The sequence below is a fragment of the Arthrobacter sp. 01L42 genome, assembly GCF_056400005.1.
This window is the reverse complement of record NZ_JBFTSL010000006.1, coordinates 170,073-221,517: the sequence shown is the minus strand read 5'-3', so window position 1 is coordinate 221,517 and position 51,445 is coordinate 170,073. Positions and strand designations below refer to the sequence as shown.

Annotated in this window: 52 protein-coding genes and 1 riboswitch (1 of these 53 running past the window's edge); of the genes, 14 read left to right on the top strand and 38 right to left on the bottom strand. The window is 67.8% G+C overall.

Going from position 1 to position 51,445, the window contains the following annotated elements:
• Nucleotides 1-194 precede the first annotated feature (194 nt).
• Nucleotides 195-1,484 (bottom strand): MFS transporter, encoded by a 1,290-nt coding sequence (locus AC1DN2_RS07435; RefSeq protein WP_079550797.1) that lies wholly within the window; start codon nucleotides 1,482-1,484, stop codon nucleotides 195-197.
• Nucleotides 1,485-1,508: 24 nt separating this feature from the next.
• Nucleotides 1,509-2,777 (bottom strand): M20 metallopeptidase family protein, encoded by a 1,269-nt coding sequence (locus AC1DN2_RS07430; RefSeq protein ID WP_476849811.1) that lies wholly within the window; start codon nucleotides 2,775-2,777, stop codon nucleotides 1,509-1,511.
• Between the two features lie 218 nt (nucleotides 2,778-2,995).
• Between AC1DN2_RS07430 and AC1DN2_RS07425 the strand changes: the two genes are divergently transcribed.
• Both AC1DN2_RS07425 and AC1DN2_RS07420 read left to right on the top strand, forming a co-directional pair.
• The gene (locus AC1DN2_RS07425) at nucleotides 2,996-4,027 is read left to right on the top strand and encodes an Lrp/AsnC family transcriptional regulator (RefSeq protein WP_476849817.1); all 1,032 of its coding nucleotides are present in this window, start codon (nucleotides 2,996-2,998) and stop codon (nucleotides 4,025-4,027) included.
• Between the two features lie 91 nt (nucleotides 4,028-4,118).
• The gene (locus AC1DN2_RS07420; RefSeq protein ID WP_476849810.1) at nucleotides 4,119-5,567 is read left to right on the top strand and encodes an MFS transporter; all 1,449 of its coding nucleotides are present in this window, start codon (nucleotides 4,119-4,121) and stop codon (nucleotides 5,565-5,567) included.
• 145 nt (nucleotides 5,568-5,712) lie between these two features.
• Here the strand turns inward: AC1DN2_RS07420 and cycA are convergent, their stop codons facing one another.
• From cycA to AC1DN2_RS07360, 12 genes are all read right to left on the bottom strand, one after another.
• Nucleotides 5,713-7,227 (bottom strand): D-serine/D-alanine/glycine transporter, encoded by a 1,515-nt coding sequence (gene cycA, locus AC1DN2_RS07415; RefSeq protein ID WP_028275441.1) that lies wholly within the window; start codon nucleotides 7,225-7,227, stop codon nucleotides 5,713-5,715.
• Nucleotides 7,228-7,613: 386 nt separating this feature from the next.
• On the bottom strand, nucleotides 7,614-8,063 hold the full coding sequence (locus AC1DN2_RS07410; protein WP_476849809.1) for a hypothetical protein: 450 nt from the start codon (nucleotides 8,061-8,063) through the stop codon (nucleotides 7,614-7,616).
• The gene (locus tag AC1DN2_RS07405; protein WP_476849808.1) at nucleotides 8,060-8,653 is read right to left on the bottom strand and encodes an Asp23/Gls24 family envelope stress response protein; all 594 of its coding nucleotides are present in this window, start codon (nucleotides 8,651-8,653) and stop codon (nucleotides 8,060-8,062) included. The genes AC1DN2_RS07410 and AC1DN2_RS07405 overlap by 4 nt, the downstream gene beginning before the upstream one ends.
• Nucleotides 8,650-9,237, bottom strand: a complete 588-nt coding sequence (locus tag AC1DN2_RS07400) for an RNA polymerase sigma factor (protein WP_476849807.1) — start codon at nucleotides 9,235-9,237, stop codon at nucleotides 8,650-8,652. Before AC1DN2_RS07400 ends, AC1DN2_RS07405 begins: the two co-directional genes overlap by 4 nt.
• Before the next feature lie 42 nt (nucleotides 9,238-9,279).
• Entirely contained in the window at nucleotides 9,280-9,510 is a 231-nt protein-coding gene (locus AC1DN2_RS07395) for a CsbD family protein (protein WP_476849806.1), read from the bottom strand.
• 59 nt (nucleotides 9,511-9,569) lie between these two features.
• Nucleotides 9,570-10,175, bottom strand: a complete 606-nt coding sequence (locus AC1DN2_RS07390) for a hypothetical protein (RefSeq protein WP_476849805.1) — start codon at nucleotides 10,173-10,175, stop codon at nucleotides 9,570-9,572.
• Nucleotides 10,172-10,753 (bottom strand): hypothetical protein, encoded by a 582-nt coding sequence (locus tag AC1DN2_RS07385; protein WP_476849804.1) that lies wholly within the window; start codon nucleotides 10,751-10,753, stop codon nucleotides 10,172-10,174. The genes AC1DN2_RS07390 and AC1DN2_RS07385 overlap by 4 nt, the downstream gene beginning before the upstream one ends.
• Nucleotides 10,750-11,148 (bottom strand): hypothetical protein, encoded by a 399-nt coding sequence (locus AC1DN2_RS07380; protein ID WP_476849816.1) that lies wholly within the window; start codon nucleotides 11,146-11,148, stop codon nucleotides 10,750-10,752. The genes AC1DN2_RS07385 and AC1DN2_RS07380 overlap by 4 nt, the downstream gene beginning before the upstream one ends.
• Nucleotides 11,148-11,339 carry a hypothetical protein gene (locus AC1DN2_RS07375; RefSeq protein ID WP_223917174.1) on the bottom strand — a complete coding sequence of 64 codons (192 nt, stop codon included), beginning with the start codon at nucleotides 11,337-11,339 and terminating at the stop codon, nucleotides 11,148-11,150. The genes AC1DN2_RS07380 and AC1DN2_RS07375 overlap by 1 nt, the downstream gene beginning before the upstream one ends.
• Nucleotides 11,336-11,860, bottom strand: a complete 525-nt coding sequence (locus AC1DN2_RS07370; RefSeq protein ID WP_476849803.1) for an Asp23/Gls24 family envelope stress response protein — start codon at nucleotides 11,858-11,860, stop codon at nucleotides 11,336-11,338. The genes AC1DN2_RS07375 and AC1DN2_RS07370 overlap by 4 nt, the downstream gene beginning before the upstream one ends.
• Nucleotides 11,861-12,050: 190 nt before the next feature.
• A complete protein-coding gene (locus AC1DN2_RS07365) occupies nucleotides 12,051-12,743 on the bottom strand; it encodes an SAM-dependent methyltransferase (protein ID WP_476849802.1) in 693 nt (230 codons plus the stop codon).
• Complete coding sequence (locus tag AC1DN2_RS07360) at nucleotides 12,740-13,765, bottom strand: class I SAM-dependent methyltransferase (protein ID WP_476849801.1); 1,026 nt, start codon at nucleotides 13,763-13,765, stop codon at nucleotides 12,740-12,742. The genes AC1DN2_RS07365 and AC1DN2_RS07360 overlap by 4 nt, the downstream gene beginning before the upstream one ends.
• Nucleotides 13,766-13,980: 215 nt before the next feature.
• On the opposite strand from AC1DN2_RS07360, the gene AC1DN2_RS07355 reads away from it, so the two are divergent.
• Both AC1DN2_RS07355 and AC1DN2_RS07350 read left to right on the top strand, forming a co-directional pair.
• Nucleotides 13,981-14,298, top strand: coding sequence for a hypothetical protein (locus AC1DN2_RS07355; RefSeq protein WP_476849800.1), 318 nt, complete (start codon nucleotides 13,981-13,983; stop codon nucleotides 14,296-14,298).
• 344 nt (nucleotides 14,299-14,642) lie between these two features.
• On the top strand, nucleotides 14,643-16,547 hold the full coding sequence (locus tag AC1DN2_RS07350) for a DEAD/DEAH box helicase (RefSeq protein ID WP_476849799.1): 1,905 nt from the start codon (nucleotides 14,643-14,645) through the stop codon (nucleotides 16,545-16,547).
• 122 nt (nucleotides 16,548-16,669) lie between these two features.
• Here AC1DN2_RS07350 and AC1DN2_RS07345 read toward each other — a convergent pair whose 3' ends face one another.
• From AC1DN2_RS07345 to AC1DN2_RS07320, 6 genes are all read right to left on the bottom strand, one after another.
• Nucleotides 16,670-17,320, bottom strand: coding sequence for an MBL fold metallo-hydrolase (locus tag AC1DN2_RS07345; RefSeq protein ID WP_018774115.1), 651 nt, complete (start codon nucleotides 17,318-17,320; stop codon nucleotides 16,670-16,672).
• Between the two features lie 21 nt (nucleotides 17,321-17,341).
• Entirely contained in the window at nucleotides 17,342-18,352 is a 1,011-nt protein-coding gene (locus AC1DN2_RS07340) for an aldo/keto reductase (RefSeq protein ID WP_476849798.1), read from the bottom strand.
• Nucleotides 18,353-18,540: 188 nt separating this feature from the next.
• On the bottom strand, nucleotides 18,541-18,927 hold the full coding sequence (locus AC1DN2_RS07335) for a DMT family transporter (protein WP_476849797.1): 387 nt from the start codon (nucleotides 18,925-18,927) through the stop codon (nucleotides 18,541-18,543).
• Between the two features lie 20 nt (nucleotides 18,928-18,947).
• Nucleotides 18,948-19,271, bottom strand: coding sequence for a DMT family transporter (locus AC1DN2_RS07330; RefSeq protein WP_028275448.1), 324 nt, complete (start codon nucleotides 19,269-19,271; stop codon nucleotides 18,948-18,950).
• Nucleotides 19,272-19,280: 9 nt separating this feature from the next.
• A riboswitch (guanidine-III (ykkC-III) riboswitch) is annotated at nucleotides 19,281-19,347 on the bottom strand.
• 22 nt (nucleotides 19,348-19,369) lie between these two features.
• Nucleotides 19,370-20,131, bottom strand: coding sequence for a cache domain-containing protein (locus AC1DN2_RS07325; RefSeq protein WP_476849796.1), 762 nt, complete (start codon nucleotides 20,129-20,131; stop codon nucleotides 19,370-19,372).
• A 79-nt stretch (nucleotides 20,132-20,210) separates the two neighbouring features.
• A complete protein-coding gene (locus AC1DN2_RS07320) occupies nucleotides 20,211-20,951 on the bottom strand; it encodes a FadR/GntR family transcriptional regulator (protein ID WP_476849795.1) in 741 nt (246 codons plus the stop codon).
• Nucleotides 20,952-21,188: 237 nt separating this feature from the next.
• Here AC1DN2_RS07320 and AC1DN2_RS07315 point away from each other — a divergent pair, with 237 nt between their 5' ends.
• The 4 genes from AC1DN2_RS07315 (at nucleotide 21,189) to AC1DN2_RS07300 (ending at nucleotide 25,364) form a co-directional block, all read left to right on the top strand.
• Complete coding sequence (locus AC1DN2_RS07315; RefSeq protein WP_223917157.1) at nucleotides 21,189-22,265, top strand: ABC transporter ATP-binding protein; 1,077 nt, start codon at nucleotides 21,189-21,191, stop codon at nucleotides 22,263-22,265.
• A gap of 87 nt (nucleotides 22,266-22,352) precedes the next feature.
• Nucleotides 22,353-23,540 carry an ABC transporter substrate-binding protein gene (locus AC1DN2_RS07310; protein ID WP_230009677.1) on the top strand — a complete coding sequence of 396 codons (1,188 nt, stop codon included), beginning with the start codon at nucleotides 22,353-22,355 and terminating at the stop codon, nucleotides 23,538-23,540.
• Nucleotides 23,541-23,608: 68 nt separating this feature from the next.
• Nucleotides 23,609-24,538, top strand: coding sequence for an ABC transporter permease (locus AC1DN2_RS07305; RefSeq protein ID WP_223917155.1), 930 nt, complete (start codon nucleotides 23,609-23,611; stop codon nucleotides 24,536-24,538).
• A 13-nt stretch (nucleotides 24,539-24,551) separates the two neighbouring features.
• Complete coding sequence (locus AC1DN2_RS07300) at nucleotides 24,552-25,364, top strand: ABC transporter permease (RefSeq protein WP_476849794.1); 813 nt, start codon at nucleotides 24,552-24,554, stop codon at nucleotides 25,362-25,364.
• 10 nt (nucleotides 25,365-25,374) lie between these two features.
• Here the strand turns inward: AC1DN2_RS07300 and AC1DN2_RS07295 are convergent, their stop codons facing one another.
• Entirely contained in the window at nucleotides 25,375-26,025 is a 651-nt protein-coding gene (locus tag AC1DN2_RS07295; protein ID WP_476849793.1) for a HutD/Ves family protein, read from the bottom strand.
• Nucleotides 26,026-26,147: 122 nt separating this feature from the next.
• Between AC1DN2_RS07295 and AC1DN2_RS07290 the strand changes: the two genes are divergently transcribed.
• Nucleotides 26,148-26,750 (top strand): phosphoribosylanthranilate isomerase, encoded by a 603-nt coding sequence (locus AC1DN2_RS07290; RefSeq protein WP_476849792.1) that lies wholly within the window; start codon nucleotides 26,148-26,150, stop codon nucleotides 26,748-26,750.
• A 31-nt stretch (nucleotides 26,751-26,781) separates the two neighbouring features.
• Here AC1DN2_RS07290 and AC1DN2_RS07285 read toward each other — a convergent pair whose 3' ends face one another.
• The 8 genes from AC1DN2_RS07285 to AC1DN2_RS07250 all read right to left on the bottom strand — a co-directional run bounded on the left by AC1DN2_RS07285 (nucleotide 26,782) and on the right by AC1DN2_RS07250 (nucleotide 35,179).
• Nucleotides 26,782-27,495 (bottom strand): hypothetical protein, encoded by a 714-nt coding sequence (locus tag AC1DN2_RS07285; RefSeq protein ID WP_476849791.1) that lies wholly within the window; start codon nucleotides 27,493-27,495, stop codon nucleotides 26,782-26,784.
• Between the two features lie 98 nt (nucleotides 27,496-27,593).
• On the bottom strand, nucleotides 27,594-27,773 hold the full coding sequence (locus AC1DN2_RS07280; protein WP_026538140.1) for a hypothetical protein: 180 nt from the start codon (nucleotides 27,771-27,773) through the stop codon (nucleotides 27,594-27,596).
• Nucleotides 27,770-28,147, bottom strand: a complete 378-nt coding sequence (locus tag AC1DN2_RS07275) for a hypothetical protein (RefSeq protein WP_243180632.1) — start codon at nucleotides 28,145-28,147, stop codon at nucleotides 27,770-27,772. The genes AC1DN2_RS07280 and AC1DN2_RS07275 overlap by 4 nt, the downstream gene beginning before the upstream one ends.
• On the bottom strand, nucleotides 28,137-30,020 hold the full coding sequence (locus AC1DN2_RS07270; protein WP_476849790.1) for a hypothetical protein: 1,884 nt from the start codon (nucleotides 30,018-30,020) through the stop codon (nucleotides 28,137-28,139). The genes AC1DN2_RS07275 and AC1DN2_RS07270 overlap by 11 nt, the downstream gene beginning before the upstream one ends.
• An 8-nt stretch (nucleotides 30,021-30,028) precedes the next feature.
• Complete coding sequence (locus AC1DN2_RS07265) at nucleotides 30,029-32,122, bottom strand: glycosyltransferase (protein ID WP_476849789.1); 2,094 nt, start codon at nucleotides 32,120-32,122, stop codon at nucleotides 30,029-30,031.
• Nucleotides 32,123-32,133: 11 nt separating this feature from the next.
• A complete protein-coding gene (locus AC1DN2_RS07260) occupies nucleotides 32,134-33,234 on the bottom strand; it encodes a hypothetical protein (protein ID WP_223917141.1) in 1,101 nt (366 codons plus the stop codon).
• Between the two features lie 93 nt (nucleotides 33,235-33,327).
• A complete protein-coding gene (locus tag AC1DN2_RS07255) occupies nucleotides 33,328-34,326 on the bottom strand; it encodes a glycosyltransferase family 2 protein (protein ID WP_476849788.1) in 999 nt (332 codons plus the stop codon).
• 1 nt (nucleotide 34,327) lies between these two features.
• Nucleotides 34,328-35,179, bottom strand: a complete 852-nt coding sequence (locus AC1DN2_RS07250) for a glycosyltransferase family 2 protein (protein WP_243180637.1) — start codon at nucleotides 35,177-35,179, stop codon at nucleotides 34,328-34,330.
• A gap of 295 nt (nucleotides 35,180-35,474) precedes the next feature.
• On the opposite strand from AC1DN2_RS07250, the gene AC1DN2_RS07245 reads away from it, so the two are divergent.
• On the top strand, nucleotides 35,475-36,488 hold the full coding sequence (locus AC1DN2_RS07245) for a glycoside hydrolase family 16 protein (RefSeq protein WP_476849787.1): 1,014 nt from the start codon (nucleotides 35,475-35,477) through the stop codon (nucleotides 36,486-36,488).
• An 80-nt stretch (nucleotides 36,489-36,568) separates the two neighbouring features.
• Here the strand turns inward: AC1DN2_RS07245 and AC1DN2_RS07240 are convergent, their stop codons facing one another.
• The gene (locus AC1DN2_RS07240) at nucleotides 36,569-37,618 is read right to left on the bottom strand and encodes a metallophosphoesterase (RefSeq protein WP_476849786.1); all 1,050 of its coding nucleotides are present in this window, start codon (nucleotides 37,616-37,618) and stop codon (nucleotides 36,569-36,571) included.
• A 409-nt stretch (nucleotides 37,619-38,027) separates the two neighbouring features.
• On the opposite strand from AC1DN2_RS07240, the gene AC1DN2_RS07235 reads away from it, so the two are divergent.
• The 3 genes from AC1DN2_RS07235 to AC1DN2_RS07225 all read left to right on the top strand — a co-directional run bounded on the left by AC1DN2_RS07235 (nucleotide 38,028) and on the right by AC1DN2_RS07225 (nucleotide 39,679).
• Nucleotides 38,028-38,579: a YceI family protein gene (locus AC1DN2_RS07235; RefSeq protein ID WP_028275465.1), complete on the top strand. Its 552-nt coding sequence runs from the start codon at nucleotides 38,028-38,030 to the stop codon at nucleotides 38,577-38,579.
• 142 nt (nucleotides 38,580-38,721) lie between these two features.
• On the top strand, nucleotides 38,722-39,135 hold the full coding sequence (locus AC1DN2_RS07230) for a YccF domain-containing protein (protein ID WP_028275466.1): 414 nt from the start codon (nucleotides 38,722-38,724) through the stop codon (nucleotides 39,133-39,135).
• Nucleotides 39,136-39,205: 70 nt separating this feature from the next.
• Nucleotides 39,206-39,679: an SRPBCC family protein gene (locus AC1DN2_RS07225; RefSeq protein ID WP_223917130.1), complete on the top strand. Its 474-nt coding sequence runs from the start codon at nucleotides 39,206-39,208 to the stop codon at nucleotides 39,677-39,679.
• Nucleotides 39,680-39,713: 34 nt separating this feature from the next.
• Here the strand turns inward: AC1DN2_RS07225 and AC1DN2_RS07220 are convergent, their stop codons facing one another.
• The 8 genes from AC1DN2_RS07220 to AC1DN2_RS07185 all read right to left on the bottom strand — a co-directional run bounded on the left by AC1DN2_RS07220 (nucleotide 39,714) and on the right by AC1DN2_RS07185 (nucleotide 48,875).
• The gene (locus AC1DN2_RS07220) at nucleotides 39,714-40,583 is read right to left on the bottom strand and encodes a DUF4031 domain-containing protein (protein WP_476849785.1); all 870 of its coding nucleotides are present in this window, start codon (nucleotides 40,581-40,583) and stop codon (nucleotides 39,714-39,716) included.
• Between the two features lie 130 nt (nucleotides 40,584-40,713).
• A complete protein-coding gene (locus AC1DN2_RS07215; protein ID WP_476849784.1) occupies nucleotides 40,714-42,051 on the bottom strand; it encodes an FAD-binding oxidoreductase in 1,338 nt (445 codons plus the stop codon).
• A gap of 176 nt (nucleotides 42,052-42,227) precedes the next feature.
• Nucleotides 42,228-42,719 (bottom strand): carboxymuconolactone decarboxylase family protein, encoded by a 492-nt coding sequence (locus AC1DN2_RS07210; protein WP_476849783.1) that lies wholly within the window; start codon nucleotides 42,717-42,719, stop codon nucleotides 42,228-42,230.
• 700 nt (nucleotides 42,720-43,419) lie between these two features.
• Nucleotides 43,420-44,442: a glycerate kinase gene (locus AC1DN2_RS07205; protein ID WP_476849782.1), complete on the bottom strand. Its 1,023-nt coding sequence runs from the start codon at nucleotides 44,440-44,442 to the stop codon at nucleotides 43,420-43,422.
• Nucleotides 44,443-44,446: 4 nt separating this feature from the next.
• Nucleotides 44,447-45,379 carry a 3,5-dioxohexanoate:acetyl-CoA acetone transferase gene (kce, locus tag AC1DN2_RS07200; RefSeq protein ID WP_028275471.1) on the bottom strand — a complete coding sequence of 311 codons (933 nt, stop codon included), beginning with the start codon at nucleotides 45,377-45,379 and terminating at the stop codon, nucleotides 44,447-44,449.
• 100 nt (nucleotides 45,380-45,479) lie between these two features.
• Nucleotides 45,480-46,244 carry an SDR family oxidoreductase gene (locus AC1DN2_RS07195; RefSeq protein ID WP_476849781.1) on the bottom strand — a complete coding sequence of 255 codons (765 nt, stop codon included), beginning with the start codon at nucleotides 46,242-46,244 and terminating at the stop codon, nucleotides 45,480-45,482.
• A gap of 85 nt (nucleotides 46,245-46,329) precedes the next feature.
• On the bottom strand, nucleotides 46,330-47,649 hold the full coding sequence (locus tag AC1DN2_RS07190; protein ID WP_476849780.1) for an MFS transporter: 1,320 nt from the start codon (nucleotides 47,647-47,649) through the stop codon (nucleotides 46,330-46,332).
• Between the two features lie 167 nt (nucleotides 47,650-47,816).
• Entirely contained in the window at nucleotides 47,817-48,875 is a 1,059-nt protein-coding gene (locus AC1DN2_RS07185) for a LacI family DNA-binding transcriptional regulator (protein ID WP_043434495.1), read from the bottom strand.
• Between the two features lie 463 nt (nucleotides 48,876-49,338).
• Here AC1DN2_RS07185 and clpB point away from each other — a divergent pair, with 463 nt between their 5' ends.
• Nucleotides 49,339-51,445, top strand: the 5' portion of a protein-coding gene (clpB, locus tag AC1DN2_RS07180) for an ATP-dependent chaperone ClpB (protein ID WP_476849779.1). 551 nt of this gene lie beyond the right edge of the window; the window shows 2,107 of its 2,658 coding nt (coding positions 1-2,107); its start codon is at nucleotides 49,339-49,341; its stop codon lies off the right edge, out of view.

Below are 51,445 nucleotides of genomic sequence, written 5' to 3'. Positions count from 1 at the left end.
GAAATCATCAGCCACCCGCGCCCGCCCAAAGGAACCGTCTACATCGGCCTCAACGGCACGGGCAGGCAACCGTCCACGAAGTCCTGAGACATGAACCGTCCACGATCAGTTGAGACATGAAGTGTCAACGATGAGGTGAGACAGCACACCCTCCAGAACAGCCACAGCTGATAGCTCAACCGGGCGGGACCGGATCAGAGCGTGAGGTCCTTGCCCTTGGTTTCCGGGATGGTGAAGACGCAGGCCGCGGAGATGGCGAGCAGCAACACGGCGTACACATTGAACAGCTGCGGCATCTGCACGGTGGTGCCGAGCCACTGCTGCAGATAGGGCGCGGTTCCGCCGAACACGGCCACACAGATCGAGTAGGGCACTCCGACGCCCACGGTGCGGATGCTGGTGGGGAACAGCTCGGCGTAGACGGCCGGGACGATCGCCGCGCTGGCGGCGATGAAGATCAGCATGACGGACATGCTGACGGCCAGCTGCCAGGCGGAATCCTTGAGCAGGGCGGTCATCGGGAAGTGCATGATGCCCGCGCCGATCGCACCGGCCCACAACACTTTCTTGCGTCCGATCCGGTCCGCCAGCTTGCCCCAGAAGGGCAGCGCCGCGATGAACACGATGTTGCCGATCACGCCGGCCCACAGGGCCTCGCCCCGGTCGATCTTCAGGGCGGTGGTGGCGTAGCTGGGGGCGACGACACCCCAGATGTAGTAGATCACGGTCAGGCCGACCGTCAGGCCGATCACCTGGAGGGCCTGCTTGCGGTGGCGGACAATCTGCGGCCAGATCGGAGCGCGCTTTTCCGTCGCGGCTTCACCCTCGAAGACGTCCGTTTCGTGCAGCCGGGACCGCATGATCAGCGCGTAGAGACCCATGGCCGCGCCGATCAGGAACGGGATACGCCAGCCCCACGCGTTCATGAGTTCGGTGCTCAGCGTCATGTTCAGCACGGCACCGAGCAGGGTTCCGAACAGGATGCCCACGGTGCCGGAGGTATAGATCAGGGTGGCCCAGAAGCCGCGGTGTTCCTTCGGCGCCATTTCGGACAGGTACGTCTGCGACGACGGCAGCTCGCCGCCGTGGGCCAGGCCCTGGATCAGGCGCGCCACCAGGAGCGTGAGCGATGCCCAGACGCCGACCGCCGCGAACGTCGGCGCGATGCCGATCATCAGGCTGCCCACCGACGCCAGCCCCACGGCCAGGGTCATGGAAGCCTTCCGGCCGATCCGGTCACCGATCCAACCGAACAGGAAGCCGCCGAAAGGGCGGGCAACGAAGCCGACGGCGAAAATCGCCAGCGTGGACAGCACCGCGGACGCAGGATCCGACTTGCTGAAAAGCTGGCTGGCGATGAACGGCGTGAACGTGGCGTAGATGGCCCAGTCATACCATTCGACGGCATTGCCGATGCCGGTGCCGACGAGCGTCTTGCGGGTGGATGTTCGGGTTGCCGCCGGCGTGATCGTGGCTGCAGTCATGGTCTTCTCCCTCGGGGGTGCGGGCTAGGAAAGGGCGGAGGCGGCGGCAACCGTGTTGGCCGCGGCAGGAGCGTCGGCGGCCGCGAGTGCGGCCAGCCTTGAGATGGCGAGCTCGGCGTAGAGTGCGGCGCCGTCAGCCAGCACGCCGTCGTCGAACGTGGCGTACGGGGAGTGGTTGAACGCGGAGGTGGCATGGTCGGTGTCCCGGGGGACGGCGCTCAGCCCGATGAACGTGCCGGGGACCTCGGCCAGAACCCTCGAGAAGTCTTCGGAGCCGCTCAGCGGGGTGGCCCAGCGGGAGAGCCGGGAGTCGCCGAACAGGCCCGCAATGACGTTCTCCGCGGTGTGCGTTTCGTCCTCGTCCGTGATGGTCAGCGGATACTCCTGCTGGTAGTCGACGTCGACGTCGAGGCCGTGTGCCGCCGCGATTCCCGTCAGCAGCCGCGGCACGGCGTCCATCATTTTCTGCCGGGCTTCCTCGGAGAAGGTCCTGATGGTGGCCTCGATGCGCGCGGTTTCCGGGATGATGTTGCGCTTGGTGCCGGCCTGGAGGACCCCCACGGAGAGGACCACGGGGTCAAACATGTTGAACTGGCGGGTGATCATGACCTGGAGGGCAGTGACCATCTCGGCGGCCGCCGTGACGGGGTCCTTGGCCGAGTGCGGGGCCGACCCGTGACCGCCAGCGCCGAGCACGGTGACCACCAGGCCGTCGGAGGAACTCAGCATGACGCCGGGCTTGGTGCAGAACGTGCCGTGCGGTTCGAGGGCGGAAAACACGTGCATGCCGTAGGCGGCGTCCACACGCCGGCCGGCGGCATCCAGCACGCCTTCGCGGATCATGTGGCTCGCGCCGTCGAAGCCTTCCTCGCCGGGCTGGAACATCAGGACGACGTCGCCGGCCAGCTGGTGCCGGCGTTCGGCCAGGAGGGTGGCGGCCCCTGCCAGCATGGAGGTGTGCAGGTCGTGGCCGCAGGCGTGCATGGCGCCGTCGATCCTGGACGTGTAGTCCACGCCCGTCTTCTCCTGCACCGGCAGGCCGTCCATGTCAGCGCGCAGCAGCACCGCCGGGCGCGAGCCCCCTTCGGCCCCGGGCCCCTGGCCCCGCAGTACTGCGGTGACCGACGTCGTCTCCTGGCCCAGGGTGATCTCGTAGGGAAGCCCGTCCAGGGCCTTGAGCACCTTCTCCTGGGTGCGGGGCAGCGCCAGGCCGATCTCGGGTTCCCGGTGCAGTTCGTGGCGGAGCCGGGCAAGGTCCGTCTGCATTTCCCGGGCATCTGCGGTGATCGGCACGTGTTCTCCTTGTTTGTCGTTTGTCGTTTGTCGTTTGTCGTTTATCGAAAATCGCCTGGTTGGCGACTGGCTTGTTTTTCGAAGTTCCTTGGTTCACGTCCGGCGGGGACGTCCTGCGTCTATTCTCAAGTGACACAGTTCACACCCGCCCGAAGGCCAGAAAAAATGCACGAATAGACTGTTGCCGCAGGTTTCGTGCATGGATGAAGGGAAAAATGATGGAACTCAGCGAGGACGATCTCGCCCTGATCAACGTCCTGCAGATTGCCCCGCGGCTGAGTTGGGCGGATGCGGCCCAGGTGCTGGGCGTGCACGCCACCACCCTGGCCGCCCGGTGGGAGCGGCTGCTGGACTCTGGCGTGTCCTGGATCACCGCCCACCTGATCGGGGACCCCCAGCAAATGTGCCTGGCATTCGTCGCCGTGGATTGCGAAATGCACCGGCGCGAGGAAGTCACCGCCAGGCTCGCCGAGATGCCGGAAATCGTCACGGTGGAGGAGGCAGCCAGCCACCGGGACCTCATGCTGACCGTCATTACGCCCTCCCTGGACGATTTCAGCCTGAAAGTCATCTCCCGGCTGAAGGAGATTGACGGCCTCCTCAAATATCAGACCGCCCTGTGCACCAGGCTGCACGCGAGCGGCGGCTCCTGGCGGCTGAACGTGTTGAGCCGCGCGCAGCAGGCCGCCGTGCGGGCGTTGGCCGGCCCCGAGGCCACCGGGGTTGCCCAGGCTGCCGCCCGGGAGGCGCTGCCGGAAAGCCACCTGGCGCTCCTGCCGTTCCTGGCCAGGGACGGGCGGGCCACGGCGGCGGACATTGCCCGCGGCCTCGGCAGGCACCCGGCCACCGTCCAGCGCCAGCTCAACCGTGTGCTCGCCAGCGGCATCCTGTCATTCCGGTGCGAGGTGGCCCAGAAACTCTCCGCTTTCCCCGTGACCTGCCAATGGTTCGTCAACGTCCCCGCCGGGCGGCACGAGGCAGCCGCCGCCGAGCTGAGGACCATGCGGAACGTCCGGCTCAGCGCCTCCACCACGGGGCCCACGAATTTCGTGATCATAATGTGGCTGCAGTCCTTGGCGGACGTCATGAACATCGAGGTGGCGCTGCAGCAAAAAGTGCCCGGGATCGAGCTCGTGGAAAGCGTCGTCATGCTGAGCACCGTCAAGCGTGTGGGCTGGATGCTGAACCCGGACTCCAGGGCCAGTGGCGCCGTCGTGGTTCCTGCCCAGGGGTTCGACGAGGCGGGCTGACGGCGGCGGACCGGCAGCTGATGGGCCCACCGGCCAGCTGATAGGCCCACAGGCGGGCGGGCTGTGGGGGTCCGGTTGTAAGCTGTGGCACGTGCCCCAGACCGACCCGCCCCATCACCAGGAATCCCGTCCGAAAGCCGTCCCGGAATCGGCCGGCATCTTCCACCGCAGCTACCTGCTGGTGACCCTCGGCGCCTGCGCGCTTGTGTTCCTGGCGGCCTTCGAGTCCCTGGCGGTGACCACCATCATGCCGCTCGTCAGCCGGGAACTGGACGGTGCGGGACTCTACGCCTTGGCCTTCGCCGGGCCGCTTGCCACCGGGGTGATCGGCATGGTGGCCGCGGGCAGCTGGTCGGACCGCAAGGGGCCGGTGGCGCCGCTCCTGGCCGCAGTGGGCATGTTCGTGCTCGGCCTGCTCATCGCCGGTACCGCCGGAACCATGCCGGTCCTCGTGTCCGGACGGCTGGTGCAGGGACTCGGCGGCGGCGGGCTTACCGTGGCCCTCTACGTGGTGATTGCCCGGGTCTACCCGCCGGTCCTGCATCCGAAAATTTTCGCCGCCTTCTCCGCGGCCTGGGTCATCCCGTCCCTCGTGGGACCGTTCGCGGCCGGCGCCGTGGCCCAACTGGCCGGCTGGCAGTGGGTCTTTCTCGGTGTGGTCGGACTGGTGGTGCCGGCCCTGCTCCTGACGGCCCCGGCCCTGCGCGGCCTGAACGGCAGCACGGGCGCCGACGGAGATTCCCCGGCCGCTGAGCCAGGGTCCCGCGGCCGGCCGGGAGGCCTTGCCAAGTTGGCGCTGGCGGCACTGGCAGCGCTCGCCGTGCTGGGCCTGAACCTGTCCGCCGCGGTACCGGTCGCCGGCGGGGTGCTGGCGGCGGCCGCCGTCGCCGTCGCGCTCCTGGCCGTCCGTCCCCTCATGCCGCGCGGAACGCTGACCGCCCGGCGCGGCCTGCCGAGCGTGATCCTTACCCGCGGCCTGGCATCCGCGGCGTTTTTCGGCGCCGAGGTCTACCTGCCGTACCTGCTCGTGGAACGCTACGCCTTCGCCCCGACGTTTGCTGGCCTCACGCTCACCGGCGGCGCCATCGCCTGGGCTGCTGCGTCGGCCATCCAGGGCCGGCTGGGGACCCGGCTGGAGCACCGGAGGGCGGTGCGGATCGGATCGGCCCTGGTCCTTGGCGCCGTCGTCCTGGCCCTCGTGACCACGGTGCTGGCCTGGCCGGCCGCGGTCGCGATCGCGGGATGGATCTTCGCCGGGGGCGGCATGGGCCTGATGTATCCGCGGCTGAGCGTCATGACCCTGGCACTCTCCACCAAAGACACCGAGGGTTTCAACAGTTCGGCGATGTCCATTTCGGATTCCCTCGGCGGCGCCCTGGCCCTCGCTGGCACCGGGATCGTGTTCGCAGCGTTCGCGACGGCGGCGCCGTCGGCGTCGTTTGCCGGAGTGTTCGCGCTGACGGCGGTGATCGGGACCGCCGCCGTGGCCGTCGCGCCGCGCGTCGCCGTCGCCCCGGCCGCCGTCACCAAACGCGCGTAGCGGCACTGCACCATAGCGGCGCTGCACCATGACGCGCACTGCACCATAACAAGCACTGCACAGGAGCCCCGGCCGGATGATCCGGCCGGGGCTCCTGTGCGTCAGCGCTCCTTTGTTTCAGCGCTCCCTTGTTTCAGCGCGGGGATCAGGCAGACGCGCGGGCTTCCTCCTGCGAGCGGACGGCCTTCCATTCCACAATCCGGGCCTGCTGAAGCGGGGACTTGCGGTTGAAGTGCCAGGCCGCGCCCAGCAGCAGGAACCACACGGGCGCCACGAAGAGTGCCAGCCGGGTGTCGTCGGCCTGCCCCAGGGCCACCAGCATGAACACGAAGAACGCGAGCACGACGTACGGCATGAAAGCGGAGCCGGGCATCTTGAAGGACGAAGCCTCGTGCAGGGCCGGCCGGCGGCGGCGGAAGACGATGTAGCTGACCAGGATCATGGACCACACAAACATGGTCAGCACGGACGCCACGGAAGTGACCACCGTGAACGCGCCGATCACGGAGTCGCCGGAATAGAGCAGGACCAGGCCGGCCAGCAGGAAGATGCAGGAGAACAGCAGCGCGTTCTGCGGTACTTTGCGGACGCTGAGCTTTCCGAACGCTTTGGGCGCGTTCCCGTCCTGGGCGAGGCCGTAGACCATCCGGGAGGTTGAGTAGATTCCGGAGTTGGCGCTGGAGGCGGCGGAGGTCAGGACCACAAGGTTGATGACCACCGCGGCGATCCCCAGCCCGGCGAGGGTGAACATGCCGATGAACGGGCTGCTGGCGGGGTCGATGGTGCGCCACGGATTGACGGCCATGATGACCACCAGGGCGCCCACGTAGAAGAGGAGGACGCGGACCGGGATGGAGTTGATGGCGCGCGGCAGGTTCTTCTCCGGGTCCTTGGTTTCGGCGGCGGCGGTGCCCACCAGTTCGATTCCGGCGAAAGCGAAGATGGCGATCTGGAAGCCGAGGACGAAGCCGAACATGCCGTGCGGGAACATGCCGCCGTCGTTCCACATGTTGGCGAGGTTAGCTTCTGCGCCGTTCGGGGACGTGAAGTGGGTGGCGATCATGACCGCGCCGGTGACGATCAGGGCCACGATGGCGACCACCTTGATGATGGCAAACCAGAACTCCGCTTCACCGAACGCCTTCACGGTGGGGAGGTTCAGGAGGATCAAGACCACGGGCGTGAGCAGCGCGGGGATCCACAGGGGCGTGCCGGGAGCGAGCTTGTCCACGTAGCCGGAAATGGCGACGATGTCCGCCACCCCGGTGACCACCCAGAAGAACCAGTAGGACCATCCGGTGAAGAAGCCGGCCCACGGTCCCAGGAGGTCACCGGCGAAGTCGCTGAAGGACTTGTAGTTCAGGTTGGAGAGCAGGATCTCGCCCATGGCACGCATCACGAAGAACAGCATGAAGCCGATGATCATGTAGACGAAGATGACGGAGGGGCCGGCGAGCGAGATGGTCTTCCCGGACCCCATGAACAGACCGGTGCCAATCGCGCCGCCGATGGCGAGCAGCTGGATGTGGCGGTTGCCGAGGGCCCGGGCGAGGTGCGGCTCGCGGTTCCCGGAGTCACCGTTGGCGGAGGCGGCAGTTCCAGTTTGGGCAATGTCAGATTCTGCAGTGGCCGGAGCGGCCGTGGTGGTGCGTTCAGACATGAGGCTTCTTCCTTGTCACAGGCGGTCGCCGGCGGGGGTTCCACAGTGCGGGCCGCACGGATCCGTCAGAGTGTGACGGAGGTAACAGTTTTGGCGGGTAGATCAAGGTTAGGGCCGGTATTTCGTGGTCCCTGTTGTCGCGTCGGTCCGCGTAGGTGGACCGTCTGGTCGGTGGAGTGCCGCCGCGCTCCCGGCGGGACGAAGCTCCCGGAAGGCGCGGGAGCCGGTCCGGGACCCTCATCTTTCGCGGGCCCTAGGGAAAATTGCGACGCGGGCACGCCCGCCCGCTGCGGGGCTCCGAATCGCATTGGCGCAGATCACCCGCCCGTGGGCGGCTTCGACAGCTGTCGATCATCTTAGCTTCAGTTGTCGTCCGCTGTCTTTTGTCATATTTTGCGCGGCGGGGCTTCTGAAACCTGGTCGATGCCGATCTGGACGATGCCAACGTGGACATTCACAGGGTGCGGGCTGAAGTGCCGCCGCACCGCCGCGGCCACGGCCCGGGCCACCTCCGGGGCCGGGTACGCCCCGCTCACGCCGATGCGCGTCCTCACAGTCGAAGGTGTCGCGCCGGCACCGGAATCGATGACGTCAACAGCCGGCGGCGCTTCTCCGGTCACGGCCGACCGGGCCGCGCCCGCGATCGTTTGCCAGAGCGGTCGCGCCGGATACACCGCCGTCACGCCGTGAACGGCCTCGATGACCGCCCGCAGCTCGGCCGGCAGCGCGGCGTCGGGCTGTTCGCCCGGCAGCGCAGCGTCGGGCAGCTCGGCTGGCAGCGCGGCGTCGGGCAGTGCCGCAGGTGTGCCGTGCCCGGGAGGCAAGGGCTGGGTCATGGCGTCTCCTCTGGGTCTGGATTGCCGGGCTCCAAAACGTCGGTGATCGTGACATCGATCGCCGTGATGTTCAGTTCTGTCTGCAGGGCCAGGGTCGTGGCCAACTTCCAGCGAAGCGCGGTGGCGCGCTGTTCCAAGGGATGCCCGTAGACGACGGCGAGGTCGACGCCGATGGTGATGGGGGCCCCCGGCTCGGTGACGTCCCCGTACAGGCGGCATTTTCCGGCAGCGGTGCCGGGCAGGGAATCCGCAACAGAGCGGATCAGCGCCGATATGGCGCCCTCTGTCTCGGTGAGGAGGTCGCCGGGTGTGTCGGCGCGCAGGGGAATGTTCCTGCCCGGCCGCAGTTCCAGGTGCAGGTTGTCCAGAATGGTCTTCATCCAGTCGTCGCTGCCGCTGCCGGCCGCAGCGGTGTCGGCGTCGAGCAGTTCATTGCCGAGGGCCGCGAGCCTGCGCAGCGAGGCCAGCCCGGACTGGCATTCGGGACAGTCCTCAAGGTGGCCGGGATCGCCGATCCGTCCGGTGTCCAGGTATTCGCTCAGGTCTGCCAGGTTGTGCCCGCAGCCGAGAGTCTCGCCAGGGGTGCTCATCGCCAGTCCTCCATTTCGCGGGCCAGAGTGATGCGTGCCCGGGAAAGGCGGCCGCGGACGCTGGCAGTGCTGATGTTCAAGGTTTGCGCAATTTCCTCATAGCTCTGGTCATTGAACGCCTTCAGCACCCAGCAGCGGCGTTGTTCCTCGGGCAGGGCGGCCAGCGCGGTCTTGAGCGCGTCCATCCGGGAACCGCTCAGGGCGGCGTGTTCGGGGTGGTCCCTGTGAGCGGTGCCCGCACCAGCCTCCAGCCCGTGGTGGAGATCGCCGAGGTCCGAATGGTTTCTTCGCCGGCGCAGGTGGTCGATGCTGCGGCTGCCGGTAATACGCAGCAGCCAGCCCTTCACGGCGTCCCCATCGCGCAGGGTGTCGAGCTGCTTCCAGGCCTGCATCAGCGATTCCTGCACTACGTCGTCGGCATCGGCGAGGGAGCCGGTCAGGCGGCGGGCGCAGGCCCGCATAACGGGGCCATGCCGTCGCGCCAGCGCCTCGAAAGCGGCGGTGTCGCCGTCGGTGGCCCGACCCACCAGCAGGGCGTCCGGTACGAGGTCCAGTTGATGCGGCGCCGAAGGTGAACCAGTCACGCGCTTATCTCTGCTTTCATCGCGGGCATATCGGGGTGCGGGCTACTCCTTGCTGAAGCCTTCCTTGAGCTTCCGCGCGGCGTCCTTGATGTTCTCTCCGATATCGGCCGCGGCGTCCTTGACCCGGTCGCCGGCCTCCTGCAGTTTTGCCTGGGCCTGCTCGTGCTGGCCTTCCCGCTTGAGGCCCTGGTCGCCTGTCATGCTGCCGACGCCTTCTTTGGCCGCACCGATGTGGTGGATGACTGTGTAGTTGACTTTGTCGTCGATTCCCATGATGTTTCCTCTGCTGTCATTACGGCGTGGTGCGGTGTTGCGGTACATCTTCCGGCCGGCTACCGGGCGCGATCCGGTGCGGCCGCCCAGGTTTTGGTGCCGCTGGTGATTCGGACCAGAACCGGGAGCGGATGGCCGAGCAATGTGTCGATCCCCTGGACCAGGACGTCGGCGGTGTCCGCGATCTCCCTTGGAGATGCGCCCTGCCGCGCCTGGAGCCGCAGCCGGAGTCCCGTTGTGCCTCTGTTGTCCCATGCCGATACCGAGGTGCCGAGTACCAGGCGGTTGCCGGCGAGGGCCTGTTTGACGGCCGCCGAGACAAACCCGGTTTCGACGATGGTGGTGCCGCGGCCGCCGTCAGATTCCCGGCCCACGCGAGGTGTCCGGCCGCCACCCTGCGATGCGATCCAGGCGATACTGAGCCCGGCGGCCGTGGCCAGCGCGGCGAGCCCGGCCATGGCCCACCAGCTGCGGGCGGGGCCCGGGAGCGGTGCCGAGGCGAGGAGTGTTCCGGCCTGGTCCAGGAGGGAGGATCCTGTGGCCGCCCATGCGGCCGCAACGTCCGGCAGGATCCCGGCGGCAGCCGTTGCAGCGCCGGCCGCGAGCAGCACGAGCCCGGCCAGGGCCAGCAGGATCCGGTTCAATGCCCTGTTGGTCCGACTCATTGCCCCAGCGCCCCTTCCCTCATGATGTGGATTGTCGGTGCGATCCGGCGGCCAAGGGAGTACCCGGCCAGCTCGTCGTCGACCGCGGCGCTGATCGCGTCCCGGTCCACGGAAACGCCCGACGTCGGACGGACCTGGACGCGGACAGCCCGCCTGCCCACCGTGGTGATGATCTGCCCGGGGGCCAGCCCCGCGGTGAGGCGCGCCCGCCGGGATACTGCCGAGGCGATCACCTCGTCATCGACCACCACGGCGCTCCGGCCGCTGTGCACGGCGTGCCGGGACCGGCGGCCGGGCATGGTTGCGGCTGCGAGCAGCGCCAGACCGACAACCGCCAGGCCGGCGCCGGCGGCCACCAACCCGACCGGGAGCGTGGTGGCCGGCACGCCGGTGAGCCATCGGCCCAGCCGGTCGGGGCTGCCAAGGAGCGGGCTCTCTTGGAGGAGGGCCAGGACGGTCTCGAGGGCAAGCCAGAGGAAGACGGCGGCAAGGACGCTAGCGGTCAGGATGGACGCCGTGGCCCGGGAGGAGTGGGTCTCCCTGCGAACGAGGCGCCGAATGGCTCGATCCTGGCTCATGCGATTTTCCTTTCCTTGTGGTTCCGGTCCTTGTGGTTCCGGCGTGGCGCTCCGGATGGCGCGTCGACCCTGGCAGTGCCGGAGTGCTGTGCGGCGCCGCTGATCCGGATATCTACGCTGCTTAGCGTCCGGCCGGTGAGGTCCAGGCCGCGGGCAATGATGGCTGTCCGGGCCGCCCGGGAGCGGTCGAAGACGGTGCCGCCGTCGGGCCCCCGGCGCGGGCCGAGGAGCGGCGGGAGCGCCAGCTTCACGGAGACTCTCGCGGCGAGCCGGCCCGAATCGTCATCCAGCACCGCGGCGACGTCGGATCTCGGAACGCTGAAGGCGTGGGCCGCGATCGTCTCGATGGTGTGCCTGAGGGCTGCCGGGGTGATCCGGGTGTGCCCCGCCCGCATCACGAGGAGGAGCGCTTGCCGCGCAGGGCGTCCAGCACTCCGCCAAGATCCAGCCGCCCCTCGGCCGCGCGGCCCAGCACGGCCCCTGCCCCCATGAAGAGCGCGGTGAGCAGGAAACCCCAGAATCCAAACGCCAGGGACGCTGCGGCCAGGACGGCTCCGATGGCCAGGCCGGCCAGCGTGGGGCTCAAGCCACCCTCGGCTCGGTCCGTGCGTCCTCGGTGTCCTCGTCATCGGAGGGCACATGGATGTCCGTGATGGTGATGTTCACTTCCGTCACCTCCATGCCGACGAGGTCCTCGATGGCCGTATAGACAGCGTCGCGGGCCTTGTCCGCGACAAGCTGGAGCGGGTGCGGGTACTCGACCACCAGGGTGATGTCGACCGCTACCTGCGTTTGTCCGACTTCCACGCTGACGCCCTGGGTGAGGTCCTTTTGGCCGACCTTTTCACGCAGGGTTCCCAGCGCACGGGCTGCTCCGCCGCCGAGGGCGTGCACTCCTTCGATTTCCTGGATCGCGATGCCGGCGATCTTTGCCACAACGCCGTCTGCGACAGTGGTCGCACCGCGGCCGTCGATGCCTGAGGCCGGTGCGGGCGCGCCCAGCGTGGGGGACTTCGCGGCGGGCGCCTTCGCTGCGGTTGCCTTCGCTGCGGTTGCCGGGCCGGCCTGTCCCTGGACGTCTGCCGGGGTGTGCGTCTGGGTGGTCAAGGCAATCACTCCTGATCGGTTGAGGAAGACGCTCTGTGGCGCCGTCATAGGTAAGACGGGCCGGGAACGGAATTCCTCACGGTCGAATCGGGGTGAGCTGCATCACATGGGGTCCTGGAAATCCCGGGGCCGCCTGAGGCAGCGGCCCCGCGGGCCATCCAGACAACGGCCCGACAGGCCGTTGGGCTGTCTACTGGGCGGCCAGGCGCGTGGCCCGCAGCACGGCATCCGTGAGGGACACTGCCTCGCCGTCGGGCCCGTCGGCGCTGCGACGCCGGCTGTCCAGGACCTCGGCACGCCACATCGGCTCCTCGATCCGGAGTTCCCGGGCAAGGTCCTCGGCCGTGAAGAACTTCTCCGGAGTATGGTGCGCGCCCCACGGAGGCAGCCCGTCGGGGTGATGGCCGACGATCAGCAGCGTCCCGCCGGTCCGCACCGCGGCCGCGGCGAGCTGCAACGCCTGCTGCCACGGCATCTGGGTGGAATGCAGGAACTGGGCCGTGACGAGGTCGAACAACCGGTCCGGGACCCATGTGGCAAGATCCTGCTGCACCCACTCGATGGTGGCGTCCTGGCCCCGTTCCCGGGCGTGGGCGGCCGCACGCTCCAGGGCGACGGCGGAAACGTCCAGGCCCGTCACTCTCCAACCGCGGGCAGCAAGCCATATCGCGTCCGCGCCCTCGCCGCACCCCAGGTCCAGGGCCTCGCCGGCAGGAAGGTCCGCCACCTCGGCGACGAGTTGCGGATTCGGCTCCCCGCTCCACATCCTGGACCGGCTGCTGTACTTTTCATCCCACAGCCGGGCTGCGGAACCGGGCGCCGCATCCTCGACCGCCGCGTGTTCGGCGGCGACATGCCCTTGGCTGCGGCTGCGTTTTGTCATGGTTTCCCCTCATCACGGCGGTTCGCCGGGTTTCGCTGTTTGTTTTCAGGCACGACGGCGGTGACGAACCCTCCCGGCGCGGACCGCCGTCGGGTCTCCCTGCCGAAATTCCTGTGCTCCTCAAGGACCAGTCCGAAGCACCCAACAAAGTCCGCGGCGCTCTTCCTGGCCGGGGGAGTGTTGTCGATCCCAAAGGTCAGGGGCTCGCCGACGAACCTCGCGGCAGCCCGCGCATACCGCATGTAGGGCGATCCCGAGGTGATCGTTTCCCTGGAAAAGTAGTCGAAGGCCACGATGCTGCCCGGGGCGGTGCCGGCGATCCTGCGCAGCGTCGCCTCGACGGAGGCGCGGTCCAGGTACATGGTCACCGCTTCCCAGAGGAACAGTGCGGGCCGGTTCGGGTCGAAACCGGCTGCGAGCAGCTTCTCCATCCAGTCCTCGGTCTCGAAATCGGCGGGTACGTACGTGGCCAGGCGCGTAGAGAGGCCCGCTTTTTCGAGCATCGCGAGTTTGAAAGCCTGGGTCCGGGGCAGGTCGAGTTCAAAGCAACGCACCCGGTCCCCGGGCGCCAGCCGGAACGCCCGGGTGTCGAATCCCGCCCCGAGGATCACGAGCTGGTCGATGCCCCCGCGATGCCGTTGAACGGCCGCGTCATAGAGGCTGGTCCGTGCTGTCGGCTGGTGGCGCATCGGTGCCGGCCCCGGGTACGGATAGCGGTAGAGCCTGGGCACGTAGCCCGTGATCAGGTGGGCGGCGAGCGTGGGGGCGGTCTCCATCTGGATGCCAGTCGCGGACACGTTCGGCAGAACGGCCATGAGCCGGGCCGCGGGGACATCCGGCCGTGTCCCCAGGCGGTGCTGCATCCAGCGCGTGTAGAGGGATGCGAGCAGCGTGGCCGACGTGCCGGTGCGCCGGCTGTAGGCGAGCATCCCGGGGACGGACGTGATGTAGCCGGCCGCACTCAAGGGAAACAACGCCAGCTGGATGACCCGAAACAGGCCAGCGGAGACTATTCCCGGCATTGCGTCCGACTCCCCTCACGGGCCGCCCCTCGTGCGGCCCTTCCCGCCCACCATGGTCCTCCCGGACGTAAGGGCGGTCAATACGCCGTCCGGGCTTCCGTCCGGGCGCCGCGCAGGCGGACGGACACGTGGAAATCACGCTCCGGAAACCAATCTGAAACCTGCGTCATGAATGCTGGGCACAAGACATTGAACGCTGGGGAAGGGCAATGACCATGGACGTTGACGAAGCACGGCAGATCCGCAGCTCGGCCGAGTTGAACGTGGGGGACGAGATCGAGGCGTGGCACAACGGGAAGCTCTTCCACCGGGGCCCGGTGACCCAGACCGTCACAGGCGGGGACCTGTTCTGGATCCTCGATGCCCGGACGGGGACCCGCCGCCTCATCGACGCCGAGGCGCTCGTGATCCTGCGGCCAGCCGACCGGGGACCGGCCAAAACGCCGTCACGGGCGGCCGTCAACACATCCGCTCATGCATCCGCCCAGTTGTCCCACATGCCGCTGTTCCAAGCCCCCAGCATGGCGGGCTAGGGGCCGGGCCGGCCGTCACGGATACGGGACCCGGGCCTGCCGGGTGGTAGGCTAGTGGAACTTGATGTGCAGTGATGCCCACTTTTGATTTGGTTGACCGGCTTCGGTCCATCAGCCGGATCCCTGCCGGATTCCTTCGGGAATCCGCACGCAGGCAGTGGGATTTTTTCATGTGAGAGGCACATCCTGCGTCGATGAACGCGTTCCATTTGGTCCCGGCGGCCGCTTGCTGAAGTTTGGCAACAGCCCGGTTGATCACCTGACTTTTCTTCGGCGAACCCTTGAGCCAACCGGCATCGGGGGCCGATATCCGCACGGATACCGCCTGAAAGACTTTGAAACACATGACTACATTTGCTGCCCTCGGCACGCCCAAAGCACTTGCCGACACCCTGACCGCACAGGGGATCGTGGAGCCCTTCCCGATCCAGGTCAAGACCCTTCCCGACACCCTGTCCGGACGCGACGTCCTGGGCCGCGGCCGCACCGGCTCCGGCAAGACCATCGCATTCGCCATCCCGCTGGTGGCACGACTCGCAGAGCGCGAAGCCAAGCACTTCCGCAAGCCCGGCCGCCCGATGGGCCTGGTCCTGGCTCCCACCCGCGAGCTGGCCACGCAGATCAACGCGACCATCGAGCCGATGGCCAAGGCCATGGGCCTGACCACCACCGTGATCTACGGCGGCATCTCCCAGGCCCGCCAGGAAAAGGCACTGCGCGCCGGCGTCGACATCGTCATCGCCTGCCCGGGCCGCCTGGAGGACCTGATCCGCCAGCGCATCCTGACCCTCGAAGCCGTCGAGATCACCGTCCTGGACGAGGCCGACCACATGGCCGACCTTGGCTTCCTCCCGGTGGTCAAGAAGCTCATGGACATGACCCCCACCCAGGGCCAGCGCCTGCTGTTCTCCGCCACCTTGGACAACGGCGTGGACAAGATCGTCCAGCGCTACCTGTCCAACCCGCTGACCCACTCCGTGGACGACCCGCAGGCCGCGGTGACCACCATGGAACACCACGTGCTGGTGGTCAACGACCAGACCGTCAAGAAGCAGCTGATCGTCGAGCTCGCCTCCGGCGCCGGCCGCCGCGTGCTCTTCATGCGCACCAAGCACCACGCCCGCAAGCTGGCCAAGACCCTGACCGACGCCGGCATCCCCGCCGTCGATCTGCACGGCAACCTCTCGCAGAACGCCCGTGACCGCAACCTGGCCGAGTTCTCCTCCGGCGATGTCCGCGTCCTGGTGGCCACCGACGTCGCGGCCCGCGGCGTCCACGTCGACGACGTCGAACTGGTCATCCACGTGGATCCGCCCACGGAGCACAAGGCGTACCTGCACCGCTCAGGCCGTACGGCCCGCGCCGGTTCCGACGGCACCGTGGTCACGCTGACCCTGCCCGAGCAGCAGTCCGACGTCAAGAAGCTGATGAAGGCCGCCGGCGTCGAGGTCAACTTCGAGCGCGTCACCGCCAACTCCCCGCTGGTTGCTGAACTGGTCGGCGAAATGGCCGACAAGATCGATCCCCGTACCCGTGCCGCCCTGCTGGCAGCCAAAGCCGCCCAGCACGGTGGCGGCACCTCCACCGGTGCCAACGCCGAGCGCAAGCGCGCCCGCCGCACCACCCAGGCTGCACCCACCGCGGGTGGCCGTGGTGGCCGTGGCGGACGCGGACGGGTGTCCGCCGAGGCACCGCGGACCGACCTGCCGCGCGCCGAGCGCCGCGCCGTCGCCTACGAAGGCAAGGCTGCTGCCCGCAACGCCGCCGACCGTGTCGCCGAGCAGAACCAGGACCGCGCAGATGCCGAGCGCGCCGAACGCCGGAATGCGCGTGGCCGCGGCCGCACCACCGCCTATGCGCACCACAACGATGTTCCGGCCGCCGGCGGCCGTGCCGCAGCCGGCCGCGGTTCGGACGGACGCGCCGCAGACGGACGCAGCGACGCCCGGGGCGCTTCGGCTCCCCGCAGCGGAGCACCCCGCACAGGTGGCGCTCCCCGCACCGGCGCTTCGACAGGCGGCCAGCGCAGCGGACGCCCGGCAACCGGCCAGCGTGCAGCTGCCGGCGCCAAGTCCGCCAGCAGCAAATCCGGAGGCAGCGCGGCGGTCTGGTCCTCCAACACCGGTGGCACCTCGGGCGGATCCTACGCCGGCGGCGGCAACGGCCGTTCCGGTGAAGGACGTCCGGCCCGCGGCTCCGGCCCCCGCCGCGCGTCGGCTCCGGCCTCGAACGAACGCCGCGGCCGCTAAGGTTCCGGTTCTCAGCTACGCAAAATAGCTGGCGCTACGCAAACGGACGGCCGCTACGGGAATCCCCGTAGCGGCCGTCCGAAAGCGCAGCGGTTGTCCAAAAACGCCGCGAAAAGCTGAAGCTACCAGCCGCGGGCGCGCCACTCTTCCAGGTGGGGCCGTTCCGCGCCGAGGGTGGTGGGCTGGCCGTGTCCAGGGTGCACCACGGTGTCATCCGGATACACATCGAACAGCCGCTCGCTCACATCGGTGATCAGCTGGGCAAAGCGCGCCGGATCCTTCTGTGTGTTGCCTACCCCGCCGGGGAACAGCGAGTCGCCGGAAAAGATGTGGGCCGGGCCTTCGGGGTCCTGGTACACAAGGGCGATCGAACCCGGTGTGTGGCCGCGCAGATGTACAGCCGTCACGTCGAAGCCGTCGAAGTTGCCGACGTCCCCGTGATCCAGCAGTACATCCACCGGCACCGGCAGCTCCGGGGCATCCTCTGTCCCGGCCGCCGTTTTTACGCCGGTGGCTTCCACCAGGCCCGGCAGCGCCCGGACATGGTCCCAGTGCTGGTGGGTGGTGGCAACCAGCGCCAGCTTCGGCGTCGCGGAAGTATCCGCGGCGGCGTCCGCGAGCAGCCCCTGGATGGCGGCCAGATCATCGGCCGCATCGATCAGGAGCTGCGCGCCGGAGGCCTTGGCCGTGAGCAGGTAAACATTGTTGTCCATCTCGCCGACCGAAATCCGGCGGATGGTGATGTCACGTAAAGAGTGAATGAGCGAGTCCATGGGCATCAGTCTACGGAGCCGCTATTCACGGCCCTGGGACACCCAGTTGGGGTCCGCGGCGCGGGAACCGACGACGGCGTCCGCGGCGGACTCGAGCGTCCTCAGTTGCGCTGCGGTGAAGTCGAGGGCCAGGGCGCCAAGGTTTTCGTCGATCCGGTCCGCCTTGCGGGTGCCGGGAATGGGGACCACGGGCAGTCCCAGCTGGCGGCCCCGCGCAAGCAGCCAGGCCAGCGCCACCTGGGCAGGAGTTGCAGCCTGCCCGGCAACGCTCAGTTCCGCAGCGACAGCCTGCACGGCCGCCACCACGCCCTGGTTGGCGCTGGCAGCGTCCGCCGCGAAACGCGGGATGTTGCGGCGGAAGTCGTTGCTGCCCAGCGTCGAGGCGTCCACGGTGCCGGTGAGGAATCCCCGGCCCAGCGGCGAATACGGCACAAATCCCACCCCGAGTTCGGCGGCGGCAGGCACCACGTTGCGTTCCACGTCGCGGCTCCAGATGGACCATTCGCTCTGGACCGCGGCGATCGGGTGGATGCGGCTGGCCTCGCGCAGCTCCTCGGCCGTCACCTCTGACAGGCCCAGATGCCGCACCTTGCCGGCCTGTACCAGCCCCGCCATGGCCTCCACGGTTTCCACTATCGGAACGCGGAGGTCACGGCGGTGCAGGTAGTACAGGTCAATGGTGTCGGTGCCCAGCCGTTGCAGGCTGCGGTCCACGGCCTGCCGCACGTAGGCGGCGTCGCCGCGGATGTCCGTGTAGCCGGCCGACGGTGTGCCCACGAGGCCGAACTTGGTGGCCAGCTGGACTTCGCCGCGGCGTTCCTTGAGCAGCCGCGCGATCAGCTCCTCGTTGCTGCCGCCGCCGTAAATGTCCGCCGTGTCGATGAAGCTGACGCCGGCGTCCACCGCGTGATGCAGGGTCCGCAGGGCCTCGGCCGGGTCCACCTCGCCGTAGACAGGGGTCAGGGCCATACCGCCGAACCCCAGGGGGCTGACCATCAGGCCGTCGCCGAGCCGGACTGTTGCTGCCGTCATCTTGGTCTCCATTCGCGCACTGAATAGTTCCGTAGGACTTCCGTCCCTGCCAAGAACCCCAGGATGCGCGCGGCTATTCCGGCAGCTATTCCGGCCCTGTTATCGGCCGGGCAGACGATTCTCCCCACCTTTGACCGTTGCGCGGCCGGCACGACGGCGCGCCGCAGGGGACACGCCGTCGTACTGCCCTAAACGTGGGGAATTTCCGCAGGGGAGGCCGGCCGGACAGCGCCTTGTGCCGGTTCCTCTGAGTCCGCCGTTGGCGGGAGGAGCTTCAGGCCCGCCGCGCATCCGACGATTCCGGCGATGAACAGCAGCTTGAGCGGACTGGCCGGTTCGACGCCGGTGGCCATCGCCCAGCCGACCGTCAGTGCAGCGCCGATCCCCACCCAGATGGCGTAGGCGGTGCCGAGCGGAATGCGCTTCACGGCCAAGCCGAGCCCCACCATGCTGAGGGTGGCCGTCACGGCGAACACGAGGGTCGGCAACGGGCGGGAGAACCCGTCGGACAGGCCCAGTGCCGTGGCCCAGACCGCCTCCAGCACAGCGGAAGCGAGCAGAATCACCCATGACATTGCAGCTGGTTTCATCATGGTCACGCCACCAGCTTCAGGCCGGCGACGCTCGCGGCAATCCCGCCAAGAAGCAGGATCCGTGCCGCCGTCGGGCGCTCAACCTTGGCGGCTATCGCGTAGCCGGACGTCAGGACGACGCCGACCCCCACCCACACGGCGTAGGCCGTTCCGGTAGGGATGGACTGCATGGCGACGGCGAGCCCGCCGGTGCTGGCGAGGACGGAAACGAGGAAAACGAGGGCCGGGACCAGCCGGCGGCGGCCCCTGGCCTGGGCGGTCCGGTGCAGGGCGGCGGCCCAAACGGCCTCCAGCGCCCCGGAAAGAATGAGTATTAGCCACGACATGACAGCTCCTGTGGCCAGTCTTGTCGCGTGCCGGGTACTGAACCGTCGTCCGGAGGCCTGGAAGAGGGGCCTTGGCCTCCAAGTCTAGCAAATCGGCATCAGAGCCCGACGGCGTCGCTGCAAAGAGTGAACGTGCGCCCCACGGGGTACTGCGCGCACGGCTCGTTCGGCGCGGTAAGGTCGCCGGCGTCGATATCGTATGCCGCCGACACGATGGCCCGGCCGTCGGCATTGGCCAGGGTGGCCCGGCCGCCGATCCGCCGCAGCGCCGCCATGGCTCCGCGTTCCAGGCGCTGAACTGTCACGTCGATGCCCACGATTCCCGCGACCGGGCCGTCCGGGCGGGTAAACACCGGGTGCGTGAAGGTCAGGACGTACTCGTCGGTGCAGAGGAAATCCACGTAGGGCCCGGTGACGTGGGCCCGTCCTGTTTCCACGGGGATCCGGAACCACTCGGCCTTGACGTAGCGGCTGATGGAGTTGGGACTGAAGTTGGCCAGCGCGTCGACGTGCTCCAGATCCGGGCCCTGCCACCAGGCGATGTAGCTGCGCCCGGGCCCGAGCAACCCGGCGTTGGCGATGAACCCCGCTCCGGCCGCGTAGCCGCCGGGCAGCTGCACCAGTTCCTCGACCACCGGACGGATGAGCTTGTCCACGGCCGTGCCGGTGACTTTGCCGGACATGGCGGCCAGGCCGGCCCCGGTGTCAGCGGCCCACTCCGTCAGGCAGTGCTCGATGCCGGCGATGGTGGCGTCGAGTTCGGCTGCGGCCAGCTGGGCCGCCTTCTCAACAGCGCCGGGTTCGGCCGGCGCTGCCATGGACGCTGCGGTGGGGCCTGCGGTGGAGGTGGTTTCGGACATCGGTGCTGCCTTAGCTCGAAGGTGCCGGACATTTGCGGTCAAAGATGGCCACGATCGTGGCTCCGGGATGCGGGTGCGGTCAAAAGCTCTTGGCCTGCTCGGTCAGCAGCCAGTCGGTGGTGGCGGAGATGAGGGCCTTGACCCCCGTTTCGGCGGCCCCGGGGTCGTGGGTCTCGATGGCGGCCGCCACGTCCCCGAGGATCACGGCGGTGCGTCCGCGGTAGCCGGTGTCGGCGCAGGGCAGCAGCGTGAGGGTGCCGAGATCTGCCTGCAGCCGGATGAGCTCCCGGGCAAGCCGGGCCGAGCGGGCAATGGCCGCGACTTCCAGCAGGAACTCCGAGAGGGCCAGACGCCAGCTCAGGGAGTCATCGTCGGCTGCGGGGATGAATGAGCGCAGCGTGGCGATGTCGGCGGCGTCGGAGCGGCGGGCCGCCACGCCCGCGCAGGCCGCGGCGATCGCCTGGTAATGCAGCGCGAGGTCCCTGATCTGCAGCCGGCTCAGCTCATGCAGTTGCGCCAGGGCCCGTTCCCGGGAGGGCAGCACGTCGTCGGCGATGAAGCTTCCGCCGCTGCGGCCGCGCGCGGTCCGGATGATTCCCGAGGCACGCAGCTGGGAGAGGGCCTCCCGTGCCGTTACCGCGGACACTCCGAGGGCCGCGGCCAGCTCGGTTTCGTTCGGCAGCCGCTGGCCGCTGGTGAGCAGCCCGGTCTCCACGGCCTGTTCGATCCGGCCGCACACTTCATCCACAAGCCCGCGTGATTTGATCGGCGTGAACACCGCCGCCAGGCTCCGGGAGGCGCCCGTGGGCGACAACACCATTCGGGCCTCCCTTCCCTCCGGCGGTATCCGCCCCGCACCGGCCGTGCATCCCTGCGGCTTCCGCGGTGCCGCCGCGCGTCGCCCGGGCTGATGACATCCTAATCCGGGCTTTGCCGGAGGGTCTATACACAAAACCTATGGAGTAATAGCATTTGGCCCAGCAGCCCAGTGTGGACTGGATCACATTCGGTTGCGTGGTTCCTGTGGACGATCCGGCAACGGAGTAAGGCGCACCCCATGACCGAAACACTGGCCGCCGGCACCTCGACCGGAAAGGAAGAGGTTCCGGCGATCCGTCTGCGTAAGCTCACCAAGGTCTTCGGGGACACCGTCGCGGTAAATGGCGTGGACCTGGACATCCGCCACGGGGAATTCTTCTCCATGCTTGGCCCGTCCGGCTCCGGCAAGACGACGGTCCTGCGCCTGATCGCCGGCTTCGAGCTGCCGACGTCCGGGAGTATCGAACTCGAGGGCAAGGACGTCACGGCCATGGCGCCCTTCCAGCGGGACGTCAACACCGTATTTCAGGACTACGCGCTGTTCCCGCACATGTCCCTCGTGGACAACGTCGCCTATGGGCTGCGGGTGCGCGGCATGCCCGGGAAACAGCGGCGGGAGCGGGCCAGGGAAGCCTTGGACCGCGTCCAGCTCGGGAAGTTCCTCGGCCGCAAACCCGCCCAGCTCTCCGGCGGCCAGCGGCAGCGCGTTGCCCTGGCCCGGGCACTGGTGGTCGAGCCCAAGGTCCTCCTCCTGGACGAGCCGCTCGGTGCCCTGGACCTCAAGCTCCGGCAGCAGATGCAGGTCGAACTCAAGGAACTGCAGCGCTCGCTGGGTATCACCTTCATCTTCGTCACCCACGACCAGGAGGAGGCCCTGACCATGAGCGACAGGATCGGCGTGTTCAACAACGGCGGCATCGAACAGATCGGCACCGCGCACGAAATCTACGAGCGCCCGGGCGGCATCTTCGTGGCCAACTTCGTCGGCACCTCCAACATATTCGACGCCGGCCAGGCCCAGACGATCTATGGCCGGCCGGAGCCGCTGTGCATCCGTCCCGAGCGGCTGCGCGTCGCCTGGGCCGGCGAACCGGAGCGCCGTTCCGGCACCACCTCCCGGCCCGGGACAGTGACGTCGTTCGTTTACGTCGGGCACGCCACCCAGGTGCGGGTGCAGCTCGACGGCGGACCCGCCGTCGTCGCGCTCGTTCCGGAAAAGCTGCCCGGCAGCGACACCGATCTGGTGAACGGGCCCGTCACGGTCAGCTGGGACGACGACGCCGTCGTTTGGCTTCCGGTCCCCGGCACTACCTGACGCCGGGCCATGCCGGGCGGGGTTGCCGTCCGTGCCGCGGCGCAGCGTTCCAGTCCAGAGTTTTCTCCACAGCGAAAGGTACGGATCATGGCACCAAGAACTAAGGCCTCCCTCGTAGTCGGGGTGGTCGCGGCCGCAGCGCTCGCGCTGTCGGCCTGCGGAACCAGCGGCGGATCGGGTTCTGCACAGTCGGCGCAGCCGGTCAAAACCGAGATCGGCACCGGTGAAGGCCAGGTGTCCATCCTCGGATGGCCCGGCTACGTCGAGGATGGCAGCAACGACCCGGCCGTCGACTGGGTGCATCCGTTCGAACAGGAAACCCAGTGCAAGGTCAGCTTCAAGCCGTTCGGCACCTCGGACGAGGCCGTGACGCTCATGCGCACGGGACAGTACGACGTTATCTCGGCCTCCGGGGATGCGTCGCTGCGCCTGATCGCCGGCCAGGACGTGCAACCGGTCAACATGAGCCTGCTGAAGAACTACCCGGACATCTACCCGTTCCTGAAGGACAAAGCCTGGAACACCGTCAACGGCGTCAACTACGGAATGCCCCACGGCTGGGGCGCCAACCTGCTGATGTACTCCACGGACAAGGTCGCCCCGGCGCCCGCCTCCTGGAGCGCTGTGTTTGACGACGCCGCCAAGAACACCGGCAAGGTCACGGCCTACGACTCGCCCATCTACATCGCCGATGCCGCCATGTACCTCATGGCCCATAAGCCGGACCTCGGCATCAAGAACCCCTATGCCCTCGACAAGGACCAGCTGGCCGCGGCCGTCGACCTGCTCAAGCAGCAGCGCACGCACATCGGCGAGTACTGGAGCGACGTCGTCAAGGAGGTCCAGGCGTTTACGTCCGGGAGCACCGTGGTTGGCACCACCTGGCAGGTGGGGGCCAACATCGCGACGGCAGACGGCGCCAAGGTCGCAACCCTGGTCCCGGACGAGGGCGCCACCGGCTGGTCGGACACCTGGATGATCGGCTCCAAGACCAAGAACCCGAACTGCGCCTACAAGTGGCTCGACTACATCGCCAGCCCCAAGCCGAACGCCCAGGTGGCGGAGTACTTTGGCGAATCGCCGGCCAACGCGAAAGCCTGCGAGCTGACCAAGGATCCCAACCACTGCCAGACGTACCATTCAGGTGATGCGGCCTACGCCGACAGGATCTGGTTCTGGACCACACCGGTGGCCGAGTGCCTCGATGGCCGCAAGGACGTCAAGTGCACCGACTATTCGGAATGGACCAAGGCCTGGACGGAAATCAAGGGTTGATTCCGGCTCTGCCGCACCAAACCCTTACGAACGAGCCGGCCCCGGGGGCCGGCAGAGATTAAGGCGAGATGGCACTTCATACGCAACAGCTGCCGCCCGGGGCGCCCGGTGATGCCGGGGCCGTGCCACGGGCGAAAACCAACGCCTTTTCGGCGTTGCTGCACCGCTCGCCCCGGCTGAGGCTGGCGGCCCTGCTCACCGCCCCGGCGGGCTGGCTGGTGCTGGTGTACATCGCCGCTTTGGCGGCACTGCTCATCACCGCGTTCTGGACCGTGGATACCTTCACCGGGGAGGTGTCCACGGTCTGGACCACGGAAAACATCGTCACGGTCCTGACCGATCCGGTGTATCAGCGGATCACCCTGCGGACATTGTGGATCGCCGTGGCGGTCACCGTGATTGACATGATCCTGGCACTGCCCATCGCGTTCTTCATCGCCAAGGTCGCTCCCGCCCGCTGGGAGAAACTGCTCGTTGTGGCCGTGCTGATGCCGCTGTGGGCAAGCTACCTGGTCAAGGCCTACGCCTGGCGGAATGTCCTGTCCGAGGGTGGGCTGCTGGAGTGGCTGGGGACCCCGATCGGCCTGTCCTCGCCGGGCTACGGCGAAACCGCCGTCATCCTGACCCTGTCCTACATCTGGCTGCCGTACATGATCCTGCCGATCTACGCGGGCTTTGACCGGGTGCCCGACTCCCTGCTGGAGGCCTCCGGGGACCTGGGCGCGAAGCCGCTCACCACCATGCGCCTGGTCATGCTTCCGCTGCTGGTCCCCTCCATCATCGCGGGCACGATCTTCACGTTCTCCCTGTCGCTGGGCGACTACATCACTGCGCAGATCGTCGGCGGGACCACCCAGATGCTGGGCACCGTGATTTACGCCAACGTCGGAGCGGCCAACAATCTGCCGTTCGCCGCCGCGGTATCGCTGGTGCCGATCGCCATCATCATGTTCTACCTTTTCGTCGTCCGCCGCACCGGCGCCCTGAACAGCCTGTAGTGCGAGGAGCATCATGAGACTTTCCCGTAGCGCCAAGGTGGTCCTGGGCATTGTCACGGCGCTGGTGTTTTTGTTCATCTACACACCGCTGCTGCTGGTGGTGGTGAACTCGTTCAACGCAGACCGGACTTTCGGCTGGCCGCCCAAGGGCTTCACGCTGGAATGGTGGGGCAAGGCCTTTGACTCGCCCGGCGTCAGGGAGGCCGTCGTGTCCTCCCTGTGGGTGGCAGTCGTATCGACCATCATTTCGCTGGTGCTGGGGACGCTGCTGGCGATCTCATTGCAGCGCTATGAGTTCTTCGGCCGTGACGTCATCAACCTCCTGGTCATCCTGCCCATCGCGTTGCCCGGGGTTGTCACGGGCATCGCGCTGAACAACATGTTCACCACGATCCTGGGCGTCCCGCTGAGCCTGTGGACGGTGGTGATCGCCCACGCCACGTTCTGCATGGTGACGGTGTTCAATAACGCCATTGCTCGGCTCCGCCGCACCAGCGCCGGCCTCGAGGAAGCCTCCGCCGACCTCGGCGCCGGTGTTTTCACCACATTTGGCTTGGTGACCTTCCCGCAGCTCCGCTCCGCCCTGCTGGCCGGCGGCCTGCTGGCCTTCGCGCTGAGCTTCGACGAGATCATCGTTACCACGTTTACGATCGGGGCCGGCGAGACCACGCTGCCGATCTGGATCCTGCAGAACCTCTTCCGTCCGAACCAGGCTCCCGTGGTCAATGTCGTGGCGGTCGTGCTGATCGTGGTCTCGATCGTCCCGATCTGGCTCGCGCAGCGGCTGTCCGGGGACTCGGTGCGTGTCGGCGGCGCCCGGGTGTAGGCGGACAGCGCTATACGGTGCCGGGTTCCGCAGGATCGATCGAGATGACAGCCAGGAATCCGCGGCCCACGATTTCCGGTGTCGCGGTATCGGCGCCGAGGACGGCGTCGTAACGGTTCAGTTCGAGTCGCTCCGGCTCGGGGGCGACGGCGGCCGGCCCGGTGGGAGTGCCGCCTGCAGTCCCGGGGCTGACGGTTCCCTGCCCCTGCAGGAGGATGCCGAGTTGGCCTGCGAACACCGGATGGGCACGCTTCTTGGACAGCTCGACGATCGAGGTGTAGCCCTTGAAGGCGCCGTTGCGGGTGATGACGTTCAGATCCCGGATGTCGCCGGTGGGCAGTGCCCCCGCCGAGTCCGCGTCGCCGGAGAACCGGAACGGCCGGTACTTCTCCAGCGGATGTTCGGCCCCGTCCACGCTCAGCAGCAGCAAGTCGCCGTCAATCACTGTCAGTACACGGTCCATCCCGGCGTACGCGGAGAAGGGGCCCGCCTTGGAGACTTCGGCAATGCTGACGCGCCAGTCCCAGGCGTTGTCCTGCCCTGTATCTTGCGGGGCGGTCCGCAGGGACGGGGTCCTTGGATGGCGCGCCACTTCGCGCGTCACCCCGCCGCCGTTGCGCCAGGGGTGGGCTTTGAGCTCGGCATAGCGGATGATCTCCATGGCCTCAGCCTATCGGCCCGAGGCGCCGGCGGGGGCTGCGCACGCTAGTGCCGACGCAAAGTCGGCGGCGGGGGCCCGGCCTTGCTAACGTCGGAGGCAGGAAGCGCCCAGAAGGAGCCCGAATGTTTGTCAAAGTGTGCGGCCTGAGCACCCCGGACGCGGTCCGCGTCGCGGCGGGCGCCGGCGCGGACGCCGTCGGCTTCGTCCTGACCCGCAGCCCCCGGAAGGTCACGCCGGAACAGGTCAGGAACCTCCTCGCCCACGTCCCGGACGGGGTGCCCGCGGTGGGGGTGTTCCGGCACGAACCGGCCGCCGACGCCGTCGCCGTCGCCCGTGAGGCGGGCCTGGTCTGGGTCCAGCTCCACGGGGACCGCTCACCCGCCGACGTCCGGACAGTGCACGACGCCGGGATGAAACTCATCAGGGCCGTCACCATGGCCGCCGCCGCGGAGGCCTTCAGCGACTGGGACGAGGATTTGCTCCTGATCGACGCCGCCGTGCCAGGCTCAGGCGAGGCCTGGGACTACGGCTCGGTCCGGGCCAAGGCCCTGACCGGACGCAAGTGGCTGCTCGCCGGCGGTCTCGATCCCGCCAACGTCGCCCGGGCAGCGGCGGAGGCCGGGGCGTGGGGTGTCGATGTGTCCTCCGGCGTCGAGTCGGCGCGCGGCATCAAGGACTTGGCCAAGATCGGGGATTTCGTGCGGGCGGCCAAAGCGCCTGAATGAGGCTGGGCCGCCCGCGGACCATCTGAGGGGGCTAGGAGCGTTTGATGATCACGTCATCGATGTATTCGTCGCCCTTTTGCCGGTTGTGCTCCGCCCCGAGCTGAACCTTGCTCAAGGTGCTGCCGAGCATGCTGACGCTCGTGCTGCTGTACTTCTGCACGCCGTCGAACCACACCTGGATTGTTGACTTGCTGCCGTTCGCGGTCACCCGCATGGACACATGGTGCCAGGCGCTCAGGGAGATGCTGCTGGAGATCAGCTTCGTGTAGACAAAGGTGCCACTCGGTGACGTGACCCGGAGCCACAACTGCCCGTTGCTGTTGTAACGGTAGATGTCCGCGACACGGGTGGATCCGGAGAAGAACCGGAAGTACGGGACGTCATTGCCGGAAACGCCGGCAACAGTGATATTGAACCAGCCGTCTGCGTACGAGGTCTTGGTCCCCGAGGAAAACGTCGGCGAGGAGAGGTTTGCGAGCGAGCCGGAATCGGTGGTCACGTGCAGCTTGGCTGCCTGCGTCCCGGTATGCGGCCGTGAGCTGGATATCGTTGCGGTGCCGGAGCCGGACACCTTGGGGACGAGGGTGCAAAACCCGCCCTTCTCGAAACTGGTGGCGACTACAGCGGTGCCCGGATAGGAATTTGTCGGGATGGTACCGCAGACTGGGTCCGTCGCGGCCGTAGCTGCCGGGGCGGAACCGAAGACGAGGGAACCGGCTACGAGCATTCCGAGCGTCCCAACCATGCTGAGTGTTCTAAGTTTTCTCATTGAAAATACTTTCCGTGATTGGTTCGACTTGTTGGTGTCCGCCCGGTACCGCGGCACCGGGCGGACGGTTTCTGTCATGCCAGCTGCGCCAGATGCACCAATTGCATGACCACCGCGACGCCGACTATGGCCAGCAGGGCTGCCGTGGTGATCACCACGGCGCGCGGGAGTGCCTTGTCCGGCTGCAACACGCGAAGCACATCGCAGCTCACGAGGGCCGTCATGGTGGCCAGTCCCGTCAGGAAGATGATCATTTCGCACGCACCAGGGCACGCTTTGGCCGCTTGAGCTCAATGCCCAGGAATACGAGGGTCAGGGCCGACAGGAGGCATACAGCCGCCGGCGGTGACCAGAGACGTGCGTAGATCATCGCCGTCGCCACGAGGGTGGACATCGCGAGGCTGAAGGCGATTGCGATGGCGATGCTGAGGGGAAGCGCGCCAGTTGCCTGGGCTGAGCGCGGGGGGTCGAAGCGGAGGAGCAGCACCAGCGCCGTTCCAGGCCCGGCCAGCATCAGCAGGCCTATCACCGCCAGGCGCAGGCCCTCGGGGCCGACAAACGAGAGCGGTATGGCTGCTACGGCGACGGCTGCCGTCGCATAGCTCACGTAGCTGCGTTCAGTTGCCATTGCTAACTCCTTCGATGTGAAAAATCACGCCGCCTGCGTTTTCAAAAACCTTTGTCCAGCCCGGACTCGTGGCGCATGTGGCGGTAAAACGTTGAAGGTCGCCGGTGGGAGTCGAACCGCGAAGTTCGGCTGCCTCCTGCTGGCTTTCGGTAACGATGAGGTACGCGCCCGCTTTGTGGGCGATCTGGTTGGCCGCGTCACAGCTGAGCGGCGCGGCGTTGGGAATGGGCTCGGCAGCAACGAGCGCCCGGTAGTCGTAGTCCGCGTAGTGCTGGTATCTCCACGGGGTGTTGCGAACTGCCTCAATGAGGACCGAACCGGTGGGCGCAGTCGCATAGAGGTGGTTCACTAAGGCGATTTCGTCGTCGTTGAAGCTTTCCATGCCGTCATTTCCGTAACGGGAGACGACAGTGGCTGTAGCGAGCACCGCGCCCATCAGCAGCAGCGCAAGGGCCCGGCGCAGGCTCAGCCCCGCGGCACTGTCTGACATCAGTGGCAGCACCGCCAGGCAGACGGCGAACGGAAGGCTGAAGAGATACAGGCGCAGAAGCAGTTCACCGCCATAGGGCTGGAGGGGAATCAGGACCAGCGGCGCCAGCGCCGCGGCCGCGGCCGCCAGCCACGGTGCCTTCCGCCGGTAGCCCACTATGGCGCCGGCAACGGCGAGCACCCAGACCAGCGCAACCTCGGCCATGCGCGTATAGACCACGAACATGTGGGCGTCGCTGCCTGAAACCCTGCTGCCCAGCGCGCCGAGGCTGTTCGCACCGATGTCACCGAGCGAGCCGAGCAGCTGGCCGAAATGTCCCTCCACGAATGTGGAAGCCGCAAAGAGCAGCCAGCCGACGGGCAGGACCACGGCCAGGACCGGCAAGAAGCGCAGCCGGAGACGTCCGGTCAGCAGGAGCGCGGCCAGGATGGGGATCGCGGCGAAGGGGCTGAGCTGGTGTGAAGCCGTCATGGCAAGCAGGATCAGTGCGCAGACCACCACGAGAATCGCCGTGTCAGCCCGGTGCGGTTCCGCGGCGCCATACCGCGGGACCGAGCTGTCCAGTTTGCTGACACTGCGGGCAAGCCACCGGGAGAAGCGGGTGCGCTCCGTGGGCCAGGCCCAACCGCCGAAGACGCTGAGCAGGCAGGCAATCAGTGTGAGCAGGAGGAGGAACGAATAGGCCTGTGGTGACAGGTAGTCCTGTCCAATCCAGCTGGCCACGTAAAAGATCCAGACAGCCGCCCAGGCCTGGCGCGGATTTGCCGTCAACCGCCGGGCCAGGGCCAGCAGTGGTGCGAGCAGGAGGATGTTGATGCCCACCGGCGCCCAAGTTGCGATCCCGAAAAGATCCTTGGCGCCCGTCGCCCCGGAGAGCATTCCCAGCACGTTGAAGAATCCTGGCCAGTTGAAGTAGGCGTCCAGGGTCGGATCCAGCTGGCCCGATTGGCTAATGGTGTCCGCAATGCCCAGATGCCGGAAGCTGGCCTCGAGCCGGGGCAGGCCATGAATGATGGGGTCAGCACCGTCGAGGAGAACCACTGTGACCAGGAGCTGCCAGGTGAGAAGCGCCGGAACCAGACGGCGGAGGCTCAGCGACGCAACAAATCCGGCGAGGCTGAGCGCGAGCGCAACGAAATAGGCCGGCGGGAGGGCATCAATCAGCCCGGCCCCGCCGATCTGAAAAGGATTGACCTGGTTCATGCTCCACACGCCGAGGGTGAGCGCGGCCGCGGCTGCCGCGGCCAGGGCACCGATGTGCCACGACGGCGTCAGTCCGAGGTTGCGGTGGGTGGGCGGCTTAGCACCGCCGACGTGCGCATGCGCCTCATGCCGGTGGGTGGTGCCCACAGGGAGGCTTGTTGCCGTTTCGTGTGTCATCATTTCTCGATTCAGGTCGGCTGGTGGCGCGCCGCTGAAGGAATCTCGCCTGCGGTGGAGGCGGGCTTCATCCGGGTCAGGGTGATCAGGCGCCAGGTGGCCATCAGGCAAGCAGCCGCTTGGGCAACGGCCCATAGGACTGAGACCCCGGTGAGGCCATATTGCTGCGCCACTGCCGCGGCGGGTGCCACGACCAGGATGGCGGCCAGAGTGGCGACTATCGTGGATTCGAAAAGCCGCCCTTGGGCCCGGCACAGCCCGTAGTAGACCTGGGTCACGCAACTCAGGAGGAGTGCCGGGACGAGTACAGGAATGAGGACCCACGCGGACGCGTAATCCGGTCCGAGGAAGCCCAGAAGCAGGGGGCCGGCCAGCAGCAGTATCAGCCCGGCCACGAGAGTCAGCATAAAGCTGGCCCGTAACGCGGAGGCGAGGAGGCCCGGCCGCCCCCGTGAACCCGCGAGGGCCGTTTGCAGGGTAAACCCGGCGGACTGCGGCACGAAGAACACTGCCGAGGCCATCATCCAGACCACATACCAGGCGGCAGTCGACGCCGGGCCCAGGGTAGCTGCAACGATGAGCGGGAGCAGGTAGCCGGGCGCGCGGTCGGCGAGCGTGAGGGCGTGGTTGGGAAGCCCTGGCTTCAGGAGATTGAGGGCCGGCCGAGGCCGGAAGCCGTGCTTCCAGTCGGGGGACACGTGGGCCCGTGCGAGCTGGCGCAGCCCTACGAGGACACTGGCCAGGGCGCCGGCGGCAACGGCGCCCACAATCACCGCCAGGTCACGGAGCCCGACAGCCAGCGCGGCGGCCAGGAAGAGGAGCTGGACGAGGGACTGTGCGAGGCTCCTGACCAGCGTGCGGTCGGCCCGTTCCTGGGCTACGCCCACGTGGTCGAGTTGGTAGGCGCTGGCGGCCAGCAGTGCCGTGGCCAGGAAAAGAATGGTGACCAGGGGGTCCCCCCAGGCCTCGCCCACGCCTGTGCCGAGCCAGGAGGTGACGGCAACCAGCAGGCCAGCGCCCAGCAGGGAGCACGTCGCCACGGTAAGCAGGCCGGTGGCGATGAGGCGCCGGCCGCCGTCAGTTTCCGCGGGCAGCAGCGTCAGCGTGGCAGGCCCGACGCCGAGCATCCCCAGCTGCACGGTCAGGAGCGCGGCTGCGACCACCGCGGACCCCAGACCAATTTGCTCCGGCGGGAGCACGAGGGCCGCGAGTGCCCAGAACAGGAAGCCCGTCACCATGGGGGCAATCCTCGCGGCGGCCAGCCAGGCCGCGTTCCCGCCGACCGAGATCGGTTTGTGGGCCGGCCGCAGGAGCTCGCCGGCCATGGCGCGGTAGTTGTAGAGCAGGAAGCCCACCCAGTACGGCAGGAAGCGGGGTGCCCGGACCAGGGACATGCCAACCCCCCGCACGGTGGCCAGCAGTGGCAGTATCACGAGCCAGCCGGCGCGGCCCGTGTGCTTGCGGACAGTCCGAGCCGTCCCGGCCCCGTCCTGGAGCCATTGGTCGCGGGCGTAGTCGAACGTGTCGTCGAACCGGTGCCTGACCACCACGGAGTCGGAGACGCCGAGCTTGAACCCGCCCTGCTCCAGCCGGATTCTCAGCTCCACATCCTCCCCGGAGCGGAAGTCGTCGTCGAACCCAACGTCGAGCAGCACGTCGCGGCGCATCAGCGTGGCGCTGACGCCAAACCACTTGCGCACCCGGCTGTGGTTGTGGTGCCAGGCCAGCGCAGCCCCCCAATAGCCGGGGCCGTCGGCTTCGCTGGCCAGCCCGAATTGCAGGCCGTCGTAGCCGCCGGCCTCGAATTCGGTCAGCAGCCGGGACAGGCTCTTCGGCGGAAGGACGACGTCGGCGTCGATCAGGGCGACAACGTCGCCGGTGGCAATGCGGGCGCCGAGCATCCGTGCGGCAGGCAGGCCGCGTCCTTCATCGGAGATGACAGTCGCCCCGCAGTCGCGGGCGATTTCGACAGTGTCATCCGTCGAGCAGCCATCCACCACGATCATCTCGTACGGGTGTTGGCTGCGGATCGACTCCAGGCACTCGCCCAGCCAGGCTGCGGCATTGCGCGCCGGAACAACAACCGACACCTTCAGATCGCTCACGTGGCCTCGCCTCACTCATCCAGTTTTGAACGAACCAGATTCGCGATGAAGTCAGAGGCCTGGTCCGCTGACCAAGCGGCGGGAAGCCGCAGCAGCCAGCAGGGAACGTCCTCCAGGGCCCGGCGCACCACGGCCGCCTTCTGGCCAAAATGCTCCTCCAGCGGGACGAGGCTGGTGGCGCCGAGGGCCTCGACAAGGCGCCGCGAGACCATGGGCAGTTCCGAATGGAAGTTGCCGACGACCCGGGACGTCATCCACTCGGCGCTGCGTGCTTCCAGCCGCGCGTCCGCGCCGTCGAAGCGCTCGAGGAAGATGGCCAGCTGTGCCGGCGCCGCGGACGAGATCCGTTGCGCCCCGAAAACATGCTCCGGCTGCACCATGCGGTGTTCGGGGGACCAGCGCCGGGTGAATGCGGCTGTTTTCGGATAGCGGACAATGACCGGATGGACCGCCGTGGCCAGATGGGCGACAGGAGTCGTCAGCCATCCGGGGGCCAGGGGCTTGCGGGTTCCCCGGAACATGTCCGGGTAGATGGCGCGGTGGTGGGGTTTGATGAACATCGGTTTGGCGTAGCCCATGAGCATTCCGCCGGCGCCCATGAAGGCCCAGTCGTCGGCCATGAACCGCACATCGGGCATGGCCACCAGCTTCGCCACCGTACTGGTCTTTCCAACACCTCCCCAGGCCGGCAGGAGAACCCCGGAGCCGCGGAAGTCCACCACGGCAGCATGGATCATTGCCGTCTCCTCCTGGACACACAGCCGGTCCAGCAGTGGAATCACAGAGGTCAGGAGCTCACCGGCGCCTTCGATCCGGTACCCGTCCTTTGTTTCGATGATCTGGACGCGGTCCGCCGGAATATAGAGGGACTCCCCGGTGAACCGGTAGGCATCCTCCGCGTGCGACTGGCTGGAAACCGGCGATATCTTGGCGCCGATGGTGATCCGCCGCGGCGCGGTGGAATTCCCCAGGAACGGGGCGAGCATATCCCGCAGTTGCGGTTCCCCTGGTGTGCCCGCCTCCACGTCGATGCCCACGATCCCGTGGACATCGAAGGAGGCTCCGGCAGAGGCGCCAATGGGCTGTTTCACGTCGCGCTCAGGTTGGCTCATGATCCAAGCTTTCTGGGGTCGGGTTCCTGCGGTCAGGTGGTTCCGGGTGCAGGGCCTGCACCGGGCGGTCTACGGGGAAGGGCGCAGCGCGGTTCATTTGACTTCCCGCCACGGCTCTTCCGGCGTCACAACAGCCGCTTTGGCCGGCGACGGCGCCGCAGGCAGCCGGCGGCCGCGCACATAGCCGGTCGCGGTGGCCGCGAGCACGGCGATGATGGCCGCTGCCCGGCCGAGCCCGGCACGGTCCCCGCCGCCGAGCCAGCCGCGGATTCCGGCGAATACTGCACGAGGCAGGACCTGCCGGACATAGCGCCGTTCGGGACCAAGTGCCCGTTTGTGGCCGACGACCCTGCTGACCTGTGCCTTGGAAATCCCTTCGCCCCAGGAACGGGCCAGCATGTAGCGCAAGGTGCCGCGCTCGGCCGGAACGTGGTGGTGCACCAGGGCCGCGGGCTCATAGACCACCCGGGATCCGGGAGCTCCGATCACCGCGCGGATGCACAGTTCGGTCTCTTCGCAGCCCAGCGGGACGGCGTCCTGGCGGCCCAAGGTTGTGTTGAAACCGCCGACCCGTTCCAGGACGCTGGCGCGGAAGGACATGTTCGCGCCAATGACGTTGCGGACCTCGGCGGCGACTTTGGGCATTCCCCGGTACGTGCAGCCGACAATCCAGTCGAGCTCGTTGGCGAAGTAGCCTGGCCGTCCGGCTTCCCAGAGCGGTTCCACCCGGCCGCCGACCGCCAGAACGTCGGGATCGTCGTACATCGCCGCGAGCCGTTCGAGCCAGTCCGGCTCGGCTTCGGCATCGTCATCGAGGAAGGCCACGATCTCGGCCTTGGCGATGCCTGCTCCGGTGTTGCGGGCGCCCGAGAGACCCTTGGGTCCGGCGTTCTCGATAATTACGGCATCCGGGACGGTAAAGATCAGGCGCTTGTACAAGTCCACGTTGTAGTCCACGACGACGATCGTCTGCTTGGGTGGGAAGGTCTGGGTGCGGACCGAGTCCAGGGCGCCGATCAGCCGGTCCCACCGGTCCTCCGAGTAGGAGCAAATGACCACGGATACTTCCGGAAGGCTGGAGTTCTCGGACATCCTATTCGCCTGCCCGTACGCCCAGGACGCTGCTGGGATCGGTGGGAACGTGCGGGAAGACCTCGTTGGGGTATTTGTACTTGACCCGACGCAGGGCTTCGGGGCGGGCGCCGGCGGTCGGGGCTTCCCAGCTCACGCGCTCGCGGGCCAGGGTGCGGAGGACCCGCCAGCCGTCCCGGAAGGTATGCAGGTTTGACTGCCCGGAGATGCGGGACAGTTCGTGGCTGGGTACCTCGGCAATGCGCAGGCCCGCCCTTGAGGCCCGCACAATCAGTTCAGTTTCGATCTCGAACCCGTCGGACTCCAGCTCCAGAATGTCAACGCATTCGCGGCGCAGGGCGATGTAGCCGTAGCAAAGGTCCGAGTAGTCGCTGTGGAGGACAGTGTTGGCGAGCCGGGTGAGCATCTTGTTTCCGCCGCTGCGCAGCCATGTGAGATCGTCTGAGCCGCCGCCCGTCACATAGCGGGAGCCTTTGACGAAGTCGTATTCGTGCTGGAGCGGAGTCACCAGCCAGCCGATCTCCTGGGGGTCCATACTGCCGTCGCCGTCGAGCATGACGATGATGTCGCCGGAGGCTGCGGCGAATCCGGCCCGCACGGCGTTGCCTTTGCCAGGGCGGGGCTCTGCCACCACCACGACGTCCAGGCGCAAGGCCCTGGCCACCTCCACTGTGCCGTCCAGGGAACGGCCGTCAACAATTACCACCTCATCCACATAGGAAGGCATACGCCGCAGCACCCACGGCAGGTTCATTGCCTCGTTCAAAGTGGGGATCACCACGCTGACCGAGGGATTTGCCGGCGGGGGCGTCGTTTGGGGGCGCACGTTCGGCTTGAGATTCGGGATGGACACTGGCCTCACCACTCAATGACGTATTCTGCTCGTCGCAACTACAGCGCTTTCCGACTCCTCCAACCGGAAAATAGACCCAATGCTTACGCTGTTCGGTCGTCGACAACTTAGTGATATACCCCAGGGTTAAAGTTTGGTTTCGCCACCTTGCATTAACCTTGGATTAACTGGAACCTTCAACCAAATTTGAGGCAAAACTGTTGATGGGCGGTTGCCTCCATGCGACACTGGCCGGATGCGGACACCCGTTAATTGGGGGCGCTTGCCGGCATGTCGCCGGCGTCTCCTGACTTTCATGACCATGGCGGTTCCCGCCATGGTCATGGTCCTGGCCCTGGCGGCGTGCGGCACGGATGCCGCTCCAGGGGGCGAGCGGCCGCTGTTCACGTCCATTTCGGCCTCGCCGGCGGCTCCGCCGACCGACGCCGGAACAGGGGCCCAGCCCGGGCTCCAGTCGGTGGCGCCGACTGAGCCGCCGGCAGGTGGCGCCGCCACTGCCGCCCCTGCGACTGGGAGCGCGCCGGCGTCCCGGCCTGACCGGACATCGGCACCGCCTCCGGACCGGACCACTGACACGGCCATGTCGGGGGATCTGCCCGGATGGAGGAACGTCTTTGTGGAGGACTTCTCCGGCGGCGACGTCCCCTTGGGCTCTTTTCCCGGGCCGCTTTACCGGGACCGGTGGAGTGCCGGATACAAAGACGGAACGCCGGATACGGACGGACAGGTCAGCGGCGGAAAATCGGGCTACTATCCCTCGAAAGTCCTGAGCGTCAAAAACGGCGTTCTGGACTGGTTCATGCATTCTGAAAACGGTGTCTTCATGGGTGCCGCGCCCACGCCCAAATTTCCGAATGCCAGCAAGAATCCCCCGAGAGCCAACAGCATGCTGTACGGCCGCTACTCAGTCCGGTACAGGGGGGATGTCATGCCTGGCTTCAAGACGGCGTGGCTCCTGTGGCCGGATAGTGGCATCTGGCCGCGGGACGGGGAGATAGATTTCCCCGAAGGCGACCTCGGAGCAATCCTGACGGCAGCTGCCCATTTCATGTCCTTGGATCCAAAGCGTTTTGAACAGTTCTTTTCCAATAAAGTTTCCACAGACTGGCATGTTGCCACGACTGAGTGGACCCCCGGTCGCGTTGAGTTCTTCATTGACGGACGATCCATCGGCGCGAGCACAACGGACGTGCCCTCGACGCCCATGCATTTCATCCTGCAGACCGAATCCTGCCTGCCTCTGTGTCCGGCTCCGGAAACCCAGGGCCACGTCTACCTGGACTGGGTCAGCATCTGGGTGCCGGCCTGATCCCTCTCGGGGCGCGTCCGACGGCTTACCCGCCGCCGCACACCTGAGCCCGCACACCTGCCGCCGAATGCCGCAGCAGATTACCGGCGGAGGGTAAAGGAATCCGAGAAGCTGTAGCCGTCGGCGGGAATGAACCGGGCGGCAAGTTCATCCGCCGTCGCCATGACATCCAGGGTCCCAAAAGCCGGGTCCTGGTTCTTCCCGGATGTGCTGGCGAAGTAGCGCATCTCCGGGTCCTCGGATCGGACGTTGTAGAGTCCGACGCCGCCAACGCCGACGGTGGCGAACACAGTCCCCGAGCCCTGGGCCATGGCGTCATCGGTATCGGCCAGGCATGCGGAGGCGAAGGTCGCGGGAACGAGTTCCGCGCAGCCTCCGCCCGTGGCCAGTTGATGCGTCCGCTGATAGACGTGGTCGTGGCCGGACAGGACCAGGTCCACCTGCTTTTCGATCAGCATGTTCGTAAAGTCCTGCCCCGCCTGGCAGTCGTAGTTGCCGACGCTCAGGCACGGGGTATGCATGCCCACCACCGTCCAGGGGATGTTCTGCGATTTGGCCTCGTCGATGGCGTCCGCGGTCCAGCGCCAGCGTTCGCTGTCCCTTGAGTAGTCCAGCGGCTCCCCGCCCCGGAAATCGATGCCGGGGGAAACCATGATGAAGCGGACAACCGGATTCTGCTCGGGGACATCGAGGCGCCATTGGACGCCGTATTCGCCCTGGAGGCCGGGCATTTTGTTGGGCAGGCACTGGACATACTTCTCGATGTCGCCATCCCGGCCGTCACTCTCGTGGTTTCCGGTCACCAACTGGTACGGGAAGTTCTCGCCGAGACGGGCGGTGACCATGTCGCAGAACTCCTGTTCGAGCCCGGCCTTGTATGCGAAGTCGCCCAGAGCCAGGTTCAGGTGCGGCTTGAGGCCGGCAACGGCGTCGAGCACTTTCTTGGCGCCCGAGCCTACGCCGATGTCACCCTGGGCGGTGAAATGCACGGGCTCGCCGGCCGACGGCGCGGCAGACGACGACGGCGGTGCGGTGGACGGCGATGGGGGCGACGGCGCGGGGGACGACGGCGTGCCGGGGCTCGGGCGCGGTGCGGGTTCCGGCGGCCCGGGCTGGCAGGCGGAAAGCAACAGACCCAGGCTCAGCAAGCAAGCGCCGATACCCGCCTTGCCATGTTTCCCCAGGGACCTGGCCACGATTCCTCACATCATTTGGTTGATCAGGACTGTGTAAATAGTTCTGCGAAATTCGGTGATTGGCCGGCATTTATAGGCCAGAGTAACCCGGCCGTGGAGCGAAGGCCAGAGAACGCGTCCGGCCCCGGATCGCTGGACCCGCCGTCGGAAATCCCGCCGCCGCCGCGCGACGCCGACGCGCGACGCCGCCGCCGGGGTGGCCGCTGGCGTGTCGCGTGCCGCGTGTCCCGCGTCAGGGCCGGTGGGACCTAGCCCGGGACGGGCTTCCTCGTTAGCATGCAGAGTGGGGAATACCCCGACCGCCCCGGCGGGGCAGGCCCGCCACCGCTCGAAGGAGACCGTTGTGACTCTGCCCGAAGGTTTGACCCCCGGAGTGTGGACATTGGACATGTCCCACAGCGAAATCGGTTTCAGCGTCCGCCACGCGGGCATCAGCAAGGTCCGCGGCCGGTTCAACGAGGCCTCCGCCGAGGCAAGGGTGCGCGAGTCGCTGGCGGACGCAAGCCTGCACGCCACGGTCAAGACCGCCAGCTTCGATTCGGGCGACGCCAACCGCGACGGCCACGTCCGCGGCCCGGACTTCTTCGACGTTGAGCAGTTCCCCGACATGACTTTTCGGGCCACCGGGATCCGGGGCGAGGGGGAAGACTATGTGCTGACCGGCGAGCTCACAATCCGTGGAGTCACCAAGCCGGTGGAGCTCGAAGTCGAGTACACCGGTGTGGCGGTGGACCCCTTCGGCGCCACCCGGGCCGGATTCAGTGCCGAGGCGGACATCAGCCGGAAGGAATTCGGCCTGACGTGGAACGCCGCCCTTGAAGCGGGCGGCCTGCTGGTCAGCGACAAGGTCAAGATCAACGTTGAGGCCGCCATGGTCAAACAGGCCGATACCTAAGCACCGACGAGGCGGGCCCAACCCGGACGGGCACCCGTGGACCGGGCTCGTGGAAACCTGTCCGGGGTTGGGCTCGAAAGTCAGGGATCTTTCCGGGTAAACCACTGATCCGAATGTCACTCCTACGGGCGAGAATTAATCCATGAAGACACTCTTGAACATCATCTGGCTGCTCTTCGGCGGCCTGTGGCTTGCCCTGGGATATTTCCTGGCCGGCGTCGTCTGCTGCCTGCTGGTCGTCACCATTCCGTGGGGCCTGGCCTCGTTCCGCATCGCATCCTATGCCTTGTGGCCGTTCGGCCGCATGGTGGTGGACAAGCCCGGCGGCAACGGCATATTCACCCTGGTGGGAAATGTCATCTGGCTGCTTGTGGCCGGGATCTGGATCGCGATCGCGCACGTCGTTACGGCCTTCGCCATGGCCATCACGATTATCGGCATTCCGCTGGCGATCGCCAATCTCAAGCTCATACCCATCTCGCTGATGCCGCTCGGCAAACAAATCATCCCGAGCAACACCCCGTATGTGACCGCCTACAGCCCCGGCCGGCGCTAGGCGGCGGCAGCGCAGCCAGCAGGCCGGGGGCACTTCGCCTGTCAGTTCAAGCAATCCGAGGGAGAGGACCATGAGCCAAACGGCAAACGGCGACACGGACCTCATGCTGGTCATTGTCCGCGAGTTCAGGGCGCCGATCCAGGGCGTGTGGTCGGCTTTGACGGACCCGGACCAGGCTCCGCAGTGGTGGGGCCCGCGCGGCTTCCACGTCCCGCGTGAGAGCGTCGACGCGGACCTCGAAGTCGGCGGCCTGTACCGCGCCTGCATGATTCAGGACAGTACCGGGCAGCAATTCTGGTGGAGCGGGGTGCATACCGATGTCGAGCCGCCGCACCTGTTCGTGTTCACCCATGCCTGGGACAAGCCGGACGGAACCCGCGGCTTCGAGACCGAGGTGACGATCCGGTTGGAGGAGATCGACGGCGGCACGCAGATGACCTTCACCCAGGGGCCGTTCGACTCCGCGGAAAGCCGCGACCGCCATGGCGAAGGGTGGCGCGAGTCGTTCGACCGGCTGGCGAATCACCTCAGCGTGGCTGCCTGAGCCGCCGGCCGCCGGTGGGAGGCCGGCACACGGCTCACGCGAGTTCGCCCTGCAGGTTCCGGCGGGCCGCGTCCAGCCACAGTGTCCGGCCACGGTCGGTATGGAAGAGCGGATCGAGCTGCAGCAACTGGCGGACGACGGAGGCGCGGCCGGCGGCGAAGTCGGCGTCGCCAATGTGGGCGAAATCTTCCCTGACGGCGGCGAGGTAGCGGGCGTAGGCCTCCGGTTCCCCGCCGAGGACGGAGAGGTCGGCGTCGCTGAGCAGGGCGCCGTCGTCGTCTCCGGGCTCCGGACAGTGGTCGGCCGTCAGCAGCACCAGGCGCACCACTTCGTCCACCTCGGCGGCCGGGAGACCGGCATGCCGGAGCCGGTCGTCGGCCAGCCGCGCCGACTCTTCCTCGTCCTGGCCTGCCACGCCGCGGTAGACGGCGTCGTGGAACCAGGCGGCCAGCAGCACGGCGCGGGGCGGAACGGCCGGATCGCACAGCAGGTCCAGGGCTTCCAGCACCGCCAGCAGGTGGGTGCGGCCGTGGTACTTCCGGTGTTCCTCGCCCCAGCGGTCCAGCAGGTCCAGGAAGAGGGCGTCGTGGCCCGGCAACGCCTCGTTCCAGCGGTTCAGGAGCGGGACCCGGAGGGCCTTGCCGCGCCGTCGGGCCGGGATCCGCAACCCGCTGGCGATCAACTTTCGGACGAGGACCCGGCCCTCCACAGGAATGGCGCCGGCCGCCACCAGGGCCTCGTAGCGGGCCTCGGCGACGTCGTAGTGGTCGCCGTCGAACGCTCGCCCGGGGATGCCGGCGGCTGCGGCGAAGGCGTGCAGTTCCGCGAGCGACGTGTCCGAGACCAGATGGGAAAAGTGGGTTCCGTGGGCAGGCCAGAGCGGCGGATCGACGTAGACGGCCATGGTGGCAGTCTAGCCCCGACCGCGGACACGCGCGGCCCGGACTGCGGGCACCGGTGCGGGCACCGGGCGGGCGCCGGGCGGGCGCCGCCGTCGGGGTCATGCCGCGACGGCGGGGCCACCGCCGTTGTGGTCACACCGCGACGGCGGGTCGGATGTTCTGGTTGCCGCGGAACACGTTCCCGGGATCAAACTCGCGTTTCACTTCTGCCAGCCGCTTGTAGTTTTCGTCGCCGTAGGCCGCGCGGATCCGGGCCTGGCCTTCGTCGCCGATGAAGTTCAGCCAGACGCCCCCGGTCGCGTAGGGGGAGATGTCCCGGCGGAAGCGTTTGACCCATGCCTTCGCGTCCTGCCCGCCCTGCGGGGTGTCGCCCAGGCCGAACGGGTGGCTCACCCAGTTGGCGGTCCGGTTCAGCAGCGGGGTGGCCGCGGCGGCCGGCCCGCTCACCGCCCCGCCCCAATGGGCGATCAGTTGCTGGGAGCTTGGTCCCGGGAGGTTCCGGGCCGAGTCGATGATGACGTCCAGGGCGTCGTCGGAGAGTTCATCGTGGTAGTCGGCACTCCAGTAGTTGTACTTGCCCGGCGGGTCGTCCAGGGAGCACTGGAAGTCTGCGTAGCCGGTGTCTTCCACCAGGTCCACAACAGGGCCCAGTTCCCGGTATGCCCTGGCATGTTCTTTGCCTTCCTCGGCATCCCCGGCGAAGACATACACGACGTACACCGCCATCTTGCCCACCATGGCCGCGGGCACGAAGGGTTCCGCCGGTGCAATCCCGTAGATGAGGGTGGCGGACTCTTCGTTGGGAGCCGCGGAGGCCAGGTCCCGGTATCCGCGGCTGAGTTCCGGGGCTGCGTCCCCCGGCCACATCAGCACCCCGGCATGCACGCGTGGCCCCAGCTGATGCAGGCCGAACGTAAACGAGGTGGCGACGCCGAAGTTCCCGCCGCCGCCGTGCAGGGCCCAGAAGAGTTCGGGATTCTCCTGGGCGCTGGCCGTCACCTGCTCGCCGGTGGCCGTGACCAGATCCACGGAGACGAGGTCGTCGCAGGCGAAGCCGAAGGCGCGCTCGAGCCAGCCGGAACCGCCCCCGAGCGTGAAACCCGCGAGACCGGTCGTGGAGACCCGCCCGCCCGTGATGGCGAGGCCGTATTCCTGGGTGGCGCGGTCAAACTCGCCGCAGGTGAGGCCCGCGCCCACCGTGGCAGTGCGGGCCTCCGGGTCCACCCGCAAGGATTTCATCGGACGAACGTCGATCACGAGGCCGCCGTCGTTCATGGACATGCCGGACACGGAATGGCCGCCGGCCCGGACGGCGACTTCGAAGCCGTGTGTCCGCGCATACGCCAACGCCTCGGCCACCCCTACCGGGTCGGCGCACGGGGCAATGACGGCCGGATGGCGGTCGATCATCGCGTTGAAGAGTCTTCGTGTTTCGTCGTACTCCGGGTGACCCGGCCTGACCCACCTCATGGCAGTGCTCCCTCGGTGACCGCGGCTCCGCCCCACTTTTCGAGCTTACGACTGCACGCCAGTTGTGGCTACGGCTCATTGCTTAGCCAGCCGCGCACTGCCGGCGCCTTAGTCGCGGACACCTGTCCGCCGACCGGGTGTTCTGGTGCGGGCTGCTGGCGGGAGTGGACGGTGGTTTAGCCGCGGGCGTCGCGGACCGGGTGCTGGCTGACGATGGAAACCCGGTTGAACGCGTTCATCGTAATCGCCAGCCAGCTGACGGCGGAAAATTCTTCGACCGTCAGGTGCCGTCTGGCCTGTGCGCCTTCGTGGTCGCGGGTATGGGCGTCAGAGATGGTGGTGATGGCCTCGGCCAGCGTCAGGGCTGCACGTTCCTTTTCGGAGAACAGGGTGGTGTCGCGCCATGCGGGGAGGACGGCCAGGCGCTGGGCCGACTCGCCGTTCTTGACGGCGTCGCCCACGTGCATGTCCAGGCAAAAGGCGCAGCCGTTGATCTGCGAAATGCGGACATTGAGCAACTCGATGAGGGTGTCGTCCAGCCCGGCCTCGGTGGCGGCTTCCTTGGCTTTCAGGCCCAGCCCGTTGAGTGCGCGCCAGGCAGCGGGGTGCGCCTTGTCAAGGAATATGCTCCGGTGCCCGGGATCCTGCGGTGCCGTCGTGTCATTCATGAATTCCACAATACCGACGGGCCTCGGCACGGCCCGGAGCGGCGTGTGACAATTTTGTCAAACCTGTGACAAGCTTTGGGGGTGGGAGTGTTTGGTTCGGCGGCCGGCTCCTTGGGGGACCCGGCCGCCGGACCGCTCCTTCAGAGCCGGGCCTCCCGGGCAGCTACTTTCGAGCCGGGCCAGACTTCGCACCGCCGAGCTGCGCCAGGCCGGGCTTCACGAGCCGGGCCGCATTAACCCGACGACTCCTTCTGAGCCGCTCCTTCCGAGTCGCGCCCTCCTAGCGGTGCCTTCCGGGCCGGGCCAGGCTTCGCGCCGCCGAGCTCCGCCAGGCCGGGCTTCACGAGTTGATTTTCGCCAGTTCCCGCTGGGGGACATGTCCAGTTTTCAGCCAATCGTGCGGCCGCGGGAGGACATGTCCAGTGGCCACGTCCGGCAGCGGGGCACATGTCCACTCTTCAGGTCCGGGGATGGGCACAAAGGGCGTATGTCCACTGGCACGGGGCAGCGGAGGGCATGCCCGGCGGTTACACGTGGCAGCGATGGGCATGTCCAGTTTTTGGGCAATTTTGCGGAGCGGGGGAGGGCATGTCCCTTGGCCACGTCCGGCGGAGGACATGTCCAGTCTTCAGGTCCGGGGATGGGCACAAAGGGAGTATGTCCACTGGCGCGGGGCCAAGGGAGGACATGTCCCGCGGACTTACGGGTAAGTAGCAGCAGGAGCAGCGCCAGCAGCAGGGGAAGCCGCCGAAGCCGCATGGGCCAGTTCCGCCCCCGCCGCCTGCATGGCTGCCGGATCTCCGGCCACGATGATGCGGGCAAAGCTGTCTGCGTAGTCGCCGAGGTCCGGATCCACCGATCCCACCACCGCGTACACCGGCGTGGTGCCGGCACGGGCCAGGATGGCACCGATGATCTTCCCCTGGCCGGTCTGGGAATCCAGCCGGCCCTCGCCGACCACCACCGCGCTGCTGGCGGCCAGTTGCGCGTCGAAGCCCAGCAGATCCAGGACATAGTCCGCCCCTGAGACCAGGCGGGCGCCGTAACGGGCCCACATTCCGCCGGAGAAGCCACCCGCAGCGCCGGTCCGGTCCACCAGACGGGGATCGCGGCCGTAGTCCCGGGCGAACTCCGCCGCGAGCAGTTCGAGTCTGTGCGTCAGCAGCTCAACCGCGGCCGGCCCGGCTCCCTTCTGCGGCCCGAACACGCGTGCGGCGTCGGAAAAACGCGTCGTGACATCACTCAGGATCACCAGCTCGGCACCGCGGAGCCCGCAGCGTTCCTCGATCGCGGCGTTGGCGCCGGCCCCGCCGTCGGTGGTGGCCGAGCCCCCTGCCGCCACCACGATGCGGCGTGCGCCGTGCCGGGCGGCCTCCGCGATCAGGACGCCGGTGCCGTACGTGCTCGCCGTCAGCGGGTCCCGGCCGCCGGCGGACGGCAGGTTGAGGCCGCTCGCGACGGCCAGTTCGACGACGGCGGTCCCGTCGGCGGTGAGCCCGACCGCCGCCTCGACGGGTTCGCCCCACGGCCCGACCGTGGTGACAAGGACGGGCCGGGCGTCCAGACCGCGGGCGAGGGCCTCGGTGGTGCCCTCGCCGCCGTCGGCCACGGGCAGCTCGCGGGCCGCCGCGCCGGCCGTGCGGATGCCGGCCGCGATGTGCCCGGCCACCTCGGAAGCGGTGAAGGTGCCCTTGAAACTGTCCGGGGCCACCAGGATGCTCATCGGCTCAGAACCCTACGTTTTCCCGGCCCTTGAGCTGCAGCATCTGCCGCGCCTCGTCGGGGGTGGCGACCTCAAAGTTGAGGGCTTCCAGGATGGTGCGGATCCGGGTGACCTGTTCGGCGTTGGACGCGGCGAGCTGGCCGGGACCGATCCACAGGGAATCCTCCAGGCCCACCCGGACGTGGGAGCCCATGGCGGCGCCGATCGTGGCGAGCGGCATCTGGTTCCTGCCGGCGCCCAGGATGGACCACTCGTAGTCCTCGCCGAGCAGGCGGTCCGCCGTGCGGCGCATGTGCATGAGGTCCTCGGGGTGCGCGCCGATGCCGCCGAGCAGGCCGAAGACCGACTGGACGAACAGCGGTCCCCTGGCCAGCCCGCGGCCGTGGAAGTGCGCGAGGTTGTTCAGGTGCGAGATGTCGTAGCACTCGAACTCGAAGCGGGTGCCGTTCTGGTTGCCGATGCCCAGGATGGTCTCGATGTCCTGGAAGGTGTTCTTGAAGACGAGGTCGCGGCTCTTTTCGAGCCCCTCGCGCTCCCAGTCGTGGCCGAACTCGGTGAAGCGGTCCAGCATCGGGTACAGCCCGAAGTTCATCGAGCCCATGTTGAGTGAGGCAAGCTCCGGCTTGAACAGCGCCGCCGGCTGCATCCGCTCCTCGACGCTCATGTGCGGCGAGCCGCCCGTGGTGATGTTGATGACGGCGTCGGTGTTGCGCTTGAGCTTGTCCAGGATCGGGGCGAAGTGCTCGGGGTCCTGGGAGGGACGGCCGTCCCTGGGGTCGCGGGCGTGCATGTGCACGATCGCGGCGCCTGCCTCGGCGGCGCCGATCGCGGCGTCGGCGATCTCGTCGGGGGAGACGGGCAGGTGCGGGGACATGGACGGGGTGTGGATGGCGCCGGTGACGGCGCTGGTGATGATGACTTTGCGGGCAGCAGCCATGGGAATGTCTCCTTGGTGGGGCGGGGCGGGGCGGGGCAGCGTGGGTGCGGGGCGGGCGGCGGCCTGGGGCGGACCGGCTCCCCAGGCAGTTCAGTTCAGGTCAGTAGAGCTTTTCGGTGTTGCCGTCCACGGCGAGTGCCTGGCCGTTGACGTTGCGGGCCATGTCGCTGGCCACGAAGGCGGCCATGTTGGCGATGTCCTCGGCCTCGATCAGCCGGCCCAGCGAGGACTGGTTGTGGTACAGCGCGGACACCTCGTCCGCCGGCAGCTCGAGCATCCGGGCCTTGGCGGCGATCACGGAGTCGATGCGTGGGCCGTTGACGGCGCCGGGGCAGATGGCGTTGACGCGGATGCCGTCCGGGCCAAGTTCGATCGCGAGGGTTTTGGTCAGCCCGACGACGGCCCACTTCGACGCCGAATAGGCGCTGCGGCCGGCCATGCCCAGCCGCCCGGCGGCCGAGGACAGGTTCACGATAGAGGCGCCGCTGCCCTCGCGCAGCAGGGGCAGGGCATGCTTGATGCAGAAGAACTGGCCATGGATGTTGACGTCGAAGGTTGCCTTCCACGCCGCGGCGTCGAGGGATTCCAGGGGCCCGGTGGGACCGGCGATGCCGGCGTTGTTGACGAGGACGTCGAGGCCGCCCATTGCGTCCCGGACGGTGTCCATGAGTTCGCGGACCTGGCCCTCGTCCGAGACGTCGCTGACCGCGGCGAGGAGCCCGTTGACGCGGGCCTTGTCGACGGCGTCGGGGTCGATGTCGGTGACGAAGACGGTGGCGCCGAGTTCCCGGAACTTGCTGGCGATGGCCAGGCCGATGCCGTTCGCTCCGGCGGTGACGAGAATGCGCTTGGCGGTGAAATCCATGAGTAGTCCTTGCAGTGAGATGGCTTGCGGACCCGCTCCGAACGCGCGGCGGGGCGCATCCGGAACGGGCGGTGGGAGCAGTGCGTCAGTGGGCGGCCGGAACAATCGCGGGCTTCTCCGTGCCGCGCTTGAGCAGCAGGGACAGCAGCGCGCCGATGACGCACATGCCCACGATGAACCACAGGCCGGAGAGCTTGGAGCCGGTGGCGTCCTGCATGAAGCCCATGACGTAGGGGCCCAGGAAGCCGCCGCAGAGGCCGATGGTGTTGACGAAGGCGATGCCGCCGGCGAGGGCGGCGCCGCTGAGCCGGGTGGCCGGGTAGGTGAAGAGGATAGGCTGCAGGGCGAAGAAATTGAAGGCGGCGAGGCAGAAGCCGATCATGCCCAGCAGCGGCCCGCCGACGGCGCCGAGGGCGAAGCCGGCGACGATGCCGGTCATGGTGCCGGTGACCAGCATCCGGGAGCGGCGGCCGTCGGTGGCGAAGCGGGGGACCAGCAGGGCGCCCGCCGCGGAGAAGATCCACGGGATGGCCGTCAGCAGGCCGATCTGCAGCGGGCTGAGCTTGCCGTACGTGCCGATGATGGAGGGCAGGAAGTAGGACAGGGCGTAGACGGCGATCTGGTGGGTGAAGTAGACGCCGACGACGAGGAGGATCTGCTTGTCCTTCAGGACATCGCGGAGCAGGTGGTTGCCGGAGGCCGCGGCGCCGGCGGTCTCCTCGGCGGCGATGCGGGCCTCGAGATCGGCGGCTTCCTCGGCGGTGAGGAACGTCGCCATGCTGGGGCGGTCCGGGAGCTTCTTCCAGACGACGTAGGCGAGGACGCAGGCCGGGAGTCCTTCGACGAGGAACATCCACTGCCAGCCGTGCAGGCCGCCGAGCCCATCAAAGGTCAGCAGCAGCCCGCCCAGCGGGGCCCCGACAATGTTGGCGATGGAGACGCCGAGCAGGAACATTCCGTTGGCCTTGGCGCGGTCCTTGACCACGAACCACTGCGTCAGGAAGTACATGACGCCCGGGAAGAGTCCGGCTTCGGCCACGCCGAGCAGCATCCGCATGATGTAGAAGGACCATTCGCCCTGGACGAAGGCCATGCCGGCGGAGATGATGCCCCAGGTGATCATGATCCGCATGATCCAGAAGCGGGCGCCGACCTTGTGCATGATCAGGTTGGACGGGATTTCGGACAAGGCGTAGGTCAGGAAGAACAGCCCGGCGCCGATGCCGTACGCGGTGGCCGAGATGCCGAGGTCGATCTCCAGCCGGTCCTTGGCCATACCGATGTTGGTGCGGTCCAGGAAGGCCATGATGTAGGCGCCGATCAGCAGCGGCATGACGCGGCGTAAGATCACGCCGTTGATTTCCTGTGGTGTGCGCATCTTCTTTGTTGCGGATACAACTGACATGGGTCGGGGTCCTTGGCTCGTGGGCGGGATAGGTGGTCGGGGCGGGCATGCGGAAAGGGCAAACGGGAGGCAGTCGGCCGCGGCAGTGCGCGCGGCGCGTGGTTCGTCAGGGTCGCGGGAATGGGTAGGGCTGGCCGCGGACGGGCCGGCCCGCGTGTAGCGCGGCCTCAGCTGTCAGGAGGCGTGCAGCCGCACGTCCGCCCGACGTGCAGGCGGTGCCGGCACACTTTCGAGGTATAGGTGGCGGACGGGGAATCGATGCGTTTGAGCAGCATGGCGAACGCCTCGTTGGCCATTTCCTGCTGCGGTTGGACAATGCTGGTCAGGTTGATCAGCCCGGAGCGGCTGTGCGGCAGCCCGTCACAGCCGGCGACGGCGACGTCGTCCGGGATGCGCAGGCCGCGCGACAACGCGTATTCCATGACGCCGATGGCAAGCTCGTCGCTGCCGCAGACCACGGCCTGCGGCGGCGTTCCGGCCGAGAAGAGCCGCTCCGCCGCCAGCCGGCCGCCCTCGTTGTTCACCCTGGTGCTGATCTTCCGGTCGCCGCTGATCGTGATGCCCGCCGCGGCGGCTGTGCGGACAAACGCCTGTTCGCGGGCCAGGGAGGCCGTTGAGAACCGGGGGCCGATCACGGTGGCGATTTCGGTGAAGCCGTGGCTGAGCATGTGCTGCATCAGCGTGGTGGCTGCGGCGTCGTCGTCGATCCCGACGAAATCCGAGTCGAGGAAGTCCGCCCGGCGGGACAGGCACACGTAGGGGATGCGGGCCGCCCTCAGCGTGCGGAGCGCGGTGGCGTCGTCCCGGAGCGAGGCGGCCAGGATGATGCCATCGACGTTGCGGTGCGCGAGCGTCGAGGTGACCTGGGCGAGCACCTCCGGATCGTCCTGGGTGGTGGCGACGAACACTTCGTAGCCGGACTCCGCCGCGGCCGTAATGACGCCCTGCGCCCAGCGCGGAAACATCGGATTGATGATGTTCGGCAGGATCAGCCCGATGACCCGGGTCCGCTGCGGGTCGGTTGACTGCGACGGCTTACGGGGCCTGAAGCCGAGCTCGTTCGCCACGTGGATGATGTGGCGCCGGGTCTCGGGCGAGACGCCGCCCTTGCCGTTGAGGACGTAGGAGACCGCAGCCGAGGAAACCCCTGCAGCGCGGGCCACGGCAGCGGCCGAAACCGGCGGTACGGGGCCGTCGACGGTGGTGCTTATGGCGTGTTCGTGCATGTCCGGCCCTCCTTCGCGTCGGTTCGTTTTGCTGTGACCCCAGTTACAGTAAGGACCCCGCCGATCGTTAAGCAACGTTAAGTCATTCACGCGGGCCGTGCAGACCGACTGCTGTCGGACATGCCCATTGTTCGTGCCCGGGCCGGGGGGCATGCCCATTGTTCGTTCCCGGGCCGGGGGGACATGTCCAGCCGTGGGCCCGGGCGCTGGGCATAGTGGCACTATGGCCACTCTTCGGGCGCGGGGGAGGGCATGTCCAGCGGCGGGGTGCCCAGGGGAGGGCATGTCCAGCGGCCGGGGTGCGCGGCAGGGGTGCGCGGCCGCGGGGCGCACGGTGGCCGCGGGCGGTCGGCCCTAGACAGGCGTTTCGCTGTCGGCAAACATGGAGCCAGCCGCCCTCTTATCAAAGTTGAGCGATGTAGACTCAACTTTGATATCAGAACCTTTCCGGAAGGAGCCCTCGTTGGACGCCAAATTCACCACCAAGAGCCAGGAGGCCCTCGCTGCGGCCGCCATGAACGCCTCGACCGCGGGCAACCCGCAGCTCGAGCCCGCTCACTTGCTCAAGGCCCTCATGGACCAGCGGGAGGGCGTCGCCGTCGCGCTGCTCCGCGCCACCGGTGCCGACCCGGACGCCGTCAGTGTCCAGGCGAGCACCGCCATCAAGGCCCTTCCGTCGACTTCCGGGAGCAGCGTGCAGCAGGCGCAGTTGTCCCGGGCAGGGCTGCAGGCGATCAAGAATGCCCAGAACGAGGCCGAGCGGCTCGGGGACGCCTTTGTTTCCACCGAACACCTGCTGCTGGGCCTTGCCGCCGGGAGCGACGGCGTCGGGAAGCTCCTGCGCGAGGCCGGCGCCTCCCACGAGGCGCTGCTGGCCGCCCTCCCGGGCGTCCGCGGCGACCGCAAAGTGGACAACGCGGACCCGGAAAACTCGTTCCAGGCGCTGGAGAAGTACGGCACGGACCTCACTGCGGTCGCCCGCTCGGGCAAGCTGGACCCTGTGATTGGCCGTGATGCCGAGATCCGGCGGATCATCCAGGTCCTGAGCCGCCGCACCAAGAACAACCCCGTCATCATCGGCGAGCCCGGCGTCGGCAAGACCGCCGTCGTCGAGGGTCTCGCCCAGCGGATCGTGGAAGGCGACGTGCCCGAAAGCCTGCGCGGCAAGACGCTGATCGCCCTGGACCTCGCCTCGATGGTGGCCGGGGCGAAATACCGCGGCGAATTCGAGGAGCGGCTCAAGACTGTCCTGGAGGAAATCAAGAACTCTGAGGGGCAGATCGTCACGTTCATCGACGAGCTCCACACGGTGGTGGGTGCCGGCGCCACCGGGGACAGCTCGATGGATGCCGGCAACATGCTCAAGCCGATGCTGGCCCGCGGCGAGTTGCGCCTCATCGGTGCGACCACGCTGGACGAGTACCGCGAGAACATCGAAAAGGACCCCGCCCTGGAGCGCCGGTTCCAGCAGGTCTACGTGGGCGAGCCCAGCGTGGAGGACACCATCGGCATTCTGCGCGGCCTCAAGGAACGCTACGAGGCCCACCACAAGGTCTCCATCTCCGACTCCGCCCTCGTGGCGGCCGCGACGCTCTCCAACCGGTACATCTCCGGCCGGCAGCTGCCGGACAAGGCGATCGACCTCGTGGACGAGGCCGCGTCCCGGCTGCGCATGGAAATCGATTCGGCCCCGGAGGAGATCGACCAGCTGCGCCGCCAGGTAGACCGCCTGACCATGGAGGAACTGGCCCTGGCCGGCGAGACCGATCCCGCCTCGGTGGAACGGCTCGCGGCCCTGCGGGCGGACATGGCGGACAAGAAAGAGGAACTCGCGGGCCTGAACGCCCGGTGGGAGGCCGAGAAGGCGGGCCTGAACCGGGTGGGCGACCTGCGGGCCAAGCTTGACGAGCTCCGCTCCGCCGCGGACAAGGCCCAGCGCGAGGGGGACCTGGAGACCGCATCCAGGATCCTCTACGGCGAGATCCCCGCCCTGGAACGGGAACTGAACGCCGCCGCCGAGGCCGAAGCGGCCGTGCCGGACAAGTCCGGGCAGATGGTGGCCGACCAGGTTACCGCCGACGACATCGCCGAGGTGATTTCGGCCTGGACCGGCATCCCCGCGGGGCGCATGCTCCAGGGCGAGAGCCAGAAGCTGCTGAACATGGAGCACGTGCTGGGCGAGCGGCTGATCGGCCAGAAGCAGGCCGTCGCCGCGGTCTCCGACGCGGTGCGCCGCGCCCGCGCCGGGATCAGCGACCCCAACCGGCCCACCGGCTCGTTCCTGTTCCTCGGCCCCACCGGCGTCGGCAAGACCGAACTCGCCAAGTCCCTCGCGGACTTCCTGTTCGACGACGAGCGCGCGATGGTGCGGATCGACATGTCCGAATATTCGGAGAAGCACTCCGTGGCCCGGCTCGTCGGGGCGCCTCCCGGGTACGTCGGCTATGAGGAGGGCGGCCAGCTTACCGAGGCCGTGCGGCGGCGCCCGTACTCCGTGCTGCTGCTCGACGAAGTGGAAAAGGCCCACCCCGAGGTCTTCGACATCCTCCTGCAGGTGCTCGACGACGGCC

What these genes read in the sequence shown, in the direction of transcription:
- AC1DN2_RS07345 (WP_018774115.1), bottom strand. Translation starts at nt 17,320, where the DNA reads ATGGACTCGCTCATTCACTCTTTACGTGACATCACCATCCGCCGGATT.
- AC1DN2_RS07260 (WP_223917141.1), bottom strand. Translation starts at nt 33,234, where the DNA reads ATGAGCCAACCTGAGCGCGACGTGAAACAGCCCATTGGCGCCTCTGCC.
- AC1DN2_RS07290 (WP_476849792.1), top strand. Translation starts at nt 26,148, where the DNA reads ATGTTTGTCAAAGTGTGCGGCCTGAGCACCCCGGACGCGGTCCGCGTC.
- AC1DN2_RS07390 (WP_476849805.1), bottom strand. Translation starts at nt 10,175, where the DNA reads ATGAGTCGGACCAACAGGGCATTGAACCGGATCCTGCTGGCCCTGGCC.
- AC1DN2_RS07275 (WP_243180632.1), bottom strand. Translation starts at nt 28,147, where the DNA reads ATGGCAACTGAACGCAGCTACGTGAGCTATGCGACGGCAGCCGTCGCC.
- AC1DN2_RS07195 (WP_476849781.1), bottom strand. Translation starts at nt 46,244, where the DNA reads ATGGATTTCACCGCCAAGCGCATTCTCGTCACCGCCGGAGCGAACGGC.
- AC1DN2_RS07190 (WP_476849780.1), bottom strand. Translation starts at nt 47,649, where the DNA reads ATGTCAGTTGTATCCGCAACAAAGAAGATGCGCACACCACAGGAAATC.
- AC1DN2_RS07330 (WP_028275448.1), bottom strand. Translation starts at nt 19,271, where the DNA reads ATGTCGTGGCTAATACTCATTCTTTCCGGGGCGCTGGAGGCCGTTTGG.
- AC1DN2_RS07395 (WP_476849806.1), bottom strand. Translation starts at nt 9,510, where the DNA reads ATGGGAATCGACGACAAAGTCAACTACACAGTCATCCACCACATCGGT.
- AC1DN2_RS07305 (WP_223917155.1), top strand. Translation starts at nt 23,609, where the DNA reads ATGGCACTTCATACGCAACAGCTGCCGCCCGGGGCGCCCGGTGATGCC.
- AC1DN2_RS07315 (WP_223917157.1), top strand. Translation starts at nt 21,189, where the DNA reads ATGACCGAAACACTGGCCGCCGGCACCTCGACCGGAAAGGAAGAGGTT.
- AC1DN2_RS07325 (WP_476849796.1), bottom strand. Translation starts at nt 20,131, where the DNA reads ATGTCCGAAACCACCTCCACCGCAGGCCCCACCGCAGCGTCCATGGCA.
- AC1DN2_RS07355 (WP_476849800.1), top strand. Translation starts at nt 13,981, where the DNA reads ATGGACGTTGACGAAGCACGGCAGATCCGCAGCTCGGCCGAGTTGAAC.
- AC1DN2_RS07425 (WP_476849817.1), top strand. Translation starts at nt 2,996, where the DNA reads ATGGAACTCAGCGAGGACGATCTCGCCCTGATCAACGTCCTGCAGATT.
- AC1DN2_RS07380 (WP_476849816.1), bottom strand. Translation starts at nt 11,148, where the DNA reads ATGCGGGCGGGGCACACCCGGATCACCCCGGCAGCCCTCAGGCACACC.
- AC1DN2_RS07185 (WP_043434495.1), bottom strand. Translation starts at nt 48,875, where the DNA reads ATGCACGAACACGCCATAAGCACCACCGTCGACGGCCCCGTACCGCCG.
- cycA (WP_028275441.1), bottom strand. Translation starts at nt 7,227, where the DNA reads ATGTCTGAACGCACCACCACGGCCGCTCCGGCCACTGCAGAATCTGAC.
- AC1DN2_RS07270 (WP_476849790.1), bottom strand. Translation starts at nt 30,020, where the DNA reads ATGATGACACACGAAACGGCAACAAGCCTCCCTGTGGGCACCACCCAC.
- AC1DN2_RS07245 (WP_476849787.1), top strand. Translation starts at nt 35,475, where the DNA reads ATGACCATGGCGGTTCCCGCCATGGTCATGGTCCTGGCCCTGGCGGCG.
- AC1DN2_RS07320 (WP_476849795.1), bottom strand. Translation starts at nt 20,951, where the DNA reads ATGGTGTTGTCGCCCACGGGCGCCTCCCGGAGCCTGGCGGCGGTGTTC.
- AC1DN2_RS07310 (WP_230009677.1), top strand. Translation starts at nt 22,353, where the DNA reads ATGGCACCAAGAACTAAGGCCTCCCTCGTAGTCGGGGTGGTCGCGGCC.
- AC1DN2_RS07230 (WP_028275466.1), top strand. Translation starts at nt 38,722, where the DNA reads ATGAAGACACTCTTGAACATCATCTGGCTGCTCTTCGGCGGCCTGTGG.
- AC1DN2_RS07365 (WP_476849802.1), bottom strand. Translation starts at nt 12,743, where the DNA reads ATGACAAAACGCAGCCGCAGCCAAGGGCATGTCGCCGCCGAACACGCG.
- AC1DN2_RS07335 (WP_476849797.1), bottom strand. Translation starts at nt 18,927, where the DNA reads ATGTCATGGGTGATTCTGCTCGCTTCCGCTGTGCTGGAGGCGGTCTGG.
- AC1DN2_RS07410 (WP_476849809.1), bottom strand. Translation starts at nt 8,063, where the DNA reads ATGACCCAGCCCTTGCCTCCCGGGCACGGCACACCTGCGGCACTGCCC.
- AC1DN2_RS07205 (WP_476849782.1), bottom strand. Translation starts at nt 44,442, where the DNA reads ATGAGCATCCTGGTGGCCCCGGACAGTTTCAAGGGCACCTTCACCGCT.
- AC1DN2_RS07220 (WP_476849785.1), bottom strand. Translation starts at nt 40,583, where the DNA reads ATGGCCGTCTACGTCGATCCGCCGCTCTGGCCTGCCCACGGAACCCAC.
- AC1DN2_RS07405 (WP_476849808.1), bottom strand. Translation starts at nt 8,653, where the DNA reads ATGAGCACCCCTGGCGAGACTCTCGGCTGCGGGCACAACCTGGCAGAC.
- AC1DN2_RS07340 (WP_476849798.1), bottom strand. Translation starts at nt 18,352, where the DNA reads ATGACGGCAGCAACAGTCCGGCTCGGCGACGGCCTGATGGTCAGCCCC.
- AC1DN2_RS07295 (WP_476849793.1), bottom strand. Translation starts at nt 26,025, where the DNA reads ATGGAGATCATCCGCTATGCCGAGCTCAAAGCCCACCCCTGGCGCAAC.
- AC1DN2_RS07300 (WP_476849794.1), top strand. Translation starts at nt 24,552, where the DNA reads ATGAGACTTTCCCGTAGCGCCAAGGTGGTCCTGGGCATTGTCACGGCG.
- AC1DN2_RS07225 (WP_223917130.1), top strand. Translation starts at nt 39,206, where the DNA reads ATGAGCCAAACGGCAAACGGCGACACGGACCTCATGCTGGTCATTGTC.
- AC1DN2_RS07385 (WP_476849804.1), bottom strand. Translation starts at nt 10,753, where the DNA reads ATGAGCCAGGATCGAGCCATTCGGCGCCTCGTTCGCAGGGAGACCCAC.
- kce (WP_028275471.1), bottom strand. Translation starts at nt 45,379, where the DNA reads ATGGCTGCTGCCCGCAAAGTCATCATCACCAGCGCCGTCACCGGCGCC.
- AC1DN2_RS07360 (WP_476849801.1), bottom strand. Translation starts at nt 13,765, where the DNA reads ATGCCGGGAATAGTCTCCGCTGGCCTGTTTCGGGTCATCCAGCTGGCG.
- AC1DN2_RS07350 (WP_476849799.1), top strand. Translation starts at nt 14,643, where the DNA reads ATGACTACATTTGCTGCCCTCGGCACGCCCAAAGCACTTGCCGACACC.
- AC1DN2_RS07435 (WP_079550797.1), bottom strand. Translation starts at nt 1,484, where the DNA reads ATGACTGCAGCCACGATCACGCCGGCGGCAACCCGAACATCCACCCGC.
- AC1DN2_RS07285 (WP_476849791.1), bottom strand. Translation starts at nt 27,495, where the DNA reads ATGGTTGGGACGCTCGGAATGCTCGTAGCCGGTTCCCTCGTCTTCGGT.
- AC1DN2_RS07255 (WP_476849788.1), bottom strand. Translation starts at nt 34,326, where the DNA reads ATGTCCGAGAACTCCAGCCTTCCGGAAGTATCCGTGGTCATTTGCTCC.
- AC1DN2_RS07210 (WP_476849783.1), bottom strand. Translation starts at nt 42,719, where the DNA reads ATGAATGACACGACGGCACCGCAGGATCCCGGGCACCGGAGCATATTC.
- AC1DN2_RS07215 (WP_476849784.1), bottom strand. Translation starts at nt 42,051, where the DNA reads ATGAGGTGGGTCAGGCCGGGTCACCCGGAGTACGACGAAACACGAAGA.
- AC1DN2_RS07280 (WP_026538140.1), bottom strand. Translation starts at nt 27,773, where the DNA reads ATGATCATCTTCCTGACGGGACTGGCCACCATGACGGCCCTCGTGAGC.